Genomic DNA, 57,671 nt, shown 5'->3' with positions numbered 1-57,671 from the left:
AATGCCGGCGCATTGGCAACGGCAGGTGTAGGAACTGCATTAGGCGTGATTCGGGCATTACATAAAAAAAATCGAATTCGCATGGTATATGCAGATGAAACACGTCCTTTACTGCAGGGAGCTCGACTTACAGCAACAGAATTAATGAGTGATGGAATTCCCGTAACACTCATTACCGATAACATGGCTGCTTGGGTTATGAAAACAAAAGGTGTGGATGCTGTCATTGTCGGAGCGGATCGCATTACAGGCAATGGAGATACGGCAAACAAAATAGGAACATACGGTGTTTCCTTATTGGCAAGAGCACATCACATTCCGTTTTATGTGGCTGCACCTGTTTCTACTTTTGATTTAACCCTGCAGACAGGAGCGGAAATTCCTATTGAAGAAAGAAATCCTGATGAAGTTCGATGTATTGGAGAGGTAGCAATTTCCTTAAAAAATGCATCGGTTTTTAATCCTGCGTTTGATGTGACACCCCATGAAAATATTAAAGCTATATTTACAGAGTTTGGTGTACTTCAAAACCCCGATTCATATACTATATTCAAATTTTTTAAACAGAAAGAGGTCTTGTAATGATGGAATCAATGATTCGTGATTTTTCACTTGCTTCTAAAGGGCACGAAAAGATTAGCTGGGTAGATCATTATATGCCCACGTTAAATGCAATCGGCAGTATATTAAAGGAAAAACAAACCTTTAAAGGAAAAACGATTGCAGTAAGCGTTCATTTGGAAGCTAAAACCGCATATCTGGCTAAAGTTTTACATCGTGCGGGAGCACATGTTGTTGTTACCGGCAGCAATCCGTTATCGACGCAGGATGACGTAGCGGCAGCACTGGTAGATGATGGATTAACGGTATACTCATGGTATAATGCAACGAATGATGAATATTTCACATTTCTAAATAAGGCATTGGATCATCATCCAGATATTATTATTGATGATGGGGGGGATCTTGTCCATTTATTGCATACGACACGAGCGGATGCACGGGAAAATATAATGGGCGGCACCGAAGAAACCACAACAGGAGTAAACAGACTGCGCGGATTGGATAAAAGGGGAGCTTTACAATTTCCTATGATTGCAGCCAACGATTCCTATTGTAAATATCTTTTTGATAACAGATATGGCACTGGACAGTCTACATGGGACGGGATTATGCGGACGACCAATCTTACGGTTGTCGGTAAACGCGTGGTTATTGCCGGATATGGCTGGTGTGGACGAGGCTGTGCCATGCGGGCCAAAGGTCTGGGAGCACATGTTATTGTAACAGAGGTCAATCCTATCAAGGCAATTGAAGCCGTATTCGATGGTTTTGAAGTGATGACGATGGAAGAAGCTGCAAAAATAGGTGACATCTTTGTAACCTTGACCGGATGTGAAAATGTTATCCGCGGTGAACATATGAAGAATATGAAAGATGGCACTGTTATGGCTAATGCCGGACATTTTGACGTTGAAATTAATAAAAAAGAGTTAGAACAGATGGCTGTCGCTCATTTTGAAGCGCGACACAATATTGAAGGATACAAGCTGCCGAATGGGCATATTATTAATTTAATTGCGGAAGGTAGACTGGTTAATTTGGCAGCAGGAGACGGCCATCCGGCTGAAATTATGGATTTATCTTTTGCTGTACAAGCTATGGCAGCAAAATATCTGATGGAACACTATCAGGAATTAGAAAACCATGTATATGTACTGCCTCATACCATTGATACGGAAATTGCTAATATAAAATTATCATCTATGGGCTATCAGATAGATAGTCTTACGGATAAACAACGTGCGTATCTTAATCTGGATTAAGGAGACGGTTACAAATCTATGAAAACATTAATAAAGAATGTAGGCATTTATAAAGACCATGTCATAACAGAACATCAAAATATTGCCATTGAAGACACACGAATCAGTGGATTCCCTGATATTATACATGCTGATGAATATGATACGATAATAGAAGGGAAGGGGATGCTGGCAACTCCGGGATTTGTTAATACGCACAATCATATTGCCATGACTGTATTTCGCAGTTATGCCGATGATATGCAGTTAATGGATTGGCTGGAAAAGAAAATTTGGCCCGCAGAAGATAAACTGGACAGCGATATTGTGTATGCACAGACTATGTTAGGCATTGCCGAAATGATTCGCTGTGGAACAACAAGTTTTGCAGATATGTATTTTTTTATGAATGATGTAGCTAAAGCAGTATCTGAAACAGGTATTCGAGCTTCTTTATGTCGCGGAATGACTGGATGTACTCCCAGTGGGATGCAAGCTTTAAAAGAAAGTAAAACGTTTTACCAAGATTGGAATGGTAAAGCTGACGGACGTATTACTGTTATGCTGGGTCCCCATGCGCCTTATACCTGCGCTCCTGATTATCTGCGCAAAGTAGTAGCTTTAGCACATGAATTACATGCAGAAATACATATTCATTTATGTGAGACGAAAGGCGAGGTTGAAAATATAAAGAAACAGTACGGAAAATCACCGATTCTCTTGATGGATGATTTGGGTATTTTTGATTGCGGATGTTTGGCAGCACATTGTGTATGGGTGGACGATGCAGATTTAGAGATAATGGCCAGAAAACATGTCCGTGTCGCTCATAACCCGGGAAGTAATTTAAAATTAGCCAGTGGAATCGCACCGATTCATACTATGCTGCAAAAAGGCATTACCGTAGGATTAGGTACAGACGGCGCTTCCAGTAATAATAATCTGGATATATTCGAGGAAATGCGGTTGGCTGCATTGATCCATAAAGCGAATACACTGGATCCGTTGATTATTCCTGCGGAAACGGCTGTTAATTTATTAACAGAAGGCGGTGCTAAGGCTCTTGGCTATACCGATGTCGGAAAACTGCAGGAAGGCTATAAAGCAGATATTACACTAATAAATCGTGAAGGTTTGCATTGGTATCCTAAAAATGATATGATGTCACTGCTGGCGTATTCAGCGAATAGCTTTGATGTAGACACCGTTATTGTAGATGGAAATATTTTGCTGCGCAATAAAGAATTTACTACATTAGATATTGATAAAATTCGTTTTGAAGCAGAACGGACTAAAGATAAACTTTTTAATTCATTATGATAAAATATTTCTTTAACTAATTGAATTCAAAGATAAAGTATGATACAATTACTTCCGATAATTTAACGTTATCGGAAGTAATTGTATTTTTGTTCTTTCTGGAATTTTTTAATAAAATATATCGATATTCTTTTATATTCAATATTATTGTTAAGGAGTGATTATGTTGGATCATCCACCCAAATACTTTTATTTACATAATGCCGATATCATGGCGGCTAACACAAAATTGACAGACAAAAGTCGTCAAAGCATATATATTTCCCGATCTGAAAATACAATTGACGCATATGAGTCGGATTGGAATGATTTTTATGATTGGTGTGACCACCATCATGTACAAGCATTCCCTGCCGAACCGGAAACTATTATAAATTATATTAACGATTTGGCTGATAATGCCAAAGCAAATACGGTAGCTCGCAGAATCAGCGCATTAACAGAAAATTTTGATGCCGCTGGCATCAAGGATAATCCCTGTCGCTTCCCTATCGTAAAAAATGCCTTAAAAGGAATAAAACGAATGAAAGGGACAATGCAGCGTGGAAAACTGCCGGTATTATTCGATGATATACGGGAAATGTTACATTGTATGGAAGGAGACGAATTACAACAAGCCAGAGATAAAGCTATCCTGCTTGTTGGATTTTACGGAGCTATGCGGCGTTCAGAAATAGCCGGCCTTGACATGGAAGATTTGCGATTTACCCGCTTAGGTCTGCTTATTACACTGCGTAAGTCTAAAACCGATCAAATGGATCAAGGACAAATGATTGCAATCCCTTATGTTAAAGATAAAGATGTCTGTGCTGTACAAGCATTAAAAGATTGGATAGCACTCAGCGGTATTACCACAGGACCTGTTTTCCGCGGTTTTACAAGAAGCCATGGGCTCCGCAAAAATCGGATATCAGATAAATCAATTGCTCTCCTTGTAAAACAATATGTTGGACTTGTGGGTATGGATCCTAAAGATTATGGAGCGCACAGCTTGCGACACGGTTTTGCAACGTCAGCAGCACAACACCATGTAGAAGAACGGCAAATCATGAGACAGACACGTCATAAATCACAAGCTATCGTTAGACGGTATATAGATGAAGCGGATAAACTTATTGATAATCCTATATTTAAAATTACGGGTGATAAAAAATAAACATAATAGTAATAAACAAAAAGAAATGCACCTTAAAATTTGATTTTGAGGTGCATTTCTCTTTGTTTTTATGCTGTATGTGTACTATATTAAGTTGTCTTAATTTCCTATCAAAGTTGTACATCAAAATGAGATTTCACTGTTTCAATGCTGCTGTCATGCACCGGTATTTGTAATATTTGTCCGGGATAAATATCATCATTATTAGATAAATGATTTACTTTTAAAATACCGTCTACGACATCCCGTACATCTGTTCCGCTGTCAACGGCTGCTGATGCAATATTCCATACGGTATCTCCTGTATGTACTCGGACAGGAATATATTGTGCATTATCATGAAATATCCATCCTAATTGAGTAATGGATACTATAAGAGCGGTTAGAACAAAAAAATATTTTAAATTTATCAGAGGGTGTTGATTTCTTTTCTTCATGTAGATCACTCCCGTTTAGAACAAATGTTTGATTACATGTTTATTATATCGCCGAACAATTGTTCTTGTCAAGTATTAATGTGAACAAATGTTTGATTTATTCCTTTATATCATATATAATGAGATAAAAGAATAAGGAGTGATGCGTAATGATGATGACTAGTGAAAAAAACTTAACCACCCGTCAACGCCAAATCTTAGAATATATACGTGAATCTGTTCATAAATATGGATATCCCCCATCAGTTCGTGAAATTTGCAAAGAAGTAGGACTGAGTTCTACTTCTACGGTTCACGGCTATTTACACCGTTTGGAAACCCTAGGCTTTATCCGCCGTGATCCAACCAAAAATCGTACCATTGAATTACTGGATGAAGGCTCATGGCGTTCAAAAAAAATTGTTCCCCTCCCCTTAGTTGGGCAAGTACGTGCTGGCTCACCTGCTTTGGCGGAAGAATATGTAGAAGATGTATATCCTTTTTCTGCTGAATTTATTGGTGAAGACGATTGCTTTATGTTAACTGTAAAAGGTGACAGTATGATACAAGCAGGTATATATGAAGGAGACTATCTGGTAATACGCCGTCAGGATACAGCAAATAACGGCGAAATCGTAGTGGCTTTAATCGACGATGAGGCTACAGTGAAGCGATACTATAAAGAAGATGAACATATTCGTCTGCAGCCGGAAAATGACAATTATGAACCGATTATTACCAGGAACTGTTCTATTTTGGGGAAGGTAGTTGGCCTTTTTCGAAAATATTGATACGTTTTATCCGGTCAATGATTATCCTTGCCGTTCTTTTAGAATTAAAATTTTCTGCAGCTGATATGTGGTTGCTTTTTTACAAAGATTATCTATTGGTAAAAGTTTTTAGTTCACACTGTTTGACAATTAAAGAGCAGTTGATATAATAAAATCATATAGCAGTATAATTGAATTAATGATGATTTTTGTTTTTGACAGGAGGTACCTAATATGAATAATGATGAAAAAAAAGAACAATTGGAATTAATTGCTTCTCAATTAAAAGAATTGAGGGATATGCATAAGTTAAATATTATTTCTGATGATGAATATGAAAAACGTACTTTTTATCTGTTGCATCCCAGTACGGTAAAATCTCCGGAAATGAAGGAAAATAAACCAGCTATCAGTGAAGAATTATTGGATCAGCTCAAAGACATCAGAGATATGCATAAGTTGAGTGTTATTTCGGATGTAGAGTTTGAAAAGAAACTATATGAACTGCTGCATAAACAAAAAAAGTAGTTTAAAATAAATAAAGATATGCCTTATAACGGCATATCTTTATTTATTTTAAACCATCAATTATAATTGGAGCAATTCATTGAGGTATTTACGTTGATATGGCTTATATTTTTCTTCTATGTTACAGCTGTTTTTTTCAATCAGAATATGTACGATATCTAATAATTGATCAATTTTTCTGTTTACATTATTATTTTTTCCTTTTATCATTTCGCTGCATTGTTCAAGTAATTTTTTTGCTTCCCTATATTCTTTTTTCAAAATCAACCAACGGGCCTGAAATAAAAAGCGGTAAGAATCATCAAAATCGATAATATAATAATATGTATTCCAAGACTTATAGAATGCTTCTTCCTGACGATTTCGCAAATATAATTTGAATAATCCCATATACATGTGTTTAAAGCCAGAGGCCATTTTTTTATTTTGCCGACGTATGCAATCTATTTCACAGGCAAGTTTATAATATTTTTCGGCTTTTTCATATAAAATATGGGGATCGGAACACCGCGTATATTGTAATGAATAGTCATAAAACTTACCTATCATATAATAAACATCCCAAGATCTAGCAATAATTTGTTCACGATTGGCAAGTGTTTGTATATCTATGATATCTCCAGCGTCTGTGGGAAGGCATTCTTCCCGCAAAATGCATTTTAAACAATGACTTATTTCGGAAAATTTTTTCATTTCGAAAGAAGATATTTCCTTTTCTTTTGGTTGAAAATCAAATAGCAATATCAATTCATTGAGCAGTGAAGATCGTTTGGCAATTAATCCCAGTCCGCAGCGGCAGACACCATAGCAGGATTTTATGTATATTCGTTGTAGACGCTTTTTTTCTTTTTCCTGTAAATGTTCATATTGCTCTACTGCCTGTAAATATATGATATAGGCTTTTTTTCTTTTTTCCATGATTTCGCCGAAAGATTGGATAGAATGTATATTATTGGAAGCCATATATAATAGATGAGCATAGCGATATAAGTCCAATACGTCAGGCCTATGCAGTCTTATTTTTTCATATAAGATATCGGCATTCCGTTCGCATTCTTCTATACTAATAGGCCAAGAGGCTTTATTGGAAAAAAGCAACGAATTATAGCCGATATATTCACTATAGTATAAATATGCCATCCCTTTAATTGAATTATAATTTTCTTTTTCATTTTCTGTTTTTTGAAGAGCGGCGGCATAAGTTTGATGTGCTAATTTAATATATTTTGCGTGCTGTTCTTCGGAGCGGGCCGCATGCATATAAATAAATGCTAATTTGTTTAATAATACCGGTGAATTCTTATACTCAGTGGGTATTTTATTTTCTGCTTGAAGCTGTTGCAAACAAAGTTGCCATTCTTTCATTTTCAGACCTTGATTCATGATATCCAATATAAATTCTTCTCTGCTTTGTACCATTTCATTACTCCCGTCATTATAAATTTTATTGATTACCTATATTTATTATGATGGCAGAAGTTTGTATTTTAATTAAAGTTTGATTATATAATATTTATAATTTCTCTAATACGCATTAAAGTTATATTAAAATTAAATATTCGTAATTTTAGTCCATATAAGAACAAATGTTCTGACAATTTCATTCACCTTTCGCAGAACATTTGTTTTATATTAAAACAAAACGACCGCCTATCATTTCTAGGCAGCCGTTTATTTTAATATTTTATTTCTTGTTTTCCCTTAAAAATTTTAATATGTCTCGTACACGGTCTGCCGCTTGTTTAATGGACACTATTTCCACTTCACCGGTACTACGAATTTTGATTTCCACTGTCTTTTCAGCAGCGGATTTTTTCCCTACAGTAATACGAATAGGATAACCAATTAGATCTGCATCATTAAATTTGACACCCGCTCTCTCATTACGATCATCAAGAAGCGTTTCAATTCCAGCCGCTTGTAAATCTGTATATAACGTGCCGGCAATATTCATCATTTTCTCGTCTTTAGTACTTACAGGAAGTATGGCGACTTCATAAGGTGCTATGTTTACCGGCCAAATAATTCCTTTTTCATCATGATATTGTTCTATGGCTGCTGCCATTGTGCGTGTTACACCTATACCGTAGCACCCCATAACATATGGTTTCGCTTTTCCATTCTGATCTAAAAACGTTGCTTGCAAGGAGGTAGAATACTTTGTCCCCAGTTCAAAAACCTGACCGACTTCAATTCCTTGAACCATATGAATAGGTGCTCCGCATACCGGGCAAACGTCTGATTCCATAATCAGACGTATTGTTGCTACGGTACTATTTTTAAAATCTCGGGACGGAGTTACATTTTTATAGTGATACCCATGTTTATTGGCACCAGTGACACCATTATATATATTCATAGCCGTTGGATCTACAATAATAATAAAATTATCATCTGGAGATGCTGCATGAATAGGACTCATATATCCGGCTTCTAATCCATGAGCTGCCAATACTTCCGGAGACGCCGGTTCAATTGTATTGCCGCCCACGAGATTCTGAACAGCTACATCATTCACTTCATGATCCCCTCGAATCATACAAAGCGCTAATTTACCATCCACATCGAACGCCACCGCTTTTATTGTCTTTTCTATGGGGATTTCCAAAAAACGGGTCAAATCATCAATAGTGGAACAATTAGGAGTTTCAATAATTTCTAAATCTTTTAATGATTCCACAGGCATATTAAGTGTAAGAGGAACTGCTTTTTCCACATTTGCGGCAAAATCGCACACAGAGCAAGAAACGACGTCAGCTTCACCGGCATCTGCTAATGCCATAAATTCATGTGTGCGACTTCCGCCTATTTGACCTGAATCGGCTAATACCGGCTTATAATTTAGCCCGCAGCGATCAAAAATTCGGCTGTAGGCATCGTACATAATCTGATAACTATGATGCAACCCTTCTTCATCTATATCAAAAGAATAGGCATCTTTCATTACAAACTCCCGGCTCCGCATTAAACCAAATCGAGGGCGAATTTCGTCACGATACTTATTCTGCATTTGATATAAGGTTAAAGGCATTTGTTTATATGAACGAAGTTCATTGCGTACTAATGTCGTAATAAGTTCTTCATGCGTTGGCCCTAAACAATAATCATTGCCATGTCTGTCTTGTAATTTGAACATTTCCGCGCCATAGGCACTCCAGCGACCGGATTCATGCCAAATTTCAGCTGGCTGCATGATGGGCATCATAATTTCCTGAGCTCCTGTCGCATCCATTTCTTCGCGGACAATAGCTTCAATTTTACGAACAATACGCCGGCCAAGAGGCAAAAAGGTATACACTCCCCCAGCATTTTTCCGAATCATACCTGCTTTTAACATATATTGATGACTTACTACTTCGGCTTCAGCCGGTATCTCCCGTAATGTCGGGCAATATAATTTAGATGCTAACATAAATCTCAAGACTCCTTCTGCATATATTTTCGTATTTCTTCAAGTAAACTTTCCACGAGGTTATTTTCAGTTACACGCTTTAAAATTTTCCCATGAGAAAAAATAATACCGCTGCCTTTTCCTCCGGCGATACCAAAGTCAGCTTCGCGTGCTTCTCCTGGACCGTTTACAACACACCCCATAACGGCAACTTTTAATGGTATATTTAAAGGCGCAATAGCTTGTTGTACTTTTTCGGCTAACTCAATTAAATTGACTTGTGTACGCCCGCAAGTAGGACAAGATATTAAGGTCGGACCAAACTGCCTAAGACCCAGAGAACTTAAAATGGTTTGTCCTGCTTTGATTTCTTCGGCAGGATCACCCGTTAAAGAGACGCGAATGGTATCTCCTATTCCATGATATAATAAAGTTCCAATCCCAATTGCTGATTTAATACTGCCTTCTCTTATCAATCCGGCCTCCGTTACACCTAAATGGAGTGCGTAAGGGATGCGTTCGGCTAAATTCATATAGGCCTGTATCATCAGAGGGACATCGGATGATTTTAATGAAATAACCATATTTCTATAATTCAGGCGTTCCAAAATTCGAATATGACGCAGCGCTCCTTCTACCATTCCATCCGCAGTGGGATGTCCGCCATGTTCGGCTAAAACATCTTCTGGAAGAGATCCTGAGTTAATACCGATACGAATCGGTATATTGGAAGAACGGACTTTTTCAACAACACAGGCAACGTTTTTATCGGGTCCTATGTTGCCAGGATTGATTCGTAATGCTGCGACACCGCTTTCAACAGCCTGCAGTGCCAGCTTATAGTCAAAGTGAATATCTGCCACAATAGGAACGGAAGATGCTTGTACCACTTCTTTGAGTCCTATGGCAGCGTTTATATCGGGAACTGCAAAACGAATAATTTCTGCACCATAGGCAGCAAGCCTTCGGGCATCAGCTGATGCTTTTTCGGTATCGGAAGGTGTAATGGTTGACATGGTTTGCACTGAAATAGGGGCATTCCCGCCAATCATCAAATTACCAGCCATAACAGCAATTGATTTTCTGCGTTTTATCATTATACCACCTCTTTAAAACCGGCTAATATCCTGCATCATTGCAAGTATAAACACAGCCGCTAAGATACACATACCCACCATTTGCACATAATATAACGCCTTTGCAGGTAAGCGGCGCCGAGTAATCCCTTCTAATATCAAAAGGATAATATACCCCCCATCAAGCATAGGGATAGGCAGTAAATTGATAATTCCTAAATTAATGCTTAAAAACGCAGTAAACATTAGTAAATTAACAAAGCCTAAAGAAGCTACCTGTCCGGCTAATTGTGCAACCCCTATCGGGCCTGCAATATCCGCTTTTTCTGTTCCAGCCGCCATATGATATAATCCAACAATCATCATTTTACAAATTTGCCCCGTACGTTCTACCGACAATACGGCGGATTCAAAAAATCCATGATTTTGCGTTATAATGACCGGGACAACACCGATTATAGGACGTTGTGTTTGGGCTTCTAATTTTGGAATCATTGTCAAATTTATATTTTCATTATTACGTTGTACTGTAACCGTCAGTACTTCCTGACTATGCTGGGCAACAGCCGCGGAAATATCATTCCATTTTTCAACCGGGATACCGCTGATAGCAACAATTCGATCACCTTTTTGAATACGAGCAGTCGAAGCAGCAGAATCAGCCATCACAGAACCGACGATGGGTTCTGTAGAAACATCCTTGGTCCCAATTGTAAACATTAAGCCCCAAATAATAAAAATAGCCAGAATAAAGTTCATAGCAGCTCCGGCCGCAATGACAAAAAGACGTGAAGAGACACCTTTGGATAAAAAAGATGTCTCGGTTAATTCTTCTTCTTCCGACATACCAGAAATGCGGTTAAATCCACCTAATGGGATAGCCCGTAAAGAATATAATGTGGGTCCGTACTGATAACTGTATATTTTGGGACCAAAACCGATAGCAAATTCATCAACCTGCATTCCAGTTGCCTTGGCTGTCATAAAATGACCTAATTCATGAACAAAAACAATAATACTAAAGACGAAAACCGTCGCGGCAATCGTTACCAACATATGCGGCCTCCCCCCTAAATAAGCGAAACAGCGCAACGTCTAGACCAAGAATCGGCACTGCTGATGGAATCCAAAGTTATATCGTGGCATACAGTGTGTTTTTCCATCACGGCACGTACGATTTCAAAGATACGGGTAAAAGAAATCTTCTTATGCAAAAATGCATATACAGCTACTTCATTAGCACCATTCAACACACATGGCATAGTACCGCCAATCATGCCAGCTTCATACGCCAGTGGGATAGCGGGAAATTTTTCATTATCCGGTGCATAAAAATCCAAACGGGCTAACGTGTTCCAATTGATTTTTTTGGCATTGCGGACAGGAAATCTATCAGGGTAGGTAAAAGCATATTGAATCGGCAGCCTCATATCCGGCATACCCAATTGTCCGATAACCGAGCCATCAATAAATTGAATCATGGAATGAATAATACTTTGTGGCTGGACAACTACTTCAATCCTACTGAAAGGCATATGAAACAGCCAGTGAGCCTCAATTACTTCCAACCCTTTATTAAACATTGTCGCTGAATCAATCGTTATTTTTCCACCCATATTCCATGTAGGATGATTTAAACATTGTTCTACCGTAATGTTGGGAAAGTCTTTTGCAGGAAGTTGAAAATGAGGACCTCCAGAGGCGGTTATCAAAAGTTTTTCTATTTCTTCTGTCTTTCGTCCGTGGAGACATTGAAAGATTGCACCGTGTTCACTGTCAACCGGTAAAATACGGACTCCCCGGCGAGCGGCTTCGCGCATGACTAATTCACCTGCAGCAACCAATGTTTCTTTATTGGCAAGGGCAATGTCTATACCGCGTTTAATTGCTGATAAGGTCGGTGCAATACCAGCGGCACCGACAAGAGAAGTTAAGATCATATCGGCATCCGTCTCTTCAATAAGATGCATTAATCCTTCTTTGCCCTGAAAAATGGTACATATATCACCTACTTCCGAACGCAAATGTTCAGAAGCCGTTTTATCAATCATACAGGCAAAGGCAGGCTTGTATTTTTTTATCTGCAAGGCAGCCGTGTACCAATTGGTGTTTGCTGCGACAGCAGTTAAAGAAAATAAATCAGGATGTGCATCGATAACATCGACTGCTTGTGTTCCAATGGATCCTGTACTGCCTAATACTGCAATTTTTTTCATGATTCACTCCTAAGTAATTTTACATTGTACTACCGCCCAATGAGTAATACATACACATATACAGCGGGGGCTGCAAACAATAAACTATCGAAACGGTCTAATATCCCGCCATGTCCAGGAATAATATTTCCGGAATCTTTAACATCGCATACTCGTTTGAGAATTGACTCTATTAAATCTCCTAATGGAGCCATAATAGCAATAATTATACCTATGACTAAGCCATGAAGAAGAGAAAATTTAAAAATCAATGAGAAAACAACTGCGGTTATAATTGTCCCAAGAATACCGCCGAAAAAACCTTCTACTGTTTTACTGGGACTGACAGCTGGACAGAGCTTTTTTTTACCTTTTAATTTGCCGACGGCAAAAGCAAATGTATCACTAGCCCAAGTAGAAAATACTAATAAAAAAACAATAAATTTTGACGGTTCAATCATTGCCGTTTGAAAGTACTGATTAAGAGAATCGCCAATCATGCTGTTGCGCAAGACCAACATAGATAAAAAACCACCGACAATGTAAATCAAACCGTATAAAGAGTAAGCACTATCCACCGGTTTTACAAATTCATGTCGTATAACAGTGCGCAATAAAATCCAAGACATCATAATCACACTGAGCAGCATGATTACTTTATTATTTGTAAACCAATAAGCAAAAAATAAACATACAATCCAAATATGACCGGGGATAACAGTCAAATTTGCATCCATTTTTTTCATAAGCCGGACATATTCCTGCCAGCCAAGCATTGCAAGAATCGTCATCATGGCAAAAAACAACCAATTTCCTTCATAAATAACAAAAATCGTAAAAGCTGCACCTATAATACCTGTCGTTATTCTTTTAGACAACATAACTACGTTACCACCTTACTTCAATCCGCCAAACCGGCGATCCCGGCTTTGAAAAGATAAAATAGCTTCTATTAATGTTTCTTTAGTAAAATCCGGCCAGCATAATTCTGTAAACCAAAACTCAGCATATGCCATTTGCCATAATAAAAAATTGCTTACCCTTTTATCAGCACCGGGACGAATAAGCAGATCTACATCATTATGAGGAGCTGTATACAGATATTTTCCCACAAGTGATTCATTTATCTCATCGATTGTTATTGTATGCCGCAGCACATCGGATGCGATATGCTGCATGGCCTCCGTAATTTCAAGCCGACCACCGTAGTTAATCGCTAAGTTCAATACTAATCCTGTGTTATTTGCAGTATCCTGTTCAGCGTCACAAATGATTTGCTGTAATTTGTTGTTCAGTCCGCCGATATCTCCGATAAAATGCAGCGAAACATTATTTTCTTCAAGAGCACGAAGATTCTTACGTAAATACTCTTCAATTAAATTCATCAGATAAGAGACTTCATCCTTCGGCCTCTTCCAATTTTCCGTTGAAAAAGCATAAACAGTTAATACTTTTACTCCTAAATCACTGGTATCCCGCACAATTTGTTTGAGAGTGTCAGCCCCCGCATGATGACCATAGCTGCGAGGCATTCCCCGCTTTTTAGCCCATCGGCCATTGCCATCCATTATAATGGCAATATGATGGGGCATGTTATTCTTATCAAGCATCTCTTCAGAGAGATGCTTAGTATTTGATTCTTTTTTAAAAAATAGGTTCTTCATAGTCACCATTCCTGTCTCGCAAAACGTTGCAAACATCATTACTGACTTCTAAACTGTAATTGACCAGAAAATGAATTTGCTCATTTACATAAGTAGCCCGTATGACATATATGGACTGCTCATTGCATTTAAAAAAATGACTGCGGGATTTTGTTTCTTCAACAGTAAAAGGAATATCTTTCTCTTTTAAGACAGATTTGGCATACCGTAGGGGCATGCCAATAAAAATCCGTATATCCATCATACTTCCATTACTTCTTTTTCTTTCTTTGCCTTCATTTCATCAATTTCTTTGATTTTTTTATCTGTTAATTTTTGAATGGTAGTCTGTGCTTCCTTGCTGTCATCCTCCGTAATATCTCTTTTCTTTTCTAACTTTTTAATAGATTCATTTGCATCACGCCGTATATTACGAATAACTACACGAGCTTCTTCTGCATGCTTATTGACTTTTTTTGATAAATCTTTGCGGCGCTCTTCGGTAAGCTGAGGAATTTCCAATCGGATCATAGTTCCGTCATTATTGGGATTTAAACCGAGATCGGATTTCAATATAGCTTTTTCGATAGGGGCCAGCATATTTTTTTCCCAAGGAACAATGGTAATCAGGCGCGGTTCCGGTGCAGAAACATTAGCGACTTGTTTTATAGGCGTAGGGATACCGTAATATTCCACAGAAACACGGTCTAATAAAGTCGTGCTTGCTCTGCCGGTACGAATAGATGCTAAATCTAATTTAAAGCTGGAAATGGCCTTGTTCATGCGTTCTTCTTCCTGTGTAAATAAACTCTGAATATCCATTTAAATCACTTCCCTTTTCTATAATTATAATATGATATGATATATAACTATAATACAGCTATTACCCTTCTTTGTCGACTAAAGTTCCTATATCTTTTCCGCTGGCAGCAGCTACGATATTTCCGGGAATATCTATACTAAATACCAATATGGGAATATTGTTGGTCATGCATAATGTAGTTGCAGTTGCATCCATGACAGCGAGTTCGCGTTTAATAACTTCAATATAAGAAAGTCTCTTGAATTTTTTAGCAGCGGGATTTATTTTAGGATCACTATCATATACACCATCCACACATTTTTTAGCCATAAAAATGCCATCTGCTTCAATTTCGGCTGCGCGCAATGCGGCCGTTGTATCTGTCGAAAAATAGGGATTACCTGTACCAGCACCAAAAATCACGACACGGCCTTTTTCTAAATGGCGGATAGCTTTTCGGCGGATATAAGGTTCAGCAACTTGCTGCATATTAATTGCGGTCTGCACACGTGTAGCAACCCCTTTTTTTTCTAAAGCATCCTGTAATGCCAACGAATTCATTACCGTTGCCAGCATTCCCATATAGTCGGCAGAAACTCGATCCATTCCTTTAGCGCTTCCGGATAAACCGCGCCATATATTACCGCCACCCACTACGATAGCAATTTGGATACCCATTTTTGATACAGCAACTACATCATCTGCAATTTTATCTACTGTCTCAGGATCAATTCCATACCCTACATTCCCGGCTAATGCTTCTCCGCTTAATTTCAAAACAATTCGTTTAAACTTTCTTGTGTCCATATGGTGCCTCCTGTTGGAAAAAAATCTTTTTGAAAAAACGCAGATATATGGCCATAAGCCACATTAGAAAATAAGAGAACACATGGAACGGTGTTCTCTTATTTAATCTTATTTAGCTTGTGCCATTACTTCTGAAACGAAGTCATCACTGCGTTTTTCCAAACCTTCTCCTAGTTCATAGCGCGTATAACGGCGGATATCGATTTTTTCACCAATTTTCGCAATATTTTCATTAATAACCTGTGTAATATCTTTATCAGAATCTTTAATGAAAGGCTGTTCCATTAAACAATTTTCTTTATAAAATTTTTCAATACGGCCAACTGTCATTTTTTCAACAATTTTTTCCGGTTTACCTTCGTTCAAAGCCTGAATACGAAGGACTTCTTTTTCATGATCGATAACAGATTGAGGAACTTCTTCTCTCTTTAAATAAGTCGGTTTAGATGCAGCAATCTGCATAGCGATGTCTTTACAAAGAGATTTAAAATTATCGGTTTGAGCAACAAAGTCGGTTTCACAGTTCACTTCGACAAGGACACCAATGCGTCCATTGCCATGAATATAAGAGTAGACTAAACCTTCAGCGGCAATACGGCTTGCTTTTTTAGCTGCAGCAGCTAATCCTTTTTCACGTAAAAAGTCAACAGCTTTATCCATATCACCGTCGGTAGCCGCCAACGCTTTTTTGCAGTCCATCATACCGGCACCGGTTTTTGTTCTTAAATCTTTTACCATGCTTGCAGTAATCATAATATTCCTCCTAAAATTATAATAATATAATTCAGTTTAATAAAGGTAAGGAATCAAAATAACTCCTTACCTTTATATGATAAAAATCATTTAATTCTCAAAAAACGTCATATATTATTCTGCCGAATTTGTTGCTTCGTTTTCCGCTTCAACCGTTTCGGCTTCTTCATTTTGTTCTCCCTGACGGCCTTCAAGAATGGCATCTGCAATACGACCAGTTAATAATTTAACTGCGCGGATGGCATCGTCGTTAGCCGGAATAGGATAGTCAATTACATCGGGATCACAATTTGTATCAACAGTGGCAATGATAGGAATGTGCAGCTTGCGCGCTTCAGCAACTGCGATTTCTTCCTTCTTGGGATCAATAATAAACAATGCACTCGGCAATGTCTTCATTTCTTTAATACCGCCCAGATATTTCTGCAATTTATCCATTTCATGTTTTAAACCGATAACTTCTTTTTTCGGTAAAACATCAAATATCCCTTCTTCTTCTTGTTTTTCTAATGTTTTTAAACGTTTTACACGTTTTTCAATGGTCTGATAATTTGTCAGCATACCACCGAGCCAACGTTCATTTACATAAAACATATTACAGCGTTCTGCTTCACTTTTAATTGATTCTTGTGCCTGTTTTTTTGTACCGACAAAAAGAACCGTACCGCCTTCTGCTGCTAAATCACGAACAAAGTTATATGCTTCATCCATTTTTTTAACGGTTTTTTGCAAATCAATAATGTAAATACCGTTACGTTCGGTGAAGATGAAACGAGCCATCTTCGGATTCCAGCGTCTTGTTTGGTGACCAAAATGAACACCTGCTTCTAACAATTGCTTCATAGATACTACTGCCATAATTATAATTCCTCCTGTTTTGTCCTCCGTCCGGTCATTACCCATTATCACCGAATAAACGGCACAGCAATAAGTTCGACGTGACGTGTGTATTTTGAACCTTTAACATTATATCACACCCCTAACCTGCACACAAGCATTTTTTGAAGGGAAGCAGGGGAATATATGGTTCTCGATTTCTCCTAAACTGCGCCCCTGCCGGGCGCAGCACTTATAAAAAACGATTGTGTTCAATTGAACACAATCGTTTTTGTTATAATTTGTAACAATTAATTAAGTATATACACTTCAACACTGCGACGTCCAAACTGCATGCAAGAACCATAATCCTCCATACATAAATCAATCCGATTCCCCACGATAGCGCTCCCTGTATCGGCAGCAATTGCTTCCCCGTAACCGGGGACAAAAACCCGGGAACCTAAAGGAATAACATGCGGATCGACGGCAACTACACCGTAATGTGCAGGTATTCCTGTAGCCGTAATACCCTCTCCAGAACCATCAGTAGGAAGATAGGCTGTAGCCTCCATGCTAAATACTGCCCGGTATCGTGAAATATTACCACGGGAAACTTCGACAGTTGCCCGTGTTCCGATGTGACGAAGCATAGGTTTCATTTCGGCGATGACAGAGGAAGAAATTATTTCCTTGCCAACTATCTCTCCATCTAAACTTACAATATTTGTTTTTACTGTTCTACGGCCATTAATGCCTTCTTGAATAAGTTGTTCTTCACCTTGTGCCAGATTATCATCGGGAACGCTTTCTACAGTATAGGGAATAACTTCATCTTCCGTAACTTGTTTTTTAGATAACGTACCTACATGAATCCACATACCTTTTTGGACTTTCATTGAAGGATCACCGTAAACACGATAATTTTTCCGATCATAGCCGTATTGCTCAGCAACGTCCTGCGCTGTTTGTTTGGCTGTTTCTACAACCTTAGACTTATCTTTAAAAATCAACATGACCGGGACAGCACGGTGTACTTCCAAAGTACTGCCAGATTTAAGCGTCGGCGTGGATAGTGCAGCTTCATCGTTAGGCCCTAAGGAAATATTCTCTTCACGCAAAAGAGCTTCTGTATTCACTGCTCGTGTAAAAACAGTATTCGTCTGACCATCGACAGTTATTGTTACCGATTTTCCTTTTGTGACAAAACCCGTTAAAGAAACGATAACAAGCAGCGAAACAAGAATCAAATACATTTGCGTAAAGGGACCTCTTTGCAATTTATTCATCAAATCCCTCCTAAGCACTTACATTCTACCAAAGAAGGACAATGACGTCAATTTTTAATGGTTTACAATTAAGAGTTAAATCATGGTAATATCATGTCATTTGCCATTTGTTAACCATGATGATCAATCAAAAACAATAGATAATATCTATAATGAAGGCGTTATTGAGAGCATATTGCATATTTTCCCACATGAAAGTAAAATTAACCAAAAAACGGTCATTAATTCGCCACTTATGGACTATAATTTTGCTTTTACTACCACTTTATAATTATAAATAAATTGTATTATCTGTATTGTTATTATAATTGTTCTTAAATTGATTTTTTGTGTCTTCTGTAAGAAGACATACAATATATTGTACATAATGCAAATCCGGACAGTAATTTTCAATCAGTACTGTCCGGATCCACAGGTTGGATCATACGATATTATTTTTTATCGACTTTTGGCAAATCTCCATAGTTGCATATGCGGCCTTGTCTTTTACCGATTGAATCAAGAAATTCTTCCGTTTTAACTGTATCTTTTTCTATGCCTGAAGCAACTTTTACCAACTCTTTCACATAATCCCAGTCGGTATACATACGTGCCATAACCGTCGAAGCCTCTTGGTTACCGCCGCCATGAAGAGCCATCGCGGTCCAGTTGGATCCTCTCACCATATGTTCTATGAAACGAGAAGCCCGAAGTCTGTCAAATGCTGTGTACTCAGAGTTTCCCGGATTAAAAGCTCGTTGACAAAGGGGCCCTACTTCTCCACTGCGCATATCCATTTCGGAAGGTGCTGTTTCACCAAAACCAGCTAAAATATCACGCGCATATCGCACCGCTTCAAACGGAATTTTGGTGCAGGTATATTTACAAGTATGAGACATAAGCGGATTAGGAATCCAAAAACCGCTGGGATGTTGGAAACCTTCAATGCCTGATGCAAGTGATAAACCATACACTGTTTCTGCTGTCATAGCCATTTCTGTTAATTTGGTGCGAATATGTCCGGCTTTTTGCACACCAATCATATCGGCAATCAAGCTGGCTGCTCCGCAAAGAGCAGAACAGCCGCCTGCTTTGCATCCGCCGGCCGTAAGACGATGAACGGCTGTAAAATAGCTAAGCAGTCTGCTGACATATTTTACTTCTCCACAGAGAAATACGCGGGCATTAGGGACAAAGACTTTATCAAAATATACCAAGGCCTGATGATCGGCATATTTTTTACCCAAGTCAATCCCTTCTATCGTATCGTTTACTTCAAAAAATCGTTTATCTTGCGGTGTCCGCCCCAGCACAAAAGTAATCCCCGGGGAATCGGCCGGGACAGCACAGGCGACAGCAAAATCTTTATCTTCCGGTTTCATATTAGTCGTTGGTACAATCACAATTTCATGAGCAAAAAGTATACCTGTTTGATTGCATTTAAATCCGCTGATAACGATGCCGTCGTCACGAACTTCATCTACATGTACATACATATCCTTATCTGGCTGTGCATGAGGCGGAAGAGTACGCAGTCCTTTGACATCCGTTACAGTTACCGTACAAGTTAAATCATTTTTTTGTACATAATCAAGAAACTTCATAAATCGTTCGAAATAATGTGTTCCTAAGTCATGATCCATATCATAACAGGCAGGACCTAATCCGGCGAAAGCTTCTGAACCGGTACAGCGATGTGTGCAGCAGCCGATTACTTCAGCCAATGCGCGTGCAGCCCGTGTTTTTCTATTAGCATCTTCGGCAGAACGAAGCGGTGCATTATAAATACTGACATCTTCACCATTTAAATGGGATTTCACCGTAATCAGATTTTTCCATGCCGGACGCTGTGCCAATTCATACACTTTTGAGATGGCATTAAAGCTCGCCGCCAAGGGGGGGAATGTTGTCAAATCTTCAATTTTTTCCCCCAGGAACCAGACATTCATTGGTTTACGAGCACGAATACTGTCCTGGAATTGTTTTTTTGTCATTAACATGATAAAGCCTCCTTTTATACTATTTTGTCAAATAATTAAATGCATTTTTTTTGCAGCTGCCGTCAGCTCTTCACGAAAAGCAGGATGTGCAATACGGATAATAGCTTTTGCCCGCTGTGAACAAGTCATTCCCTTCAGTCGTTCCACACCGAACTCTGTCACCAGATAGTCGACATCATTTCTGGTTGTACTGACACAAGAACCTTCCGTAAGAATCGGTTTGATTTTTGACAAGCTGCCTTTTTTCGCAGAAGATTTAAATGCCAGAAAAGATTTTCCGCCCTTAGATGCGGCCGCCCCGCGAATAAAATCGACTTGCCCGCCTACTCCGCTATAATTCATCATCCCCATAGTTTCTGAACATACTTGTCCAAATAAATCTACTTCCATACAAGAATTAATAGAAATAACATTATCATTCTGTGCAATAATTCTTGGATCGTTGACATAATCAACGGGTAAAAATTCAACAGCAGGATTATCATCAATGAAATCATAGGTGCCGCGAGACGCAAAGGTAAATGTTACAACCGACTTTCCCGGATGTATTTTTTTTCGTTCGTTCGTAATGACACCCATTCGATATAAATCGACCATACTGTCGCAAAACATCTCACTATGGATGCCTAAATCCTTTTTTGAAGATAAGGCTTTCGCTACCGCATTGGGTATACCTCCTATGCCTAATTGCAGCGTTGCTCCATCAGGAATCATGTCAGCAATCATTCCTCCGATTTTTAAATCATCCTCGGTAATAGGCGGTGATGCTACTTCGGTGATAGGCGTATTATTTTCCATAAGTCCGTCAATTTCAGTAATATGAATAAAAGATCCAAACGTACGCGGCATAGTAGGATTGACTTCCAGAAAAATCTTCTTTGCCCGTTTGCGGATATCACTTAAATCCGCCGCTGTACCACAGCTGAAATATCCGTGTTTATCCATAGGGGAAACGGTTGCATAAAATATATCAGGAGCACCTAATATTTCTTTCCATACTAAGGGTACCTGACTATAATTAGCAGGCAAATAATCAGCACGTCCCTGCCAAATCGCTTCACGATCAAACGCACTGACAAAATGGGAAACATGACGTATATATTTCTCCATGCCCGCCGCCATATACGACTGATTGCGAAGGGGCAGCAGAATATAATGATATATATCCGTCATTTTATTGGCTTCGGCGTATGCGGTCAAAGCAGATAATATTCCTATGGGTTCCGTGACTTGTCCATTACTGACACAAATATCACCTGTTTTAAATTGTGCTGCGATTTCCTGCGGCAACATTTTTTTCTTTTCATATATCCTATTCCAAGTATCCATTGTCATCACTCCTCCCTAAAAAAATTGCCGGCATATCATATATATTTCATTTATTTATATGAAATATGTATGCCAAATACAAAAAAGCTCTATTTCACCGTGCAGACGCACGGTCTAAGAAATAATACGCCCTCATGTTGATGCAAAAATACATCAACATGAGGGCGTATTATTTTTAATCTCCTTAGGTAACAATATTTAGCGTGATGAAAAAAATGCATCAAATAATGCCGGTATGCATCATCGGCACAGTTTATTCATTTTGCGAGAAACCGTTGCCTGATCTATCCCTAAAGCATACGCAATTTCTCTGGTGGTTTTATACTTTTTAGCGGCCTGCATCAACAATTGCCGTTCTACATCATGTACAGCTTCTTTCATTGGTTGTATTCCATGAACAACAATTCCGGGTTTGTCGTCTTCTGTTGTTTTTTGAGGCAAATGTTCGGGCAAAAGTAAATTTCCGGGAACAAGAACTACCATCGTTTCAATGACATTCTCCAATTCCCGTATATTGCCCGGCCAATTTCGTTCTCCTAAGGCATGACATATTGCTAATGATAATGTTTTATTTTTTTTGTACTTTTCATTATACATTTCAACAAAATATCTTGCTAACGGAATAATGTCATCTCGTCGTTCACGTAATGGAGGAACGTCAATATTGATCACATTTAAACGATAATATAAATCTTGCCTGAACGTCCCCTCTTTCACCATGTTCCACAAATTGCGATTTGTAGCCGCTATGATGCGGACATCAATGGGAACCGGCTTACTTCCACCAATACGCAATACTTCTTTTTCCTGAATAACACGCAGTAATTTTACTTGTGAAGTTAGACTTAATTCACCGATTTCATCTAGCAATAGGGTTCCGGTGTTAGCTAGTTCAAAAAAACCGATTTTACCATTTTTACGGGCACCCGTAAAAGAACCATGTTCATATCCGAATAATTCAGATTCAAATAATGTATCGGGAATAGCTCCGCAATTGATTTTAATAAGGGGTTTCATATTTCGGTTACTATGCTGGTAGATTGCATCAACAACTCGTTCTTTGCCAGTCCCTGATTCACCGGTAATAAGAACTGTAGAATCAACAGAAGAAACTACGTTAATGATTTCCATAATACGGGTCATCTTTTTGCTATGGACAACAATAGTATCATGGACGGTATCTTTACTTTTCATATTGGCAATTTCCCGTACATAATCAGCCATGGCCAACTCCTGTTTCTCGAGTTTGTGTCTAAGCATATTCATTGCCGATACATCTTGAATGGTTACAATGACACAGGTAAGTTTCTTTTCATTAAAGCTTGGGATTCCCGTATAAATTAATTTTTTACCGGCATATTCAGAGGCTACGATTACTTTATCCTGCTGCTGTAAAACTTTTTCTACAATACCTTCTTTAAAAACACCTTTTTGGACAATCAGGGTGGAAGACTGTCCGATTAACGTATTGCGATGTACATTAAAAGTTCGTTCTACCGCTTTATTGATACGAATAATAATGCCCGCGCCATCTGCTACGATAACACCGTCTGCAACAGATTCAATAATGGCATCAATTTCTTTCAAGGTATTAGTTAAAATGTCAACTTCTTGTGATGCACATACAGCATGGCCGGATTCATGCAAGACCAAAATGCTCCCATTACGTTTCTCTCTATTTATCCAAGGATAAATATTACAAATGATCCAATTCGTTCGATTATCAATAGAAAAACGTCCCTGCCCGTTGCCTATATCAATTTGTTCTGATAGTTTTGCCAATAGTTCTTGATAATTTACATTTGATTCTTTTGCTAATTTTTGAGCTGCCAAATTATAATAAATAGGATGTCCGTCTCGATTTACAATGAGAATAGAGCAATATAGAGCATTGATGACATTTTCATAATCACGGGTAGTAAAATGCAATAGTGTGTTTTTCATATCGATTTTCTCCTTTTTAAAGCCGGAAAATCAAAATGGGTCTGTATAGCTTTCTGTATAATACTATTATAATATAGCGAAATATATATAATACAGCAGCATTATTCAAGCTGCTTGATTCGTTCTTCTGCTTTTTTTAATAACGTAAGCTGAGCATATACTTTTTTCCTTGGATCAGAAACTTCTTCTCTATGGTATGAACCATCAGCTTCCATACAATATGCTTTTACATTATCCTCCAAATACAGGTGCAAAATTTCTTTAATTCTTTGTTTATGCAATTCGTAATCGACAGGAATCATCAATTCTACCCGTTCATCGAGATTACGCGGCATCCAATCTGCTGATGAAATAAACACATCTTCCCTGCCATTATTGTAAAAATAAAATAAACGACTGTGTTCCAAAAAACGTCCGACAATACTGCGAACCGTGATATTCTCGCTAACATTTTTTATACCTGGGCGCAGTACACAAATTCCTCTTATGATTAATTTAATTCTAACACCGGCACAGGAAGCCTCATACAATTTAGCAATAACATGTTTATCTAACAGAGAATTCATTTTGGCTATAATTTTTGCCGGTTGGCCTGTCTTGGCAATAGCTATTTCCTGATCTATTTCAGATATAATGCGTTCTCTTAAATTTAAAGGAGCTACTACAAATTTATTCCAAACAGGAGGATCCGAATAACCTGACAACAGATTGAAAAATGCGGAAGCGTCAATGCCAATCAATGGATCTTTCGTAAAAATACCGATATCTGTATATATTTTAGCCGTTAATCCGTTATAATTCCCGGTAGCCAAGTGCACATATCGTCTAATGCCTTCTTCTTCCCGTCTTACTACCAGTGTAATTTTTGAATGTGTTTTTAAGCCTTGTATGCCGTATATGACATGACAACCCGATTTTTCCAGTTTACGAGCCATCAAAATATTATTCGCTTCATCAAAACGAGCCTTGACCTCCATCAACACCGTTACTTGTTTACCGTTTTCCGCAGCATCACTTAAAGCCGCAATAATAGGAGATTCATTGCTGACACGGTATAAGGTTTGCTTAATAGCCAAAACATGAGGATCAGAGGCAGCTAAACGAATAAAATTTTCAACTATGGTAAATGCCTCAAAGGGATGATGAACCATAATATTCCGTGATGAAACGGCCTCCCAAAAGTCCGCTGCAGGTGCGGCAGCCAATTCATAAGCGGGCTGCGGTGTAAATGGCTTATATCGTAAATAGTCATATCCATGAATATGCGCAAATATTTTACAATCCAGCGGACCATTTATCATGTAAATATCTTGATCATCCAGCTGCAGTTCATGGGATAAAAACAAGCGTATCGTACGACTTGCGTTATAAGCAAGCTCTAAACGTACAGCAGCTCCCTTGCGTCTTTTTTTTAAAGACTTTTCTACTTCTGTCAATAAATCCTCTACATCATCGTCAATATCCAGATCCGCATCCCGGGTTACACGAAAAGGAGTTACCTCTAAAATGGTACAGCCGTGAAAAAAATGTTTAGCATACGCGCTTAATATATCCTCTAAAAGCAAAAATTTCTCAGGACTTTCTGTACCGGGAACTTTAATAATTCTATCTAAAACAGCAGATGGTACCGGAAGTACTGCTGTACGCACGGCAGGGTCTTTTCTTGTCCGCAAAAGAACGGCAAGATTTAAACTAAGACTAGAAAGGAAAGGAAAAGGATGACTGGAATCAACAGCCATCGGAGTTACAACTGGATATATTTCACTTTCAAAAAAAGTATTCAGCCATATCTTTTGTTCTTCTGTAAGTTGACGAACCGCAATAAATTGCAAACCTTTGGTAAGCAGCTTATTCCTTATAATGCTCAAATATCGATATTGTTCATTTACTAATATATGGGCCATGGATTCAATGGCATTAAATTGTTCCTGCGGTGTCATATTGGCAATATCGTGGTGGTCCACACCGCTTTCTATGAGATGTTTTACTCCTGCCACCCGAATCATAAAAAACTCATCCATATTGGAGGCGGCTATGGCAATAAAATTAAGTTGTTCCAATACCGGGTTAGATTCTACCATGGCTTCATTTAATACTCGTTCATTAAACTTCAGCCAAGTAGATTCTCTATTTAAATAGTACGCTGCATCATGAAAATTCATTATTTTCACCTAACCTTTCACCAATATAGGTGTCAAACCAAATACTTCTTCAAATCCAGAAACAGCTTTTTTAAAAGTCCAGCGTTCTAAGGAAACATCAAAATCAGATACATAGTTGACTACCAGATTTCGTTCACGGATTTCTGCCATAATCCGGCTTATTTTTCCATTGTGGCCGGCATCCAGTGCATCAGCTAATCGAAAAATAGTCACTAGTTTTATAAGAATTATTTTTTGTGTCGGATTTAAAGAGCGATAATTTGCATCCCCATTGCTGGGAGTGCCTTTATACGAATAATAATCTATATTGGCCACGATTTCTTTTTCTTCGTCTGTTATGCCAAATATATCTGTTGCCATAATAAGCTCATAGGTGCATCGATTATGTCCCCGCATGTTAATAAACTTTCCCGTTTCATGTAAAATAGCGGCTAATCTCAATAAATAACCAGTATGATGAGGGAGGCCGATTTGTTTATATAAGCTATGAAACAGTATAGTAGTAAATTGTTCTATTCGGGACGAATGTGTCTGATCAGATACATATTTAGAAGCAATCGTACGAGTTAAATCCAAGAGCAGAACACGTTGCTTGCGAAGATATAGATCATTTCCCCGGTCAGCAATATAAAACATGGAATATCCCTGCGTAAAAGTAATTCCCATTAAAAGAATCACATCTATATCAATAACACGGAACAGCTCGTAATACAATAAAATAGTCGGCATAATTACGTTGGCCCTGTTTTCAGAAAGATGAAAACGCTGCATTAATTTAAAGGGAGTAACTCCGTCAAAAGAATCAACAAATGCGAAGAATTCATGTGACTTAATTAAACATATGCCATTCCTCATTCTTTCACCCATCAAATTGCCGATCAAGTTAGCTTCTATTCCGGATAAAATGACATATTTAACATGGTGTTTTTTTACGCTGACCCACAGCGGAGACAAGGTACTGTGGATATATTCACGGGCAGCAGTGGGAAATGTTATTTCACAACGCTGTTTTTTATCAAAGTTTTCCAATATCCGCAGTGCACCGATATGTACGTTTTGCTGAAATAGTAATTTTCCAGCCTGCCAGCCGGTCAATCCCAATCCACCGGAAGTAATATCCATCAGCAGTACCGCTTCCCCGGCAAAATCAATATGATGTTTTTGAACGGAATAATATAAGCCGAAAAATTTATAATATATTTCTTTTGTCATATCCAGTATATCGACATGAAATCCTGTCCGTATATAGATTTGATCAATAACATTCAAACTATTTTCTGCTTCCCGTACAGAAGTCGTTGCCAACACTTTTACATCTTCAACGCCATAATCTTTCAGGAGCTGATGAAAACCGCTTAGTATACGGCACATGGAATTCAAAGAACGAAAGCTGATACGGTGGGTCTGAAATACCTCTTCCCCATAATCGACTTCGTGTGTAACGTTTTCTATTACTTCCATATCGTCCATGGAAGAACCTGATATGATCCGTAATGTCATGCGTGCTGACCCAATATGAATGATGCCAAACAAATACTGTATTTCCTTATTCATGGAAACACCTCGCTTATTTCTTTTGTAGTTCCTGTACTATATATATTATACATGAAATTTACAGATTATCCTTTATCTTTCCGTACATTTTATGTAAAATAAAATGTAGAATATATAAATAATATGTATATATAATAAAAATGGATTCTTGAAGAGAGGAAAAATATGGAAAAATTAGCTATCATTGATATGGGGTCAAATTCAATCCGTTTTGTAGTCATACAAATAGCTGATAATAATTCATACTCTATGTTATATCAGCAAAAAGAAAGTATTCGTCTGGGTGAAGGATTATCTGTTTCCGGATGCTTAAGTGCAGATGGAATGGAACGTGCCATGATTTGTCTTAAAGTGTATGAGCATATGATGCATGTCATGAAAATTCACACCTGCTTAGCCGTGGCAACTGCCGCCGTCCGTAATGCGAAAAATGGAGAAATGTTTTTGAACCGAATAATAAATGAAACAGGAATTCATATTGATATTATTTCGGGAGAGCGCGAAGCATATCTTGGATATCTAGGTGTGATCAATACAATTGCCATGAAGGACTTTATCCTTTTTGATTTAGGCGGAGCCAGCGTGGAATTATCCTTGGTTCAAAACAGTATTGTAAAACATGCTGTTTCTATTCCTATTGGAGCGGTCACACTTACGGAAAAATTTAAGTTGCAGAACAATATAGCGTCGGAAAACATGCAAGAATGCGCAACATTCATTCGTCACTACATGGATACGGTTTCTTGGCTTAAAAGTGCGCATTTGCCACTCATTGGTATCGGCGGAACGGTACGTAATCTAGCTAAAATGGATCAAAAAGCGACAAACTATCCTTTGCCTAAGTTACATAATTATCAACTGCCGCGTGAACGTTTTGAAAATCTGTACGCCATGGTCATAACTAAATCATATGCCAATAGAAAGAAAATTGCCGGATTATCCGGCGAGCGAGCTGATATTATCGTTGCGGGTGCTGCTGTAATTCGATGCCTTTTTGAACTGACGCAGGATAATGAATTAACGATTAGCGGCCATGGTCTGCGGGAAGGCTTGTTTTTTGAATATTATAGTACGTATTGTCATTTAAAAAAAGGCTGGAATACAGATATTTTAGATTTCAGTTCAACTAATTTTCTGCGAACGTTAGATAATATAGATTATCAGCATGTAAACAAAGTATGTCAAATTACCGAACGCCTTTTTGATTTGCTAAAAGATATCCATGGATATGGCGAAACAGAACGACGCTTGTTAGTTACGGCTGCACGTCTCCATGATGTAGGAAAAGTCATCAATTACTATGATCACGCCCGTAATTCAGCATTTATGATTGGCCATGCTTCCTTATATGGCCTAACGCAAAAAGAACAAATTATCACTGCCTGTATCGCCGGATTTCATCACGGCATCAGTAACAAAACCGTACGCGCTTATCGCTATTCCAATGTCCCGACAGCAGAAGATTGGATCATGATCCGGAAATTATCGACGCTGCTGGCTTTAGCAGAAGCTGCTGATGTTACATATGAACACATTGTACTGGATGTATCATTGACAATAGCCGAACATGTTATCGTATTAGTATTAACAACTACCCCCGGAGCAGTCACAAGTGCCGCCGATTATGAGATGAACCAGCTTTTAAAACAATTTAAAAAAGAATTTCAAATGACGCTATTGCTTATTTGGAAATAGCTCATCAATAAAACGCCGCTCCCTGATAATGATGAGGGAAGCGGCGCTTTATCATTTAATATTTAATCTTCATTTAATGTAATATCTTCACCAGCCAGAATACGTTTCATATTACGAGCCGGACACATTTTACCACACATAGTACAAGTGCCTTCACACTCTGGTTTGCTGGATTCATAATACGTTCTGGCTTTTACAGGATCTATGGCAAGCTGTATCATCGTATCAAAATTAACATCGACACGGGCTTTACTCATTGCATCATCCCAATCCTGGGCCCCGGGAATGCCTTTTGCCAAATCAGCCGCATGTGCTGCAATTTTTACAGCAATAATGCCTTCTTTTACATCATCCACATCAGGAAGACGTAAATGTTCTGCCGGAGTTACATAACAAAGAAAATCAGCACCGCAGGAAGCCGCAATAGCTCCGCCTATAGCACTGGTAATATGATCATAACCAGGCGCTATATCTGTTACCAAAGGGCCTAATACATAAAACGGTGCATTATGACACAACCGTTTTTCCAATTTCATATTAGCTGCAATTTCAGTTAATACCATATGTCCCGGACCTTCAATCATTACCTGCACGTTCTTTTCCCAGGCACGTTTAGTTAATTCACCCAGGGTAATAAGTTCTTCAATTTGTGCGGCATCTGTCGCATCATGCGTACATCCGGGTCGACAGGCATCACCCAGACTAATAGTCACATCATATGCTGCACAAATATCAAGAAGCCGGTCATAATATTCATAGAAAGGGTTTTCTTTTTTGTTCATTTCCATCCAGGCAAATAACAGTGACCCACCGCGAGATACAACATTTGTTAGCCGTGGATTACGTTTTATGCGCTCTGCAGTTTTTTGATTCATACCGCAATGGATAGTCATAAAATCAACGCCGTCTTCTGCATGCTGCTGAACAACAGAGAAAAATTCGTCTACCGTAATATCCTTTAAATCCTTATCAAGCATCCCAACTGCATCATACATAGGAACCGTACCAATCATGGCGGTAGACATGTCAATAAGTTTACGACGAAAATCACGTGTTTTGCCAAAACAACTCAAATCCATGATAGCTTCCGCTTTCATATCAATGGCATTTTGTACCTTTTGCAATTCTTCATCATAATCATTATGATCCTTAGAGACACCCAGATTCACATTGATTTTTGTACGGCATTTCTTTCCTACCGCTTCCGGATCAAGGCTTTTATGATTTTTATTGGCCGGAATAACGACTTCCCCCGCGGCAATCAATGTCCGTAATGTTTCTACGGACATTTGTTCTTTTGCTGCAACAATACGCATTTGACTCGTTATAATACCTTTACGTGCAGCATCCATCTGTGTTGTGTAATTCATATATGTATCTTCCTCCTAAAAAAAAGCTCACCATCGCAGGTGAGCTTCTAATATATCAATCAATTAAATGCTTTCCTACGGTAGGATTACCTACATCAGGTTGTAAGGGACAAACAGAATATGTTATCTCAGCCAATAATGGCACCCCTAGCGCTTATTTTATTTGCTTATATTATATTATAGATATGCCGTATATGCAAATTTTTTTTGAAAATAGTCAAATTTCATAGACCGTGATATAATAACAACAATAGGAGGTAATTATTATGAAACATACCCTTTTGAAAAATACTATTATGTCGGCTTTGTTTATATCGGCCGCAATTAGTTGTTTGCCAACACTGGCAGAAGCACAGCAGCCTGCACAAGAATCTATCGTTCACGTGACCGGTTATGCACAACAACAAGTTGTTCCGGATACGGCACTCATTACAGTAGGTGCAGAAACAACGGAAACAGATGCTTCAGAAGCTCGTCAAAAAAATAATCTTATTATGCAGCAAATCACAAATTCCTTAAAAAACATGGGAATAAATAAAATGGATATACGTACAAACGGTTTTACGGTATCACCTAATTATGACAATGGAAAAAACAGAAAAATTATATCGTATACCGTCAGTAATGCGCTGCGGATCAAAATCACTGATTTTGATCTTATATCAAACGTAATCAATACGTCTGAAACCGCAGGTGCTAACCAAATTTACGGGGTCCAGTTCTTGACCGAACATAGTGATGTTGTAAAAGACAGCTTGATCAAAGAGGCGGTTCAAAATGGAAGACGCGCCGCAGAAGCTGCTGCTTTGGCAGCAGGCGGGACACTAGGAAAGGTAAAAGAAATCAACGTTTCTGGGAATTCACCGTCCTACGGTTCTAATTTTGCCATGAATTCATCGCTGATATCCGTAAAACGGGCTGACTATACGCCCATTGAAAGTGGTTCCAATACAGTTAGCGAATCAGTCGACATTACATTCTATTTACAATAAGTCAATAGAGTGCAAAAAGGCCGGAATGCAACGTACCCTTGAAGAGTTTTTTACTCTGCCGTACGTTGCATGTCCGGTCTTTTTAAGCTGTTTTTTTCTCCCGATGCGATAACATCGGCAAAGAAACCTGCGCTTTTGCTTGAAGATATAATACCGCTTCAATAGGTGTCATCTCTGCTGTATCTGTAATGGATTCGCTCGTTGTTACTAAATTTCCCGCAGTATCAAAAACTTCCTCTAAAAATGATAGTTTAAATCGGTATGGTGTATTTTTCATCCGTACGCCCTTGATGAAATCCAACAAAATGTAAGAATAGCCAGCAACAGCAGCTTCTGTACACACGGTTTCCAAACTCCGAGCCTTACCTGATGAAAAAATAATATGGCCGGAAAATTTTCTGCGCAGTTCATCTTGTACAACTTGCCGTATATATCTTTCATCATTTTGAATACATTCATCAAGTTGAAACGAAATAGGCCCAGCATAAACAACCGGTGAGTCCGCAATACTACCAACTATTTTATTTACCTCAGCAGGAACGCTATTTTTGATATCATAGTAATTTCGTAATGCGGCATCCGCATAAAGTGCAACAGCATGAAAAAATCGGTCAGAATTTGGATTCCGGTACCATTCTGTTTTTTCACCTAATTGTTTATATTCACCGGAAGTGATCGTTTGCAATACTCCCTTTACCGGATCATTTTTTATTACAACACGATCCAGTAATAGCTCTTTTCCGTATATATCGGAAAATGCTTGGTTTCCTACTGCGGGAGCTCCAAATGTAATAACTTCAATTTGCCCGGCCGGTACTCCGATATCAATAAGCCTCGCTGCCATTAAGGTAGCTACTGCGCCGCCTAAGCTATGCCCAGTCAGCAATATATGTTCTTTCGGATTATTTTTAAGTCCATCTGCAAGGCTTTCTCCCAGGGGATTTCCTTCCTTGCCCACGGGAGTAGAAAATACAGTGTTCATATATTCGTTAAACCCTTGATGAACCATAGGCACTTGTGATGTAGTACTATGTCCGCTATCGGTAATAGTATTAAATGCAGCAAGTGCAGTGCCGCCAAAAGGGACCTTGCGAAATTTTATATCTGACGCAACGTCTTTGTCATTTTCAGTTCCGGCTATCGCCAAAATCTGCATTTTATCCCCGGTTTGAGCAGATGTGCCCCCGATAAGATAAAATTTTGCATCCGCTTTATCTGTATTGCGGTGAAACCCGATAACATTCCAGCCATGCTGTGACAGTTCGGAACGAGCCAATTCTTGCACGCGCCCATCATACGCGGCTAACGATGCCCATGCGCAGATATATTGTTTATACGCCTTATCTAATTTACTGCCTATGTGCGGGCCAGAAGGCTGCTGCGCATAGGCAGTAATAGGTACTGCCTGGAAAAAACAAATAAAGCCTATGAAGAAAGCCAAAAGATATCGTATCATAGTCCCCCCTGCAGGTGTTTTACAGTGAATATTCATTTATCATCGGATTAATCATGAGATAAAATGGTAAAAACTTCACGATTCGCATGAGTACTTTCTTCAAAAAACAACGAACGTGCCAGTTCCCGTTCCATAGCGGCTTTACGCTTTTTATTTTGTAAAATAGATAACACATCCCGATGTGCTTGAATTAATAAATTTCCTTTGATATGACGAACATGTACCATATCACGCAACCGACGAATTATTTGGATGGCAACAGATTCGGGGGAATATAAGTATCCTGTTCCTCCACATACGTCGCAGGAACTGAATTGGACTTGATGAAGTCCCTGCCGTGATTTTTTTCGGGTAATTTCTACCAAATTCAGTGCTGTCATACCTAAAACACGTGTTTTCATCCTGTCGGCAGCGGTTTCTCGTTCTAAAATCCGCAGTATTTCTTCACGCTGGAAAGGCAGCGCCATGTCAATAAAATCAATAATAATAATGCCGCCAATATCACGAAGCCGCAACTGCCTGGAAATTTCCACAGCAGCTTCTTTGTTAACATAAAAAATAGTATCTTGAACAGTGCTGTTTCCTGTATATTTTCCCGAGTTTACATCAATAACTGTCAGCGCTTCTGTTCGGTCAAAAACTAACGTCGCTCCTGAAGGAAGTGTTACTTTCCGATATTTCAACCGCCGTACTTCTTCCTCAATTTGATAAGCTTCGAATACAGGCTGCTGGCCTTCGTAATATTCGATACGTCCCAGCCATGACTCTTTGGTACCTGTAAAAAGCTGACATATGCGTTCATAGGAATCTTTGTCATCAACAATTACTTTTTTTACGTCAAATGTAAAATAATCACGAATCATACGCATTACTAAATCAGCTTCACGATATAACAAGGTTGGTTTTTTAGCTAATTTATAACGACGCTGTATCCCCGCCCACGTACCAAGAAGGTAATGTATATCGTGCAGCAATTCTTCTTCATCTACACCTTTGGCTACGGTTCTGATAATTAACCCCATTCCCCCAGGTTTCACAGATTCTACGATGGTACGCAGACGGGTTCGTTCCGCTTCATCGCGGATTTTTTTCGATACCCCGATATAATCTACTGTCGGCATGAGTACACCATAACGCCCGGCAAGACTAATATTAGCAGTAACTTTTGGTCCTTTCGTATCCGTTTCTTCTTTGATTACTTGGACAAGAATGTTTTGCCCTACGGAGATATGCGTTTGCTGTATCTCTTCCTTTGTGGCGGCACGAGGAAATATATCGCCTAAATACAGAAATGCATTTTTTTTACGGCCTAGATCAACAAAGGCAGCCTGCATAGCCGGCAGTATATTTTTGATAACACCTTTATATATATTGTTGACTATATGGGTTTCATCATCTCGTTCAATGGCGAAATCACGCAATACACCCTCTTCCACGACAGCCATACGCGTTTCTTCTGCCATAACGTTGCCTATAAGCATTTTCATGAGTTACACACCTTTGCAAAAGAATAAAAACAGATTTAGGTATCAGATACGTCAAATAAAGAATAACAAATACCTTCTGCACGATGAAAAATACCGATGCGTCTAGCCAGCATCATGTCAGCGGTTGCTTTCATAGCAAACTGATTGCACAACACTTCCCATACCTGACCTGGTTTAATCGCACCATTTTCATTTTGAAGTATGCCGATGCGGATCGAAACCGTATCTCCGACAATAGTACCTGTTATAGGTTCTACAACATGTTCTTTTACATCGATCATGCGTTTTCGATGCGTTTTAGGAGAACATCGTTCATACATAATATTGTCCTTTTGATTAAACGTTTCCAATAATGTATTTAATTCTTCTTGATTCATGTTTTCTGATAATGGACCGGATAAGTCGTAGACAGCATAATTAGCCATAGCCATTAATTTGGGAGCTTTTTCATCCACATAAACTCCCTTTAGAACGGCAAATCCCTGAGAAGATTTTTCATTCATTCTGCGGATTACTTCCGCTGTCGGGATCTCTTCGGTAAGTTCCATATCCATATATTCAATGTCGGCAGCCACCCCTACACCTAATGCAGAAGCAAAACTGATTTTCATATGAGGATTAAATCCTTCCGAATAACAAATAGGAATACCCGCACGAATAATAATATACCGTACGGTTCTGGCAAAATCCAAATGAGAAAGAAACCGGAGTGCGTTTTCTTTTTTAACAGCTAAACGAAGTCTTTTCATTATCTCGTCCCTCCTTGTTATCAATAACATGAACATGTAAAGAAGGACAAACACCACATCCCGTACATGATAAATGTCTGCAGTCAGGGGTCAATTCACCGGAAGCAGCCCGCTGCCACTCGCGTTGTAAGAAAGGTTTAACGGCACCGTTTGATAAATGAGCCCAGGGCAGTGCCTCGTTTATGTCTCGTGAACGTGCCGCATAATAATCGGGATCAACACCCGCATTGGCAAAAGCTTGAAGCCATCGATCATAATTAAAAAATTCAGACCAGCCGTCAAATTTAGCTCCTAATTTCCAAGCCTCCATGAGTACGCTTCCCAACCGGCGGTCGCCTCGTGCAAAAGCGGCCTCTATATGTCCGGTTTTGGCATCATGGTAATGATAGATAATATGTTTATCTCGAATCAACGTCTTGATATATTCTTGTTTACGCCGAATTTCTTCGATAGGCAGCTGACCGAACCACTGGAAAGCAGTATGGGATTTTGGCACAAAACTGGAAACGCTTACGGTAACGCGGCCATTATTTTTTCCTGTTACTTTACGATATAAATTCAGAACTTTATATGCCAAATCAGCAATACCGGCTAAATCTTCATCTGTTTCAGTAGGAAGCCCCATCATAAAATATAATTTGACGGTAGACCATCCATTTTTAAAAGCATTTTCACAAGCTGCCAGCAGATTTTCTTCCGTTACGCCTTTATTGATAACATCACGCAATCGCTGTGTTCCTGCCTCCGGAGCAAAAGTCAACCCACTTTTACGTACTTGCTGTACTTTTTTTGCAATATCGACCGAAAAACTGTCGACACGAAGTGAAGGCAAACTGACACTGACCTTTTTCCCTTCGAATTCCTGCAACAGCATGTCCACTAATTCGCTTAAACAAGAATAGTCAGCAGAACTGAGACTCATAAGAGATATTTCATTATATCCGGAATTAGCAATCATTTCTTTTGCCAAATGAAGCAAATGTTCCGGAGTCTTTTCCCGGACAGGACGATATAACATGCCTGCCTGACAAAACCGGCAACCACGGCTGCAGCCGCGGAATAGTTCAAGAACGGCACGATTATGCACAATATCAATATTGGGAACAATCGGTTTAGTGGGGAAAAAGACATGTTCTTCATCAGCCACAATACATTTTTGAATACATGCCTTTGCTTCCGGTTCAGAGGGTGTCAAAGATACAAAATTGCCATTCGCATCATAGCAAACATGATAAAAGGCCGGGATATAATTTCCCTGCTGACCTGCAAGAGTCTTCAGTAATCCTTTTTTACCGCCCGGTTTTCCACTTTCTTTCCATGCAATAACGGTATCTGCCAGCAACTGTACGGATTCTTCCGATTCTCCCAGACAAAATACATCAATGTAATCAGCCAAAGGTTCCGCATTAAAAGCACAAGGACCGCCTGCTATAATAAGGGGCATATCTTCTCCCCGCTCTTTTGAAAGCATGGGAATACCTGCTAAATAAAGCATATTTAATATATTAGAAAAACTCATTTCATATTGGAGAGTAAATCCGACTATATCAAAATCACGAACCCATGTTTTGGTCTCCAACGTAAATAAAGGATATTTTTTATCCAGCATAAGTTCTTCCATATCGGGCCAAGGTGCATATACCCGTTCAGCGGCAACATCGGTTCGCTCGTTTAATAATGCATATAAGATTCGTAATCCTAAATGACTCATGCTGACTTCATATACATCAGGAAATGCATATGCTACTGTTAATTTCACTGCATGGTGGTCCTTAACCACACTATTCCATTCCCCACCGATATATCTGGCGGGTTTACTGACTTTTCCCAAAAGAATGGGATCTATATGTACCGTATGAGACACGGTGCAACCTCCTTTAAAAAATCATAGTCTGTTGTCTTCGATATATGCTGAGAAGCAATCCTAAAGACATCATGTTTGTAGTTAAAGCACTTACCCCATAACTCATAAAGGGTAAAGGAATACCGGTAACCGGCATGATGCCGCAGGTCATCCCTACATTGATCAAAATTTGAAAGGACCACATTGACAAAATACCGACAGCAACCAGCATGCCGAAACTATCTTTACAATCCTTTGCTGTTATGAGCGCCCGATATACCAAAATAAAATATAGCGCTAAAATAAAAATGCATCCTAAAAAGCCTAACTCTTCACCAATGACAGAAAATATAAAATCAGTGTGATTTTCAGGCAAAAAATTCAGCTGGCTCTGTGTACCCTGGAATAAACCCTTTCCAAAAAACATTCCCGATCCTATGGCAATTTTTGATTGGATAATATGATATCCTGCGCCGAAAGGATCACTATTGGGATCCAAAAATACCAGAATACGTGACTTTTGATAATCTTTCATAAAGAACCAGCTAATCGGTGCCAATACAATACAAGCAGCGAAAATATTGCGTAAAAGTTTCATATTAATATTAGCAATAAACAACATGCCTAAGGTAATTGCCAGAAAAACTAAACTAGTACCTAAATCCGGTTGTTTTAAGACAAGTAAAAAAGGAATACCGACGAACAGAGCAATCGGAAACAGTTTTTTATAAGAATGCAAATCATCCATATGATCGGAAAGAAGTGCGGCCAAACATATGATCATAATCAACTTTGAAAACTCTGAAGGCTGGACGGTAATGGGTCCCATCTGAATCCAACGCTGCGCCCCCAACGCTGACTTGCCTAAAAACATTACAGCTACCAGCATTAATAAATTAATAACATATAGAGGTACGGCGAATCGTTTCAATTTTTTATAGTCAAATCGGCAAACGCCTAATATGATGAGAAGATTTACAATAAAAAATCCCCCTTGGCGTATAACAAAATCATAATTAATGGCCCCCTTATTAATATGTGTAGCACTGCCGATAATGCATAAACTCACACATACAAGCAGTATACAGGCACCCAGCATTACTTTATCTAAACTTTTCCATTCTCGCTTATTAAAAAGGCTAAACATGTTTACACTCCTAACGACGGTAACGACGCCATGACCAAGATTCTTGGCGTCGCTGCCGCAAAGAAAGTCCGGCAGACTTTTTTTCTATATTTTGCTTTGTCAATGCAGATCCCTCTTCCACCGCAATTTCATCTTCAGATATGGCTGTTTCTTCCTGCGGCAGTGCTATATCAGGGGCGTTCGGCAATAACGCTTCCAAATCGGAAATTGGCAGTTCTGTTCCTTTTTTTATGTAAACCAATGTACGTTCCAAAGATTTAAAAAAAGGGTTGCTTTCAGGGACAGCCACTAACGTACCTTGCTGCGCGGCCCTCTGTATTACATCACTATGCGGCAATATGCCGGCTAAATGTTCTGGATCCAGCATATCCAACATGGTACGGACGGAAACAAAGGCATCGGAAGGCTGATAAAAATTATTGAGTAATATGGCATAATTAAATTTTTTGTGCTTATCGCAGAATTGCATTACTCGTGACGTATCCCGCATAGAAGTCCAAGTCGGTTCTACAACGAAAAATATATAATCCGCTATAGCCACCGCTTTTTTATATGCCTGCCCTCGGCCAGGCGGACAATCCAATAAAACATAATCGTAATGTTCGGCTAAATCTTCCAGCACGTATTGATAGGAGGAGGCATCAATTTTTTCCCATGTATGTTTTTGACTAGCCGCTAAAAAATCCAAGCCGGGAGAAACTGCAAGAATTGCGTTGTTCGGAAGACACCGCTGTTTTATTATATCTACAGCATCATATAAAATTTCATCTTGTACACCAAACATCAAATCCAGATTCCGTAATCCCATATCAGCATCAACCGCTAATACAGAATAGCCATGCCGCTGCAAGGAAATGGCTAAAGTTGAAGTTACTAATGTCTTGCCTACACCTCCCTTGCCGGAGGCAATAGAAATGATTGCTGACATGGGAAATCTCCTCTCTTATAATTAATTTTTTTTATCAGATGGGGCAGCTGCTCCCGTATCGGAGTTTGCATACGTACCTAAATGGAAAAATGCTTCCAGCATCGCTTTTACAATAGGTCCTGACGAAGAAACGCCATACCCTCCCTGTTCCGTCAAAACAGCGATAACTACACGCGGGTGATCATACGGTGCATAGGCAACAAACCAACCATGATCAGAACCGCCGAAATTTTCGGCCGTCCCCGTTTTACCGGCGACTTGAATCGGGAAACCAGCAAATAAACTGCCGCCTGTACCTGATTCTTCCGCTACATTGCGCATGCCTTCACGCACATAATCCAACGTGGATTTTGAAACCGATAAAGTCCCCACCTGTTCAGGCGCAAAAATCTTATACGGAGTTCCATCCAGATTGTCAATACGGCTGACTAAAAACGGTTTATATTGAATGCCGCCATTTGCAACTTCACTAACGATCATGGCCGCCTGTAACGGTGTTACCAGTTGGAAGCCTTGCCCGATAGCCGCATTTAATGTATCACCCAGATACCAATCTTGATGAAACACCTTCTCCTTGTATTCTTCGCTGGCTATCAATCCGGAAGCTTCCCCGCGCAGGGCGATGCCTGTTTTTTTGCCCATGCCAAACATCTTAGCATATTCAGCTAATTTATCAATTCCGACACGCCGTCCCATTTCATAAAAGTAAACATTATCGGATTTTGCCAGCGCTTCCTCAAAATTAATCCAGCCAAACGCTTCACCGCCGGCATTTCTCATATTAACCTGCCAATCACGACCACTGTCAAAAATCAACTCATCGGGACGTACTTTTTTCAATTCCAATGCTGCGGTTCCGGCAATAATTTTAAAAGTTGAACCAGGCGGATATTCTCCGGCAATAACCCGGTTTTCCATAGGATGACCCGGATTATCGTTAATTTGTTTCCATTCTTTTTCAGTAATCCCCCGGGTAAACCAGTTCGGATTATATGCCGGACGACTGGCCATCGCCAGAACAGCACCTGTATTAGGATCTATGGCAACAGCCGCTATACCTGCCGTTCCGATTCCATTCGCTATTTGTGAATCCATCGCTTGTTCTGTTGCTTTTTGCAGATTAAGATCAATCGTTAAATGAATGTTGTGGCCGGATATAGATTTTTTGCGATCCATTTCCTTCACAGGACTGCCGGCAGCATCCACTTCTACCTGACGACCGCCATCTTTTCCCCTCAGTAAATCATCATAATACGCTTCCAGACCCGCCCTGCCAATACTGGTAACACTGGTAACACCGGTCTGTCCTTTTATGCGTTCCATATCAGTTTCATCAATCTGTCCAACATATCCAAATATTTGGGCGGCCATAGAATTATAAGGATAATATCGAACAGGCTGTACATCAATGGCAATCCCCGGAAGTTCATTTCTGCGTTCTTCTATTTTCGTAACTACATCCTGCGTAAGATCTTGTGCAAGAACCGTAGGTTCGTAAGAACTGTTGATCTTCTTCATTTTTTTCTGCAGCGTATCCGGGGTAATGTTCAATAACTGGGATAATTCTTTTACCTCACTGTCCGGCATGTTCTTTTTTGTCGGAACATAGGTAAGAATGAAACTGGGTCGTGAACCAACAAGAATCTGACCATTGCGATCATACATCACTCCCCGCATAGCTGCTATAGGAATCGTGCGCAAGCGGTTTCCCTCTGCCAATGAATGATAATAATTCCCGGCAAATATTTGCAAATAAATCAGACGGCTGATCAACAAGGAAAAAATAAAAATCAATATCCAATACAGATATTTGAATCGGCCGTCTTGATGTTTCTTTTTCATTAACGCTTCAAGCATGAATTACACTCCTTGTACAATATTGCTTACCAACGATATCCAAAAAAACCATATGCATCTTCCCGTCTTAATTTCCAAACGAAGTGATCTAAAGGAAGTGCAATAATGCCATGGTAAACAAGCATTGGTACACTATATTCAAACAAATATGCCATCACTTTTACAAATTGACCGGACATCAATAAAACGCCGCAAGTAAGTAAGAGACAACATTCTGTTGCCACTAAAACGATGACCAAAGATAAAAGCCATTGTTCACGTTCTACATTACGTCCCATGGCACTGCAAATAAAAGCGATGACCAAGTATGGCAGCAAATGAAGTCCAAAGAAATTGCCAATAATAACATCCTGGCAGAATCCGCCTAAAAGAGCAGCAATAATACCTGCACGCTGTCCGTGATGAAGCGCAATAAGGACAACAAGGACAAAAATAATATTCGGCTGATATATACCGTTAAATATAAAGGGGAAAATCGAACTTTGCAATATAAATGCTGCAAGCGCCATCATAAAACATGCCATCTTCCTCATAATGCTGCAGCTCCTTTTATGCCTTCCACTTTATCACGCTGCGTTTGTGGAACCAGTTTAGGATCCACCGTCGGTTTCTCATATGATCCCGTATCGGAAAATTTTACGATCACAAATACTTCTTCCAATTTTGAAAAATCAACACTGGGGCGAATAACTGCATATTTAACAAAGTCATTATCACTTTGATGAATAGAAATAATCGTGCCGATGTACAAACCTTTCGGATAAATGGAACCATACCCGGAAGTAACCAGCGTATCGCCTTCTAGAATATCCGAATCTTTGGCAATATTGACAAATTGCGGTTCCGTCGGTGTATTGCCATTGCCGCGAACGACAGAAGACACACGAGATTCCGGACGCTGCACAATAGCACCGATACTAGTACGCGGATCAAGCATCAGCTGTACCCGGGCAGAATGAGGATATACATCACTGATAAATCCAACTACGCCTTTAGGCGTAATTACCGGCATATCTTTGGCTACTCCCTCTGCACTGCCCTGGTCAATGATCAAGGTATTGCTCCATGTTCCATAATCACGGGATATAACGGATCCTGCTAATAATTTGTATTGGTGACTATTCGAACGAAAATCAAGCAAGGCACGGAGACGCTTGTTTTCTGCCAGCAGTTCGTCATAATTAACGTTCCGTTCCTTTAATTCTTCATTTTGTTTTTCCAAAGCTTCCCATTCAATACGATTTTTAAGGCTAATATCGACGATATGAATACCTGTAGAAAATCCGTTCATAATACGACTAAAGCTGTATTCAAATGGTTCTGCTGCAAGTGCCAGCGGTCTGGTAATATAGGGAAATGCTTCGCGGCGGTTCCAAATCCAGCCAACAGCGGCTATTAATATAAATAGTATCAACATAATAATGATACTTTTTTTACCGAATGAAAACAATTTTAAAATCTCCTCCTGTAGATATGCTGCGCGCCTTCAACTAGAGCCGGCAACTTTTCTCTATTCATTAACGCTTTTCCTATGCCGGTCACTACTGCTAATTCCGGATTAGCTCCTATCATAACGGGCACGCGCAGTTCTTGACTGAAAAGTTTGTCCAACCCGTGAAGCAGTGCACCTCCACCAGTCAGTACAATACCATGTTCCATCACATCTGCCGATAATTCGGGCGGCGTTTCCCGCAGTACCGTTCGGACTAAATCCAAAATACGGTACAATGGTTGGGCGATTACCTGATAAATCTCACTGGATTTGACGGTGACCTCCTTAAGCAAACCATCATCCAGCCCCCGGCCTGTAAAATAGTACGGTTGATCTTCCAGCGGCAGTACGGCAGAACCAATACGGACTTTAATTTCTTCTACGGTAGAATCACCTGTCACTACATCATATTTTTCACGCAGATACTCTTTTATCGCTGCATCTAAATCTAATCCGCCTAAATGAATTGATTTTGCCACCGCAATGCCGCCCAATGATAAGGTTGCGATACTTGTCGTACCGCCTCCCATATCAATAACCATATTTCCTAACGGTTCAAATATGGGAAGATTAGAACCAATGGCAGCAGCCGCCGCCGTTTCCATTAAATAGGCTTCTTTAGCCCCTGCCTGAAAAACAGCTTCCAACACGGCTCGTTTTTCCACATTGGAAGCAGCGGAAGGAACGCCTACGATAATCCGCAAACGCTGTACACTGCGCACGGATTTACTGAGTAAATAGCCAAGCATAGTTCTCGTTACATCATAATCGGCAATTACTCCATTCAATAAAGGCTTATGCACCTTCACCGTTTCCGGTGATTTCGCCAGAAGTCCGGCAGCAGCATTGCCTACGGCAATTACTTTCTTATTACGTTCATCTGTCGCTATCAAAGAAGGTTCGGAAAGAACGATACCTCGTCCTTCTACATAGACTTGCGTAGTACAAGTTCCTAAATCTATACCTATATTTTTTGTTAACGGCGAAAAAATAGAGCTCATTACAAAATCCCTTTCCATACTTTCCAATACTTTTTTGTCATTATTATATTTTACCACAAACGATACATTCCGTCAGTATAATTCCCATTAAAATATCCCCGAATCATACGCAGTATATCAGCTATAATTTCGGGGATACAACTAGTCATAGTACGTATATTTTTGAGTAAAAGCTACCTTCTCATCCATCTTGCGTATGCTGCAGGCAGTTTTTCTTTCTAATGGAAAACAAAGCGGTTATTTATCGCCTTCCTCTTCCAAATACACTCGTTCCGTAGCATCATCATATTCGATAAGTTCCGCATATCGCATCCAGCCTATAATCAAATCCATTTGCTGCGCTGCCTTTTTTTCACCGAAAGCTTCCGTTAATTGTTCTTCAAAAAAGTCGATATCCATTTCGTTGTCGGTGTCTTTTTCCAAACTGTCTACCATTTTTCCCACAAAAGGAACATTTTTCAGCAAATGCGCTCTGAATAGCTCTTTGCGTTCCAGTACACTGGCTCTGGCAAATGCGATCCCTGCCTGTGTTAATTCAATGTCTCCTTCAGATACGATTGTAAACCGCAATAGATTAGACATTTCAACCAATGGAAAAAAGTCTTCTATATCCATTACAAAACGATCGGCTAATTTATATAAATCTGTTTTTTCATTTAAATCTTCCAGTAGTTCCAAAAAACCGGTAAGTGCACCGGCCGTAACATTGGGAAGCAATGTGTATTGAGATGGTGATGTTTTGATTCTGGCAGCGGCTGTTACTGGTTCACGCACAGCGGGCCTCTTGGTCATAAAAGAATAAATCTGATCTACATAAGACAAAAATTCAGGTGATTTCTTATCTCGCCACCGCGGTAAAGGAATCAGCATATTTTCCATTACCGTTGCCGGGCGCGTAGAAAGTATAATGGCACGATCAGCCATATATACAGCTTCTTCAATACCATGCGTAACAAGTATAATGGCTTTTGTAGGGATTTGCTTTTCCAGCCAAAGCTCCAATAAGTCACGACGTAAATTTTCTGCGGTCAACACATCCAAAGCAGAAAAAGCTTCATCCATCAGCAATATATCCGGTTCGCTTACTAAAGCCCGTCCGATACCTACACGTTGTCTCATGCCGCCTGAAAGTTCTTTCGGGAATGCACTTTCAAACCCATCAAGACCGACTATATCCAATATTTTTAACGATTTTTTTTCTTTTTCTTCTTTTTTTAAATCCTTCCCTTCCAAACCGAGCATTACATTTTCCAGTACCGTAAGCCATGGAAATAACGCAAACGATTGAAACACCATGGCGACTCCCGGATTTACGCCGGTAATCGGTTTGCCTAAATAGGCAACAGTACCCGAAGACGCCGGTATTAATCCGGCTATGATGCGTAATAATGTAGATTTTCCTGAACCGGACGGACCTAAAATAGCCAAAAACTCGCCTTCTTTAACGGAAAAATTTATATTCTCCAACACCGCTGTATTAGCAGAACCTTTTATATTAAATGTACGTCCTATACCTGTCAATGTAAGCAATTCACTCATTCTGCCCACTCTCCTAATCCAAATGAAATTTTGATTCTGCTAAACGATACAACCGACGCCAGACAAGTCGGTTTACACACACTACAAAAATGCAGGTTGTCATGACCCCTAGCACGATATGCGGCCAATCTCCGGCGGTTGTTGCCTGACTGACATATGCGCCCAGGCCAGTAGCTGTCAGGGTAACGTCTTTCCATGTGACCAGCTCGGAGACGATACTGGCGTTCCAAGCACCCCCGGAAGCCGTAATCAACCCGGTTACCAGACTTGGAAAAATGCTGGGAAGAATGAAAGATTTCCATTTTTTCCAACCGGTAATTTTAAATACAGAAGCAGCTTCCAATAAATCGTTGGGAATACTCATGGCCCCGGCAATGACATTAAATAAAATATACCATTGCGTCCCTAAAATCATTAAAAAAACAGATCCGGTCTCAAAATTCAATTGATATCTTAAAAAAATAATCGTCACAAAAGGAAAGATCATATTGGCAGGGAAAGATGCTACCATTTGAATAATCGGCTGCAGTTTAGCAGATAATTTAGGTTGGAGACCAATCTTCACACCTACCGGTATAGTCCATAAAGCACCTATTGCCAATGCCGCCATAACTCGACAAAATGTATATAAACCCAATGAAAATACAGTAAAAATTTCATGCAACCCCATATCATACACCATGACAGCAGAATTTTTTGCCGGATTATATAACTCGGAAACGACGAAAATAAAAATAAATAATTTAATGACGATATGTACGCTTCGTTCCTTCCTGTTGTTATGAATTGTTCCGGTGATTTTAGCCGTCATATCTGCCAACATATTGCCGCAATAATTCAAAAAGCCGCGAATCGGTGCAAAAATCAAATGCTGAAGAAGATCCATCAGCCATGACGCATGTAAAATGTCATACACAAAAGAAGTCGGCTGCACATCGCTTTCAGAAAACTCAACCTTAAATTTCTGACTCCAAACTACTAAAGGACGCCAAAACAATTGATCTACTAAAAATATCATAACCAACATTGTCAGCATAGCGTAGAGCATAGCAGATACGTTGCCGGCATCAATGGCTGCAGCCAGATACGATCCCACTCCGGGCAATTGAATATCCTGTCCCAATACACTGATGGCTTCACTGGCAGCTAAGAAAAACCAAGCACCGCCGAAAGACATCATACTGTTCCAAATTAAGCCAATAATAGAAACCGGAAGTTCCAACCGAGTAAATTGCTGCCACCAATTCAAATGCAGCAATTCTGTCGCTTCCTGCAAATCTTTGGGAGCCGTCATAATAGATTGATACACACTAAATGTCATATTCCATGCCATACTGGTAAAAATAGCAAAAATGGATGCGATCTCCACACCCAATAAACTATTGGGGAAAAAATTAATAAACATAAGAATAGTTGCCGATAAAAAACCCAGGACAGGGATAGATTGTAAAATATCCAAAAGCGGGATCAATATCTTTCTGGCAAACTCATTTTTAGCCGCAATATAACCATATACAATAGAAAAAATAAGAGAAGCAATAAAAGCAATAAACATTCTAAGCAGTGATCTGCCGCCATAATAGGGAAGCATGGATATTTGCAAGTTGACTTTCGGTTCATGTTCAACGGAAAAAGGTATGATCATGCCTGCGCTCAGATGAACTATACCATATAAAATAAAAAATATACAAGCTAACAAGATAATATCTATCATTCGAATACGTTGATTTTCAGGGTTTTCCGTAAATATAGACACACGATTACCTCCTCATAAAAGAAACTAGAAAAACGATATATATGCCGCGTCTCTTGACTACCTCCGTCGTCCATATTTACTCCCCCCTTTATGTATAAAAATTAATTGGATAGATAATGAAAGAAATACCATATACATTATAGTATGACTGAAAGGTATTGTACATAAAAATTCTGCGGTTTTGACATTATATTTACAATATACGATTCCTTCTGTTGACAAAAAGGCAAATGAACATATAATGAATAAGGTAATAATACAATTTTTATTTACAAATAATGTGCTATATTTCAGCAGGAGGAACACACATGATGTTCAAGACACTAAGCCGCTATCTTATCGGCAAACCCTTAGCAAATAAACAACTGGAAAATGAACGCATTCCAAAATGGAAGGCGCTGCCGATTTTTTCCTCTGATGCCTTGTCATCCGTTGGATACGGACCGGAACAAATCGCCCTTGTATTAGCTTCCGTACCGGCATTGGAATTATATTCTTATTTTGGACCGATCATCATAGCGATCATTATTTTATTGGCTGTCGTAGCACTCTCCTATGCACAAGTAGTAAAAGTAAATCCCGGCGGCGGCGGTTCTTACGGCATCGCCATGAAATATTTAGGCGTGTATCCGGCATTGATTGCCGGGGCTGCTTTATTCGCCGATTATCTGTTGACCGTAGCTGTTTCTATTTCTTCCGGTACGGAAGCATTAACCAGCGCGTTTCCTTTTTTGATGCCCTATCATCTACATATAGATATTGCCGTTTTATTGATCATGATGCTTGTTAATTTACGGGGGACACAGGAAGCTTCGACTGTTTTTGTATGGCCGACATATATTTTTATCGTCTCCATGTTTATGACGATCTTAGGCGGCTTTTATCAAATTTTTGTATTACAGATTCCTGCCAGTACGGTAACCGCAGCGAGTTCCTCCATGCCAATGAACGCGTTTACTATGCTTATCATTCTGCGTGCGTTTGCCAACGGCTGCAGTTCTATGACCGGAGTGGAAGCCATTGCCAACGGCGTCACCATGTTTAAGGAACCGCAGGAAAACAACGCTATCAAAACAACGGCCCTTATGGCAGTAATTTTAGCAGGCATGCTGGGCGGACTGGGATATTTAATTATTTATTTCCATATTTTACCGGTAGAGGGATACACATTACTGTCCCTGCTTGTTGAAGAAGTTTTCAGCAGAGGTTTTATTTTTTATTTTATTCAAATCATGATGATGCTGATTTTGTACTTGGCGGCAAACACTGCTTACAACGGATTACCCCCGCTATTATCCTATATGGCCGTCGACGGATATGTTCCCCGATACTTTGCAAACCGCGGCGAACGTCTCAATTATTCCAACGGAATTGAATTGCTTACGTTAGCTACAGCTATACTGATTATTGCTTTTGATGGAAATGTAGAACACTTGATTTCCTTATATGCCATCGGTGTATTTTTATCTTTTACGATTGCTCAATCGGCAATGGTTGTACATTGGCATAAAAGTAAACCGCGCAACTGGCAGGTATATGCGGGCATAAACGGGTTTGGAGCCATGGTGACTGCTTGTGTCGTAATTATTGTATTACTAACGAAATTTATTTACGGCGCATGGATCATTGTTTTACTTATTCCCGTTCTTGTAAAAATTTTCCTTAAAATTCACCATCATTACAATGATGTACGGGAACAATTAGTTTTAACTCCTAATGAGTACAAGACATTCATGCACACAAGTTTAGGCCGCAGTATCATTGTAATTCCGATAGCCTCCCCCACACAAGCCGTGGCTCGTGCCATTCGGTATGCTAAAACAATCAGCAGCAAGGAAGATAAAATTTACGTTGTCCATGTATATAGTGATGAAGCCCGCGGGTTAAAAATTCAAAAATTGTGGCAGGAACTAGAACCGGAGATTGAAATGATCATGATTCAATCTCCTTACCGGCAATTAACAGACCCGCTTATCGACTTTATTAAAAATCTTCGCAAAACGATAAACCCGAATGATATTATAACGGTACTTGTTCCTGAATTTGAGACAAAGAAATTATGGCATCGGCTGCTTCATAATCAGAGCGGCTGGATATTGAGAATCCGTATGCTGCAGTTTTTGGATGTTGTGGTTTCTACCGTTCCTCTTAAGTTTACCCGTTAACCAAACAGCAATCGGCACAGAAAAACAACCGCTGATACACGTATCAGCGGTTGTTTTTCTGTGCCGATTGCTGTACTTGCAGCCGTATATAATCTGTTACACGGTTATGGCTTATCACTATCCTTCTTTTTTTATGTTAAACCAGGCAGCATATAATGTCGGCAAAACAAGCAAGGTCAAAATAGTTGCTATAAAAAGTCCACTGGCAATAGCCACTGCCATAGGGCCCCAAAAAATACTGCGCATAAGCGGCACCATACCCAGTATAGCCGCCGCCGCTGTCAACATGATGGGACGGAAACGCATAACAGCCGAATCGATAATGGCATCCCAGGGACTCTCGCCGGCCTTCATATGTTTATCTATTTGATCAATCAATATGACGGAATTACGGATAATCATGCCGCTAAGAGCAAGAATCCCCAAATCAGCAACAAAACCCAGCGGTTTTCCAAAAATAAGCATCCCAAACGCAACACCGATGATTCCCATAGGGGCTGTAATCAACGTTAAAAACATAAGAGAAGGACGTCGCAGTTGGAACATAAGCAAGGTCATGATAACCAGAATCATAATAGGAACAGGAACCAGCAGATAGTTCAATGATTTTTGACTATTTTCCAATGTACCATCAACAGATACGGAATAGCCAAAGGGAAGACTGTCACGGATATCCTTGATAGAATCATAGGCTTTCTGTGTTGCGTCATTACTGGTGCCTGATTTAATATTACCTTGAACGGTAATAGTCGGCTTCAAATCTCTGCGCCAGATGAATCCATCTTCTGCGGCATAACTTATTTTTGCTACCTGTTCCAACGGCACATATCCGGCGGAACCAAGATAAATAGGTATATTTTTGATGCGGGCTAAATCATCCCGATCACTGCCCTTCAATCGAACCTGAATATCAATCGTTTTATCGGCAGCATAATATTCCGCAACCGTAGCCCCTGATAATTCCGTATATAGGGTCTGCGCCACATCCTGTCCTGCAAGCCCCATAGCCCGCAGCTTATCTTGATCCAATTCAAGATGCATCACTTTATTTTTTTGATTCCAATTCAAATGCAAGCTTTCCAAGTTGGGATCTTTAGACAGGCGATTCAGAATTTGTTGTGCATATGCTTTAACTTTGTCTGTATCATAGCCGGATATGCGGAGCATCATCGGATAATCTGACGGCGGACCCGTTTGGATATATTGTATATTACTACGCACATTAGGTTGGTTTTCCGCTATTTCTTTGCGGATTCCTTCTGTCAGCTCTTTCCGGGATTTGACATCTTTGGCAACGACAACGAATTGAGCATAATTATCTGCCGGTAAAACGGGTTCTGTTGTCAATACAAAGCGAGGGGCGCCTTCCCCAACATAGTAAGAGTAATTATCTATTTGATCCATGTGAGAATCCAGATAGTGGGAAAGCGTGTTACTCTCTTCCTGGGAAGCCTTCATGGAAGATCCTTCCGGAAGTGTCATCCCTACTATGATTTCCGGACGCAACGAAGGAGGAAAAAACTCCTGCGGTACCAATTTCAATACGAAAAGAGAAATTACAAATAAAGCACCCGTTCCGGCAATAACCGGTAATTTGTGGGTTAAACACCAGTTTAATACCCCGCGGAAATAATGATAAAATTTATTTTGATATAAAGGTTTGGCCATAGTCTCCGGTTTGACCTTAATCAGATAATATCCGAAAAGAGGTGCTACCATAACGGAAACAATCCAAGAAATCAATAGGGATGAAGAAATAACCGGGAATAACGCTTTACAGAATTCCGGAGCCGCTCCTTGAGCAAATGCCACCGGAATAAACCCGGCGCAAGTAACAAGCGTCCCTGTCAACATAGGTTTAGCGGTAGCGTTAAACGCATAGCAAGCCGCATCAAGACGGTCTTTCCCCTTTTCTAATTGGACACTCATCATCTCGACCGCAATAATAGCATCATCTACCATAAGGCCCAAGGCGATAATCAAAGATCCCAAGGAAACTTTATGCAAATCGATACCGGTAATTTCCATGACACAAAATACACCCGCTAATACTAACGGAATACATCCGGCCACAACAAGTCCCGTTCGGAAACCAAGACTGAGAAAACTAACAATCATGACAATGATAATAGCTTCCCGCAGTGTATTGACAAAGTCACTGATAGAATCCTTAACAACCTGTGGCTGATCAGAAACTTGATGGATTTCCATGCCTGCCGGCAAGTCATTATTGTTAACTTCATGTACTAAACGGTGCAGTTGTTCCCCCAATGTCAAAATATTACCGCCGGGTGTCATAGATACAGCAATACCTACAGCCGGTTTTCCGTTATAAAACATTTTTGGATCAGCAGGTTCCGTATATCTGCGTTCTACCTTAGCGATATCCCCCAGACGGAAAATTTTGCCATTCGCGTTAATCGGCAGCGCTTTAATAGCATCCATATCTTTAAAAGTCCCAGTTATCCGCAGATACACATTATCTGATTTTGTGTCGACCATACCGGCAGGAGTCATTTCATTCTGCCCTTTTACCGCATTGGAAATAACTGTCGGGGAGATACCTAATTCAGAAAGTTTAGAATTTTCAACTTCAATATACACTTTTTCTGATTGTTCCCCGAGGATTTCCGCTTTGCTGACATTTTTGACATCCAGCATCATACGGCGTATTTTTTCTGCCTTGATGCGCAGCTGTTCATAGGAATACCCATCACCGGTCACTGCATAAATGGAACCATATACATCATCAAACCGGTCATTGAAATACGGACCGTAAACACCTTGCGGCAGATCCTTCTTTACATCTTCCGTCAGATTGCGGACTTCCTTCCATGTATCGCGTACCTTACTGGAGTCAACTTCGTCATTTAAGGTAACATAGATAACAGTCTGCCCTGGTCTGGCATAACTTTTTATATAATCCAAATGGGGAGTATCCTGCAGTTTTTTTTCAATTTTGTCATTGACCTGTTCATCCATTTGCTGTGCCGATGCCCCTGGCCAAGCAACCGTGACTACCATTTGCCGCACTGTATATGCCGGATCCTCCATACGTCCCAGCTTTATATAAGAAAATATGCCGGCAATGGCAATGACAACAATAAAATACCAGACAAGAGCTTTATTCTTTAAAGCAATTTCCGAAAGATTTCTCATTGATCCTCACTCTCCGTCCGGACCGTCTGCCCTGCACTTAATTGATGTACGCCCGCAGTCACAATACTATCTCCGCTTTTCAAGCCTGTCACTTTGACTTTATTATCACTAAAGTTTTCTACTGTCACATTCTTCAACACGACAGTTTTATCACTGCCGACGATCCATACTTGAGCTTGGTTTCCTGTTTGATATATTGCCGCTAGCGGCAATATGACCGTCGGCTCAGAATCACCTGTTTCCTGCGAAAGATTAGTAACTGTTGCTGTCATTCCCAGCTGCATGTCCTCAGGTGGATCCGGCAGCGCTATACTGACTTTATAAGTTCGCGAAATCTGGTTGGCCATGGGAGCCACCTCCCGCACGGTACCCGTTACCTTTTGCCCCTGCAGTGCCCAAAAAGAAACACTTACTTCTTTGCCTATCACAAAATTCTGTACTTTATTTTCGGGAACATTGATTTGCACTTCTAAATCTCCAGTATGTACCAATGTTAAAACCGTCTGTCCCGCAGCCACGACTTGACCGACTTCTCCGGATAAAGCCGATATGACACCATCCGCATCAGCTGTTAAATCAGTATAAGACAAAAGATTTTCTTCTTGGGAAGCGGTAGCCTGTGCCTGATCATATGCCGCCACAGCTTGATTATATGCCGTGCTGTATTGATCCAACACAGCGGCAGGAACCGCATTTTGCTGATACAATGCCTGATACCGGGATAGATTAGACGCAGCCAGCTCCCTCTGTGCTTTTGCTGATTCTACGGCTGCCTGTGAACGAGTTACCGATTGAGCCGCATCTTTTGGATCTACCGTCATAAGTACATCGCCGGCCTTTACCCGGCTGCCCAGCTGTACATTACGGGCAGATATCCTGCCACCTGCTTGAAATGCCAAATTGCTCTCATAGCGGCCGCGAACTTCTCCGGCATATTGCGCCTCACTGGTGTTTTGTCCTGCGCCAACAGTTGTCACCTTGACCAGCTGCGGCAGTTCTTTATCAGCCGGCTGCTGACCACAGCCGGTTAATGCAATCATCGCAGCAAAAACAACAACCATACGCGCTGCTGTATATAAACGGCTCATTTTACCTCACTCCCCTTGTTTGATTTAATAGCAATCGTGGCGGCATTTTCCGTAATCTTTCGCAGTCCCTGTATCGTATGTTCGACGACTATCGGTTCCAAACCTGCCGTGATATTGGTAATCCACGTTTCTAATACGGCATATAATTTATCTTTGATGCCTAATGCCTGTTGCGTAGAATAAATATGTTTCTGCCGTTTATCGTGAATATCCTGTTCACGCCGTATATATCCTTTATCTTCCAAATTTTTTATAGTCCGAGCCATCAGCCCTTTGTCCGTTATTAAAAGATAGGCTAATTCATCCAATGTAGCTCCTTCGTTTTCATATAACTTAGTAAGAAAAACAAATTCAGAAAACCCAATATTCCATGGCAGGCAGGCACTTACAATAAATGCCTGGGAACGTCTGTATAACACACCGAAATGATGTGCTGCATCACGATAATCCATATACGATCCCTTCCTTCTATAAACAATTTGACTATATCAACTTGTTTATAGTATAACAAATTGAAAATAATTATTCAACCCGTTATGAGAGAAGATATGGAAATTGTTCACTGCATTTATAATGAAAATTATCTCTTCGCGTATTTGACAGAAACGATTAATCTTAAAAGCAGCTTTTTCTATAAGATAATCCAAGCATTCCCGATAGCAGATATTTTCGATGCCACGGCACGCACCCTGACACAAGCACCGTCCATTGACATGTAGCGTAACATGTTGATAAATAGGTTTGTTGTATAGTAACAATCTATAACGGTTTACCGTAGCTATAGTTACGAAAACAGAAAAAAGAGAACACCTTGTGTTATGCTTAGGCGGCCATGTCACACACAACAGAAAAGGTGTTCTCTCATAAACAGGTAACATGAAGCGTAACGTATTGCCTGCTACGCTTCGGCTAAAATCAACATTTATTTACTCTTCCCCCATTAATCGATAGCCAATTCCTGATTCTGTAATAATATATTTAGGTTTTGTCGGATCTGCTTCAATTTTTCGGCGTAATTGTGCTATATAGACTCGAATATACTGCGTATCTTCTCCATAGCCTTCCCCCCAGACAGCCTTCAAAAGTTGTCGGTGTGTCAAAACACGTCCCGCTTGCTGCATCATAATGGTAATAATTTTATATTCGGTGGGAGTGAGTTTTATTTCTACACCGTTTAAAGTAACACGATGCTGCGGAAAATCAACAGAAAGCCCCCCACATGTTAAGATAGATTCTTGTTCATTTGTTGTCGAATGACGCAGACATACTCGTATTCTAGCCATTAATTCCCCCATACTGAACGGTTTTGTCACATAATCATCTGCTCCCACATCCAACCCCTGAATTTTTTCCTGTTCCTGATCGCGAGCCGTTAATATAATGATGGGAATTTGTGACCATTCCCTGATTTTTTTGACTACATCTTTACCATCGATATCCGGTAATCCTAAGTCTACGATAACTAAACCGGGTTGTACATATGCCGCGCTTTGAATACCCTCTTTTCCTGTCTTTGCTATATACACCTCATATCCCGCCGCATGCAGCGATACCTGCAGCAATTTACAGATTTGCATTTCATCGTCAATTACTAATATCCGTATTTTTATTACATCCATTTGTATCTCTTCCTTTTACTTGAATGCCGTTTTCCTGTACATCTACGGGTAAGCTGAATGAAATAGCTGCACCTCCTCCCGGATTATTTTCGGCCCATATTGTCCCATGATGCATTTCAATGATACCTTTGCAAATAAACAATCCTAATCCCGTCCCTGAAATGGTATTAACATTCGACGAGCGATAAAACTTTTCAAAAATATGCTCTTGATCCGATGATAAGATACCTATTCCTTGGTCTTTTACAGATACAACCAAATGCGCATGTTCTAAGTAAGCTCGTATCGCAATAGTACTGCCCTTCGGAGAATATTTTATTGCATTATCGAGCAAGTTGACAAGCACTTGTTCCAATAATCCGCAATCTCCTTTGAAAAAAGGTAATGGAGAAGATATATCCGATACGATATTATGCGTAACACTGACTTTTTCAACACGTTGCAGCGCGACACCAATAATATCTTCTATATCACACCAGTCATTTTTTAATTGCAAAATTCCACTTTCCTGCCGTGCCGTATCTAAAAAATTATTGACCAACCGTTCCATTCGTGTTGCTCCATAGGAAATAGTTTCCAATAATTCCAACTGTTCTTTTGGATTATATTGGACAGTCGTATCCGATAATGCAGAAGCAGCCCCAATAATAGAAGCAAGCGGAGTCCGCAATTCATGGGATACCGAGTTGAATAGTGAAGTCCGCAGTCGTTCTGATTCGACCGCCAATGCCGCCTGCTGTGACTGATAAATCAACTTGCATCGTTCAATTGCCATAGCAGTCAATCGAATCCAAGAATCAATAATACGTTTTTCCTCTGGTAATAAAGGATTATCTCCAATTTGTATGCCAAATACGCCTTCTATTTGTGCCCCTGTCTGCAACGGAATATATAAATTTTGAACACCCGGTATGGTATCTGTGGAACATCCTGCCATTTTTTTATTTTTAAACGCCCAAACAGCTACCGCGTATTCTTGCTCTACCAGCCTTAGCGCATGGCCTCCCGTTTCCGGAATATACTGCCCAGCTTGTTTTAATTGTCCTTTTTTGTCCGGATATAATACTACCACAAAACGATCTAATGTTTCTCCCACATATTCGGCCAGTTTTTGGCATATCTGGCCCGGTTTGATTATAGCCGCTATTTCTTGACTGAAATCATATAAGGTACGCATGCTTTTTTCTCGCTGCCGTGCAATTTTTGATTCCTTCCGCAATTTTTCTGTCTGTTTGCCGATCAAATATGAAAATATAAGAAAAATACCAAATGTCCATATATATTGGATATCATTGACGGAAGTCGTAAATATAGGCGGAATAAAAGAAAAATCAAACAAAAACACACTAACAACAGCGGTCATATAGGATGGCCATCGTCCCCACCATAACGCCGATAAAAGGACTGGCAAAAAGTACAAAAATGCGATATTAATCAATTCCAGTGATGATTGAAATATCCATCCCACACCCGTAATGCAAAGTGCCATACTAATCCCGCATACTGTATACCAAATCTGTTTATGCTTGTTTTTGTATTCTAATGGATGTGACTGTATTGGATTTTTTTCTTTTTCCTTTTCTTTTTCCTTTTCTTCTTCCCCTTGTACAACATATACATTAATATCGCCGCTATACCGGATCAATTTTTCCAAAAATGCCCCATGACATATATCCCAAAGCCGACCGTGCTGTGATTTTCCCGCAACAATGGCGGTTACATTATGCGTTCGTGCAATATCCAAAATCTCATGTACCAAATCATTTCCTACGGCAGTAAATATTTTTCCGCCCAGTTCCTCCGCTAATTTTATATTGTCAGCCAATCGTGCCCTTTCCCTATTTCCCATAGGAAATCGAGGGGTAGGCATCTCAATATGAACCGCCAAAAAATCAGCATGCAAGCCATCCGCCAATCGTCTGGCTGTTCGGATTAATTGTGTTGAAAAGGGGCTGGCACTGACACATACCATAACACGTCCCGTAACCTGCCAAGGTCCGGCAATTTTTTTCTTTTTCATATAGGCAGACATCGTATCATCCACACGGTTAGCCATAAAACGCAGTGCCAATTCACGAAGTGCATTGATATTCCCCAAGCGGAAAAAGTTTTTTAATGCTCGTACAGCTTGTTCATGCGAATATACCTTGCCTTCTTGCAGACGTGTGACAAGCTCCTCCGGTGGAATATCAATCAGCTGGATACTATCCGCCTGTTCCAAAACAGAATCAGGAACTGTCTCATGAATGGCAACACCGGTAATCTGTGTTACAATATCATTCAGACTTTCGATATGTTGAATATTAATTGTTGTATATACCTGTATTCCCGCATCCAATAATTCTTCTACGTCCTGGTATCTTCGTACATGTCTTGAGCCGGGAATATTAGTGTGTGCCAATTCGTCGACTAATACAATTTCCGGTTTAAGATGCAGAATAGCATCTGTATCCATTTCTTTTTTTTGCTGCCCGCGATACGATACATAAGCAGGAGGAATAACAGGAATTCCGGTTGACAATTTTTCTGTTTCTACTCTGCCATGTGTTTCAATCCAACCGATATATACTTGTTTTCCTTTCAGCAAATCTTC

At 39.7% G+C, this 57,671-nt stretch carries 46 protein-coding genes and 1 riboswitch (2 of these 47 cut by a window edge); of the genes, 9 read left to right on the top strand and 37 right to left on the bottom strand.

The window, feature by feature from the left end:
* The 4 genes from mtnA to NXG62_RS03300 all read left to right on the top strand — a co-directional run.
* Positions 1-582 carry the 3' portion of an S-methyl-5-thioribose-1-phosphate isomerase gene (gene mtnA / locus NXG62_RS03315; protein WP_427113566.1) on the top strand. Its footprint begins 489 nt before the window's first position, so 582 of the gene's 1,071 nt are visible here — the last part of the coding sequence; the start codon falls outside the window, past its left edge; its stop codon occupies positions 580-582.
* A gap of 2 nt (positions 583-584) precedes the next feature.
* Complete coding sequence (locus tag NXG62_RS03310) at positions 585-1,826, top strand: adenosylhomocysteinase (protein ID WP_427114225.1); 1,242 nt, start codon at positions 585-587, stop codon at positions 1,824-1,826.
* Between the two features lie 18 nt (positions 1,827-1,844).
* Positions 1,845-3,125 (top strand): amidohydrolase, encoded by a 1,281-nt coding sequence (locus NXG62_RS03305; protein WP_427113564.1) that lies wholly within the window; start codon positions 1,845-1,847, stop codon positions 3,123-3,125.
* 163 nt (positions 3,126-3,288) lie between these two features.
* The gene (locus tag NXG62_RS03300) at positions 3,289-4,281 is read left to right on the top strand and encodes a site-specific integrase (protein ID WP_427113562.1); all 993 of its coding nucleotides are present in this window, start codon (positions 3,289-3,291) and stop codon (positions 4,279-4,281) included.
* A gap of 110 nt (positions 4,282-4,391) precedes the next feature.
* Here NXG62_RS03300 and NXG62_RS03295 read toward each other — a convergent pair whose 3' ends face one another.
* Positions 4,392-4,718 carry a LysM peptidoglycan-binding domain-containing protein gene (locus tag NXG62_RS03295; protein ID WP_427113561.1) on the bottom strand — a complete coding sequence of 109 codons (327 nt, stop codon included), beginning with the start codon at positions 4,716-4,718 and terminating at the stop codon, positions 4,392-4,394.
* A 152-nt stretch (positions 4,719-4,870) separates the two neighbouring features.
* Between NXG62_RS03295 and lexA the strand changes: the two genes are divergently transcribed.
* Together lexA and NXG62_RS03285 are read left to right on the top strand one after the other, a co-directional pair.
* Positions 4,871-5,488, top strand: coding sequence for a transcriptional repressor LexA (lexA, locus tag NXG62_RS03290; protein ID WP_427114224.1), 618 nt, complete (start codon positions 4,871-4,873; stop codon positions 5,486-5,488).
* Between the two features lie 213 nt (positions 5,489-5,701).
* A complete protein-coding gene (locus tag NXG62_RS03285) occupies positions 5,702-5,995 on the top strand; it encodes a hypothetical protein (RefSeq protein WP_427113560.1) in 294 nt (97 codons plus the stop codon).
* A 60-nt stretch (positions 5,996-6,055) separates the two neighbouring features.
* Here the strand turns inward: NXG62_RS03285 and NXG62_RS03280 are convergent, their stop codons facing one another.
* From NXG62_RS03280 to NXG62_RS03195, 18 genes are all read right to left on the bottom strand, one after another.
* Positions 6,056-7,414, bottom strand: a complete 1,359-nt coding sequence (locus NXG62_RS03280) for a hypothetical protein (protein WP_427113559.1) — start codon at positions 7,412-7,414, stop codon at positions 6,056-6,058.
* Positions 7,415-7,679: 265 nt separating this feature from the next.
* The gene (locus tag NXG62_RS03275; RefSeq protein ID WP_427113558.1) at positions 7,680-9,407 is read right to left on the bottom strand and encodes a proline--tRNA ligase; all 1,728 of its coding nucleotides are present in this window, start codon (positions 9,405-9,407) and stop codon (positions 7,680-7,682) included.
* 5 nt (positions 9,408-9,412) lie between these two features.
* The gene (gene ispG / locus NXG62_RS03270; RefSeq protein ID WP_427113557.1) at positions 9,413-10,483 is read right to left on the bottom strand and encodes a flavodoxin-dependent (E)-4-hydroxy-3-methylbut-2-enyl-diphosphate synthase; all 1,071 of its coding nucleotides are present in this window, start codon (positions 10,481-10,483) and stop codon (positions 9,413-9,415) included.
* Positions 10,484-10,495: 12 nt separating this feature from the next.
* Entirely contained in the window at positions 10,496-11,518 is a 1,023-nt protein-coding gene (gene rseP / locus NXG62_RS03265) for an RIP metalloprotease RseP (RefSeq protein ID WP_427113556.1), read from the bottom strand.
* Between the two features lie 14 nt (positions 11,519-11,532).
* Positions 11,533-12,678, bottom strand: a complete 1,146-nt coding sequence (locus NXG62_RS03260) for a 1-deoxy-D-xylulose-5-phosphate reductoisomerase (RefSeq protein WP_427113555.1) — start codon at positions 12,676-12,678, stop codon at positions 11,533-11,535.
* Positions 12,679-12,707: 29 nt separating this feature from the next.
* Positions 12,708-13,538, bottom strand: coding sequence for a phosphatidate cytidylyltransferase (locus NXG62_RS03255; protein ID WP_322351616.1), 831 nt, complete (start codon positions 13,536-13,538; stop codon positions 12,708-12,710).
* Positions 13,539-13,553: 15 nt separating this feature from the next.
* Positions 13,554-14,321: an isoprenyl transferase gene (locus tag NXG62_RS03250; RefSeq protein WP_427113554.1), complete on the bottom strand. Its 768-nt coding sequence runs from the start codon at positions 14,319-14,321 to the stop codon at positions 13,554-13,556.
* A complete protein-coding gene (locus NXG62_RS03245) occupies positions 14,302-14,565 on the bottom strand; it encodes a hypothetical protein (protein WP_427113553.1) in 264 nt (87 codons plus the stop codon). The genes NXG62_RS03250 and NXG62_RS03245 overlap by 20 nt, the downstream gene beginning before the upstream one ends.
* The gene (gene frr / locus NXG62_RS03240) at positions 14,562-15,122 is read right to left on the bottom strand and encodes a ribosome recycling factor (protein WP_427113552.1); all 561 of its coding nucleotides are present in this window, start codon (positions 15,120-15,122) and stop codon (positions 14,562-14,564) included. The genes NXG62_RS03245 and frr overlap by 4 nt, the downstream gene beginning before the upstream one ends.
* A gap of 61 nt (positions 15,123-15,183) precedes the next feature.
* A complete protein-coding gene (gene pyrH, locus NXG62_RS03235) occupies positions 15,184-15,909 on the bottom strand; it encodes a UMP kinase (protein WP_427113551.1) in 726 nt (241 codons plus the stop codon).
* Positions 15,910-16,017: 108 nt separating this feature from the next.
* Positions 16,018-16,665 (bottom strand): translation elongation factor Ts, encoded by a 648-nt coding sequence (gene tsf, locus NXG62_RS03230; protein ID WP_427114223.1) that lies wholly within the window; start codon positions 16,663-16,665, stop codon positions 16,018-16,020.
* Between the two features lie 111 nt (positions 16,666-16,776).
* Positions 16,777-17,520, bottom strand: coding sequence for a 30S ribosomal protein S2 (gene rpsB / locus NXG62_RS03225; RefSeq protein WP_427113550.1), 744 nt, complete (start codon positions 17,518-17,520; stop codon positions 16,777-16,779).
* Between the two features lie 269 nt (positions 17,521-17,789).
* The gene (locus NXG62_RS03220; protein WP_427113549.1) at positions 17,790-18,767 is read right to left on the bottom strand and encodes a 3D domain-containing protein; all 978 of its coding nucleotides are present in this window, start codon (positions 18,765-18,767) and stop codon (positions 17,790-17,792) included.
* Positions 18,768-19,198: 431 nt separating this feature from the next.
* The gene (locus tag NXG62_RS03215) at positions 19,199-20,746 is read right to left on the bottom strand and encodes a 4-hydroxyphenylacetate 3-hydroxylase N-terminal domain-containing protein (RefSeq protein WP_427113548.1); all 1,548 of its coding nucleotides are present in this window, start codon (positions 20,744-20,746) and stop codon (positions 19,199-19,201) included.
* A 27-nt stretch (positions 20,747-20,773) separates the two neighbouring features.
* On the bottom strand, positions 20,774-22,075 hold the full coding sequence (locus tag NXG62_RS03210) for an acetyl-CoA hydrolase/transferase family protein (protein WP_427113547.1): 1,302 nt from the start codon (positions 22,073-22,075) through the stop codon (positions 20,774-20,776).
* Positions 22,076-22,315: 240 nt separating this feature from the next.
* Positions 22,316-24,019, bottom strand: coding sequence for a sigma-54 interaction domain-containing protein (locus NXG62_RS03205; RefSeq protein WP_427113546.1), 1,704 nt, complete (start codon positions 24,017-24,019; stop codon positions 22,316-22,318).
* 101 nt (positions 24,020-24,120) lie between these two features.
* Positions 24,121-26,181, bottom strand: coding sequence for a polyphosphate kinase 1 (gene ppk1 / locus NXG62_RS03200; protein ID WP_427113545.1), 2,061 nt, complete (start codon positions 26,179-26,181; stop codon positions 24,121-24,123).
* A 9-nt stretch (positions 26,182-26,190) separates the two neighbouring features.
* Positions 26,191-27,735, bottom strand: a complete 1,545-nt coding sequence (locus NXG62_RS03195) for a hypothetical protein (RefSeq protein ID WP_322351614.1) — start codon at positions 27,733-27,735, stop codon at positions 26,191-26,193.
* A 165-nt stretch (positions 27,736-27,900) separates the two neighbouring features.
* Between NXG62_RS03195 and ppx the strand changes: the two genes are divergently transcribed.
* Positions 27,901-29,430, top strand: coding sequence for an exopolyphosphatase (gene ppx, locus NXG62_RS03190; RefSeq protein ID WP_427113544.1), 1,530 nt, complete (start codon positions 27,901-27,903; stop codon positions 29,428-29,430).
* 62 nt (positions 29,431-29,492) lie between these two features.
* Here ppx and thiC read toward each other — a convergent pair whose 3' ends face one another.
* On the bottom strand, positions 29,493-30,800 hold the full coding sequence (thiC, locus tag NXG62_RS03185) for a phosphomethylpyrimidine synthase ThiC (RefSeq protein ID WP_427113543.1): 1,308 nt from the start codon (positions 30,798-30,800) through the stop codon (positions 29,493-29,495).
* 55 nt (positions 30,801-30,855) lie between these two features.
* Positions 30,856-30,959, bottom strand: a riboswitch (TPP riboswitch).
* Between the two features lie 107 nt (positions 30,960-31,066).
* On the opposite strand from thiC, the gene NXG62_RS03180 reads away from it, so the two are divergent.
* Positions 31,067-31,792 (top strand): SIMPL domain-containing protein, encoded by a 726-nt coding sequence (locus tag NXG62_RS03180; RefSeq protein ID WP_322351613.1) that lies wholly within the window; start codon positions 31,067-31,069, stop codon positions 31,790-31,792.
* A gap of 82 nt (positions 31,793-31,874) precedes the next feature.
* Here NXG62_RS03180 and NXG62_RS03175 read toward each other — a convergent pair whose 3' ends face one another.
* The 12 genes from NXG62_RS03175 to NXG62_RS03120 form a co-directional block, all read right to left on the bottom strand.
* Positions 31,875-33,248: a lipase family protein gene (locus NXG62_RS03175; RefSeq protein WP_427113542.1), complete on the bottom strand. Its 1,374-nt coding sequence runs from the start codon at positions 33,246-33,248 to the stop codon at positions 31,875-31,877.
* A gap of 47 nt (positions 33,249-33,295) precedes the next feature.
* Positions 33,296-34,735: an Rne/Rng family ribonuclease gene (locus NXG62_RS03170; RefSeq protein WP_427113541.1), complete on the bottom strand. Its 1,440-nt coding sequence runs from the start codon at positions 34,733-34,735 to the stop codon at positions 33,296-33,298.
* A gap of 35 nt (positions 34,736-34,770) precedes the next feature.
* Positions 34,771-35,484, bottom strand: coding sequence for a TIGR03936 family radical SAM-associated protein (locus NXG62_RS03165; protein ID WP_427113540.1), 714 nt, complete (start codon positions 35,482-35,484; stop codon positions 34,771-34,773).
* A complete protein-coding gene (locus tag NXG62_RS03160; protein WP_427113539.1) occupies positions 35,459-37,348 on the bottom strand; it encodes a TIGR03960 family B12-binding radical SAM protein in 1,890 nt (629 codons plus the stop codon). The genes NXG62_RS03165 and NXG62_RS03160 overlap by 26 nt, the downstream gene beginning before the upstream one ends.
* Positions 37,349-37,361: 13 nt before the next feature.
* Positions 37,362-38,474 carry a rod shape-determining protein RodA gene (rodA, locus tag NXG62_RS03155; protein WP_427113538.1) on the bottom strand — a complete coding sequence of 371 codons (1,113 nt, stop codon included), beginning with the start codon at positions 38,472-38,474 and terminating at the stop codon, positions 37,362-37,364.
* A 10-nt stretch (positions 38,475-38,484) separates the two neighbouring features.
* Positions 38,485-39,402, bottom strand: coding sequence for an AAA family ATPase (locus tag NXG62_RS03150; protein WP_427113537.1), 918 nt, complete (start codon positions 39,400-39,402; stop codon positions 38,485-38,487).
* 21 nt (positions 39,403-39,423) lie between these two features.
* Entirely contained in the window at positions 39,424-41,259 is a 1,836-nt protein-coding gene (gene mrdA, locus NXG62_RS03145; RefSeq protein ID WP_427113536.1) for a penicillin-binding protein 2, read from the bottom strand.
* Positions 41,260-41,285: 26 nt separating this feature from the next.
* Positions 41,286-41,792, bottom strand: a complete 507-nt coding sequence (gene mreD / locus NXG62_RS03140) for a rod shape-determining protein MreD (RefSeq protein ID WP_427113535.1) — start codon at positions 41,790-41,792, stop codon at positions 41,286-41,288.
* On the bottom strand, positions 41,789-42,709 hold the full coding sequence (gene mreC / locus NXG62_RS03135; protein WP_427113534.1) for a rod shape-determining protein MreC: 921 nt from the start codon (positions 42,707-42,709) through the stop codon (positions 41,789-41,791). The genes mreD and mreC overlap by 4 nt, the downstream gene beginning before the upstream one ends.
* Positions 42,710-42,711: 2 nt before the next feature.
* Positions 42,712-43,752 carry a rod shape-determining protein gene (locus NXG62_RS03130; RefSeq protein WP_427114222.1) on the bottom strand — a complete coding sequence of 347 codons (1,041 nt, stop codon included), beginning with the start codon at positions 43,750-43,752 and terminating at the stop codon, positions 42,712-42,714.
* 237 nt (positions 43,753-43,989) lie between these two features.
* Entirely contained in the window at positions 43,990-45,291 is a 1,302-nt protein-coding gene (locus NXG62_RS03125) for a nitrate/sulfonate/bicarbonate ABC transporter ATP-binding protein (protein WP_427113533.1), read from the bottom strand.
* 13 nt (positions 45,292-45,304) lie between these two features.
* Complete coding sequence (locus NXG62_RS03120; RefSeq protein WP_427113532.1) at positions 45,305-47,047, bottom strand: ABC transporter permease; 1,743 nt, start codon at positions 47,045-47,047, stop codon at positions 45,305-45,307.
* A 308-nt stretch (positions 47,048-47,355) separates the two neighbouring features.
* Between NXG62_RS03120 and NXG62_RS03115 the strand changes: the two genes are divergently transcribed.
* Positions 47,356-49,212 (top strand): APC family permease, encoded by a 1,857-nt coding sequence (locus NXG62_RS03115; protein ID WP_427113531.1) that lies wholly within the window; start codon positions 47,356-47,358, stop codon positions 49,210-49,212.
* 117 nt (positions 49,213-49,329) lie between these two features.
* Here the strand turns inward: NXG62_RS03115 and NXG62_RS03110 are convergent, their stop codons facing one another.
* From NXG62_RS03110 to NXG62_RS03090, 5 genes are all read right to left on the bottom strand, one after another.
* Positions 49,330-52,371: an efflux RND transporter permease subunit gene (locus NXG62_RS03110; RefSeq protein ID WP_427113530.1), complete on the bottom strand. Its 3,042-nt coding sequence runs from the start codon at positions 52,369-52,371 to the stop codon at positions 49,330-49,332.
* Positions 52,368-53,459: an efflux RND transporter periplasmic adaptor subunit gene (locus NXG62_RS03105; RefSeq protein WP_427113529.1), complete on the bottom strand. Its 1,092-nt coding sequence runs from the start codon at positions 53,457-53,459 to the stop codon at positions 52,368-52,370. Before NXG62_RS03105 ends, NXG62_RS03110 begins: the two co-directional genes overlap by 4 nt.
* Positions 53,456-53,911, bottom strand: coding sequence for a MarR family winged helix-turn-helix transcriptional regulator (locus tag NXG62_RS03100; RefSeq protein ID WP_427113528.1), 456 nt, complete (start codon positions 53,909-53,911; stop codon positions 53,456-53,458). Before NXG62_RS03100 ends, NXG62_RS03105 begins: the two co-directional genes overlap by 4 nt.
* 474 nt (positions 53,912-54,385) lie before the next feature.
* The gene (locus tag NXG62_RS03095; RefSeq protein WP_427113527.1) at positions 54,386-55,078 is read right to left on the bottom strand and encodes a response regulator; all 693 of its coding nucleotides are present in this window, start codon (positions 55,076-55,078) and stop codon (positions 54,386-54,388) included.
* Positions 55,044-57,671, bottom strand: the 3' portion of a protein-coding gene (locus NXG62_RS03090; RefSeq protein WP_427113526.1) for an ATP-binding protein. 216 nt of this gene lie beyond the right edge of the window; the window shows 2,628 of its 2,844 coding nt (coding positions 217-2,844); the start codon falls outside the window, past its right edge; the stop codon is at positions 55,044-55,046. Before NXG62_RS03090 ends, NXG62_RS03095 begins: the two co-directional genes overlap by 35 nt.

Origin of the sequence: Megasphaera sueciensis (assembly GCF_050219315.1) — a bacterium.
Classification (GTDB): Bacteria; Bacillota; Negativicutes; order Veillonellales; family Megasphaeraceae; genus Megasphaera_A; species Megasphaera_A sueciensis.
The sequence above is the reverse complement of the archived record's forward strand: the minus strand, read 5'-3'. Positions and strand labels throughout refer to the sequence as shown.

Coding starts and splice junctions, on each gene's coding strand:
- NXG62_RS03285 (WP_427113560.1), top strand. CDS start 5,702: ATGAATAATGATGAAAAAAAAGAACAATTGGAATTAATTGCTTCTCAA.
- frr (WP_427113552.1), bottom strand. CDS start 15,122: ATGGATATTCAGAGTTTATTTACACAGGAAGAAGAACGCATGAACAAG.
- NXG62_RS03115 (WP_427113531.1), top strand. CDS start 47,356: ATGATGTTCAAGACACTAAGCCGCTATCTTATCGGCAAACCCTTAGCA.
- NXG62_RS03105 (WP_427113529.1), bottom strand. CDS start 53,459: ATGAGCCGTTTATATACAGCAGCGCGTATGGTTGTTGTTTTTGCTGCG.
- NXG62_RS03260 (WP_427113555.1), bottom strand. CDS start 12,678: ATGAAAAAAATTGCAGTATTAGGCAGTACAGGATCCATTGGAACACAA.
- NXG62_RS03130 (WP_427114222.1), bottom strand. CDS start 43,752: ATGAGCTCTATTTTTTCGCCGTTAACAAAAAATATAGGTATAGATTTA.
- NXG62_RS03150 (WP_427113537.1), bottom strand. CDS start 39,402: ATGTCAGCAATCATTTCTATTGCCTCCGGCAAGGGAGGTGTAGGCAAG.
- NXG62_RS03195 (WP_322351614.1), bottom strand. CDS start 27,735: ATGAATAAGGAAATACAGTATTTGTTTGGCATCATTCATATTGGGTCA.
- NXG62_RS03175 (WP_427113542.1), bottom strand. CDS start 33,248: ATGATACGATATCTTTTGGCTTTCTTCATAGGCTTTATTTGTTTTTTC.
- NXG62_RS03245 (WP_427113553.1), bottom strand. CDS start 14,565: ATGATGGATATACGGATTTTTATTGGCATGCCCCTACGGTATGCCAAA.
- NXG62_RS03210 (WP_427113547.1), bottom strand. CDS start 22,075: ATGGATACTTGGAATAGGATATATGAAAAGAAAAAAATGTTGCCGCAG.
- NXG62_RS03255 (WP_322351616.1), bottom strand. CDS start 13,538: ATGTTGTCTAAAAGAATAACGACAGGTATTATAGGTGCAGCTTTTACG.
- NXG62_RS03095 (WP_427113527.1), bottom strand. CDS start 55,078: ATGGATGTAATAAAAATACGGATATTAGTAATTGACGATGAAATGCAA.
- rseP (WP_427113556.1), bottom strand. CDS start 11,518: ATGTTGGTAACGATTGCCGCGACGGTTTTCGTCTTTAGTATTATTGTT.
- NXG62_RS03100 (WP_427113528.1), bottom strand. CDS start 53,911: ATGGATTATCGTGATGCAGCACATCATTTCGGTGTGTTATACAGACGT.
- ppx (WP_427113544.1), top strand. CDS start 27,901: ATGGAAAAATTAGCTATCATTGATATGGGGTCAAATTCAATCCGTTTT.
- NXG62_RS03170 (WP_427113541.1), bottom strand. CDS start 34,735: ATGAAAATGCTTATAGGCAACGTTATGGCAGAAGAAACGCGTATGGCT.
- NXG62_RS03180 (WP_322351613.1), top strand. CDS start 31,067: ATGAAACATACCCTTTTGAAAAATACTATTATGTCGGCTTTGTTTATA.
- NXG62_RS03280 (WP_427113559.1), bottom strand. CDS start 7,414: ATGGTACAAAGCAGAGAAGAATTTATATTGGATATCATGAATCAAGGT.
- NXG62_RS03165 (WP_427113540.1), bottom strand. CDS start 35,484: ATGAAAAGACTTCGTTTAGCTGTTAAAAAAGAAAACGCACTCCGGTTT.
- NXG62_RS03295 (WP_427113561.1), bottom strand. CDS start 4,718: ATGAAGAAAAGAAATCAACACCCTCTGATAAATTTAAAATATTTTTTT.
- NXG62_RS03220 (WP_427113549.1), bottom strand. CDS start 18,767: ATGAATAAATTGCAAAGAGGTCCCTTTACGCAAATGTATTTGATTCTT.
- mreD (WP_427113535.1), bottom strand. CDS start 41,792: ATGAGGAAGATGGCATGTTTTATGATGGCGCTTGCAGCATTTATATTG.
- NXG62_RS03310 (WP_427114225.1), top strand. CDS start 585: ATGGAATCAATGATTCGTGATTTTTCACTTGCTTCTAAAGGGCACGAA.
- NXG62_RS03215 (WP_427113548.1), bottom strand. CDS start 20,746: ATGTTAATGACAAAAAAACAATTCCAGGACAGTATTCGTGCTCGTAAA.
- NXG62_RS03125 (WP_427113533.1), bottom strand. CDS start 45,291: ATGAGTGAATTGCTTACATTGACAGGTATAGGACGTACATTTAATATA.
- mrdA (WP_427113536.1), bottom strand. CDS start 41,259: ATGCTTGAAGCGTTAATGAAAAAGAAACATCAAGACGGCCGATTCAAA.
- thiC (WP_427113543.1), bottom strand. CDS start 30,800: ATGAATTACACAACACAGATGGATGCTGCACGTAAAGGTATTATAACG.
- NXG62_RS03205 (WP_427113546.1), bottom strand. CDS start 24,019: ATGAAAAACACACTATTGCATTTTACTACCCGTGATTATGAAAATGTC.
- NXG62_RS03250 (WP_427113554.1), bottom strand. CDS start 14,321: ATGAAGAACCTATTTTTTAAAAAAGAATCAAATACTAAGCATCTCTCT.
- NXG62_RS03300 (WP_427113562.1), top strand. CDS start 3,289: ATGTTGGATCATCCACCCAAATACTTTTATTTACATAATGCCGATATC.
- ispG (WP_427113557.1), bottom strand. CDS start 10,483: ATGATAAAACGCAGAAAATCAATTGCTGTTATGGCTGGTAATTTGATG.
- rpsB (WP_427113550.1), bottom strand. CDS start 17,520: ATGGCAGTAGTATCTATGAAGCAATTGTTAGAAGCAGGTGTTCATTTT.
- ppk1 (WP_427113545.1), bottom strand. CDS start 26,181: ATGAATTTTCATGATGCAGCGTACTATTTAAATAGAGAATCTACTTGG.
- pyrH (WP_427113551.1), bottom strand. CDS start 15,909: ATGGACACAAGAAAGTTTAAACGAATTGTTTTGAAATTAAGCGGAGAA.
- rodA (WP_427113538.1), bottom strand. CDS start 38,474: ATGTTTAGCCTTTTTAATAAGCGAGAATGGAAAAGTTTAGATAAAGTA.
- NXG62_RS03110 (WP_427113530.1), bottom strand. CDS start 52,371: ATGAGAAATCTTTCGGAAATTGCTTTAAAGAATAAAGCTCTTGTCTGG.
- NXG62_RS03305 (WP_427113564.1), top strand. CDS start 1,845: ATGAAAACATTAATAAAGAATGTAGGCATTTATAAAGACCATGTCATA.
- NXG62_RS03275 (WP_427113558.1), bottom strand. CDS start 9,407: ATGTTAGCATCTAAATTATATTGCCCGACATTACGGGAGATACCGGCT.
- lexA (WP_427114224.1), top strand. CDS start 4,871: ATGATGACTAGTGAAAAAAACTTAACCACCCGTCAACGCCAAATCTTA.